This is a genomic window from Bradyrhizobium sp. 482_C4_N1_8 (genome assembly GCF_052075965.1).
In the GTDB taxonomy this organism is placed as follows: domain Bacteria; phylum Pseudomonadota; class Alphaproteobacteria; order Rhizobiales; family Xanthobacteraceae; genus Bradyrhizobium; species Bradyrhizobium barranii.
Map to the genome: position 1 here is coordinate 1 of NZ_CP197231.1, position 57,671 is coordinate 57,671.

Annotated in this window: 47 protein-coding genes and 2 pseudogenes (1 of these 49 running past the window's edge); 38 read left to right on the forward strand and 11 right to left on the reverse strand. The window is 64.4% G+C overall.

Annotation, left to right across the window (positions count from 1 at the left end):
* The 9 genes and pseudogenes from dnaA to gyrB all read left to right on the forward strand — a co-directional run.
* Positions 1-1,413, forward strand: a 1,413-nt coding sequence (dnaA, locus tag AB7Z56_RS00005) for a chromosomal replication initiator protein DnaA (protein ID WP_063980098.1), incomplete at its 5' end; no start/stop codon positions are given.
* Between the two features lie 280 nt (positions 1,414-1,693).
* Positions 1,694-2,812, forward strand: a complete 1,119-nt coding sequence (gene dnaN, locus AB7Z56_RS00010) for a DNA polymerase III subunit beta (RefSeq protein ID WP_014491013.1) — start codon at positions 1,694-1,696, stop codon at positions 2,810-2,812.
* A gap of 109 nt (positions 2,813-2,921) precedes the next feature.
* Positions 2,922-4,058, forward strand: coding sequence for a DNA replication/repair protein RecF (recF, locus tag AB7Z56_RS00015; protein ID WP_063980099.1), 1,137 nt, complete (start codon positions 2,922-2,924; stop codon positions 4,056-4,058).
* Between the two features lie 120 nt (positions 4,059-4,178).
* Positions 4,179-4,922, forward strand: a complete 744-nt coding sequence (locus AB7Z56_RS00020) for a hypothetical protein (RefSeq protein WP_063985953.1) — start codon at positions 4,179-4,181, stop codon at positions 4,920-4,922.
* A 106-nt stretch (positions 4,923-5,028) separates the two neighbouring features.
* The gene (locus AB7Z56_RS00025) at positions 5,029-7,212 is read left to right on the forward strand and encodes a hypothetical protein (protein ID WP_063980100.1); all 2,184 of its coding nucleotides are present in this window, start codon (positions 5,029-5,031) and stop codon (positions 7,210-7,212) included.
* Between the two features lie 245 nt (positions 7,213-7,457).
* Positions 7,458-9,896 (forward strand): arylsulfatase, encoded by a 2,439-nt coding sequence (locus AB7Z56_RS00030; RefSeq protein ID WP_063980101.1) that lies wholly within the window; start codon positions 7,458-7,460, stop codon positions 9,894-9,896.
* A gap of 164 nt (positions 9,897-10,060) precedes the next feature.
* A pseudogene (locus AB7Z56_RS00035) lies at positions 10,061-10,246 on the forward strand (hypothetical protein); the annotation flags it as partial.
* Between the two features lie 139 nt (positions 10,247-10,385).
* A complete protein-coding gene (locus tag AB7Z56_RS00040) occupies positions 10,386-11,129 on the forward strand; it encodes a hypothetical protein (protein ID WP_063980102.1) in 744 nt (247 codons plus the stop codon).
* Between the two features lie 282 nt (positions 11,130-11,411).
* Positions 11,412-13,847, forward strand: a complete 2,436-nt coding sequence (gyrB, locus tag AB7Z56_RS00045) for a DNA topoisomerase (ATP-hydrolyzing) subunit B (protein WP_441256131.1) — start codon at positions 11,412-11,414, stop codon at positions 13,845-13,847.
* Between the two features lie 213 nt (positions 13,848-14,060).
* Here the strand turns inward: gyrB and AB7Z56_RS00050 are convergent, their stop codons facing one another.
* Positions 14,061-14,675, reverse strand: coding sequence for a MarC family protein (locus tag AB7Z56_RS00050; RefSeq protein ID WP_063980104.1), 615 nt, complete (start codon positions 14,673-14,675; stop codon positions 14,061-14,063).
* Positions 14,676-15,197: 522 nt separating this feature from the next.
* Between AB7Z56_RS00050 and AB7Z56_RS00055 the strand changes: the two genes are divergently transcribed.
* From AB7Z56_RS00055 to AB7Z56_RS00085, 7 genes are all read left to right on the forward strand, one after another.
* A complete protein-coding gene (locus tag AB7Z56_RS00055) occupies positions 15,198-15,692 on the forward strand; it encodes a hypothetical protein (protein ID WP_187387846.1) in 495 nt (164 codons plus the stop codon).
* 161 nt (positions 15,693-15,853) lie between these two features.
* Positions 15,854-16,282 (forward strand): hypothetical protein, encoded by a 429-nt coding sequence (locus AB7Z56_RS00060; protein ID WP_199877118.1) that lies wholly within the window; start codon positions 15,854-15,856, stop codon positions 16,280-16,282.
* A gap of 627 nt (positions 16,283-16,909) precedes the next feature.
* Entirely contained in the window at positions 16,910-17,377 is a 468-nt protein-coding gene (locus AB7Z56_RS00065) for a hypothetical protein (protein ID WP_063980106.1), read from the forward strand.
* 354 nt (positions 17,378-17,731) lie between these two features.
* Positions 17,732-19,027, forward strand: coding sequence for a UDP-N-acetylglucosamine 1-carboxyvinyltransferase (gene murA, locus AB7Z56_RS00070; protein WP_014491005.1), 1,296 nt, complete (start codon positions 17,732-17,734; stop codon positions 19,025-19,027).
* 228 nt (positions 19,028-19,255) lie between these two features.
* Positions 19,256-20,650 carry an MATE family efflux transporter gene (locus AB7Z56_RS00075; protein WP_063980107.1) on the forward strand — a complete coding sequence of 465 codons (1,395 nt, stop codon included), beginning with the start codon at positions 19,256-19,258 and terminating at the stop codon, positions 20,648-20,650.
* A gap of 22 nt (positions 20,651-20,672) precedes the next feature.
* Positions 20,673-21,323 carry a 2-hydroxychromene-2-carboxylate isomerase gene (locus AB7Z56_RS00080; RefSeq protein ID WP_063980108.1) on the forward strand — a complete coding sequence of 217 codons (651 nt, stop codon included), beginning with the start codon at positions 20,673-20,675 and terminating at the stop codon, positions 21,321-21,323.
* A 143-nt stretch (positions 21,324-21,466) separates the two neighbouring features.
* Positions 21,467-22,780, forward strand: a complete 1,314-nt coding sequence (locus AB7Z56_RS00085; protein WP_283017884.1) for an SMI1/KNR4 family protein — start codon at positions 21,467-21,469, stop codon at positions 22,778-22,780.
* A gap of 4 nt (positions 22,781-22,784) precedes the next feature.
* On the opposite strand, the gene AB7Z56_RS00090 is transcribed toward AB7Z56_RS00085, so the two are convergent.
* Positions 22,785-23,900: an FUSC family protein gene (locus AB7Z56_RS00090; RefSeq protein ID WP_063980110.1), complete on the reverse strand. Its 1,116-nt coding sequence runs from the start codon at positions 23,898-23,900 to the stop codon at positions 22,785-22,787.
* Between the two features lie 124 nt (positions 23,901-24,024).
* Between AB7Z56_RS00090 and AB7Z56_RS00095 the strand changes: the two genes are divergently transcribed.
* Positions 24,025-25,392: an MmgE/PrpD family protein gene (locus tag AB7Z56_RS00095; protein WP_441256132.1), complete on the forward strand. Its 1,368-nt coding sequence runs from the start codon at positions 24,025-24,027 to the stop codon at positions 25,390-25,392.
* Positions 25,393-25,585: 193 nt separating this feature from the next.
* On the opposite strand, the pseudogene AB7Z56_RS00100 reads toward AB7Z56_RS00095, so the two are convergent.
* The 3 genes and pseudogenes from AB7Z56_RS00100 to AB7Z56_RS00110 form a co-directional block, all read right to left on the reverse strand.
* Positions 25,586-27,012: pseudogene (locus tag AB7Z56_RS00100) on the reverse strand (serine hydrolase domain-containing protein).
* 142 nt (positions 27,013-27,154) lie between these two features.
* A complete protein-coding gene (locus AB7Z56_RS00105; protein ID WP_063985955.1) occupies positions 27,155-28,219 on the reverse strand; it encodes a helix-turn-helix domain-containing protein in 1,065 nt (354 codons plus the stop codon).
* Between the two features lie 62 nt (positions 28,220-28,281).
* Positions 28,282-28,854, reverse strand: a complete 573-nt coding sequence (locus AB7Z56_RS00110) for a GNAT family N-acetyltransferase (protein WP_063980113.1) — start codon at positions 28,852-28,854, stop codon at positions 28,282-28,284.
* Positions 28,855-28,918: 64 nt separating this feature from the next.
* Here AB7Z56_RS00110 and AB7Z56_RS00115 point away from each other — a divergent pair, with 64 nt between their 5' ends.
* The 3 genes from AB7Z56_RS00115 to AB7Z56_RS00125 all read left to right on the forward strand — a co-directional run bounded on the left by AB7Z56_RS00115 (position 28,919) and on the right by AB7Z56_RS00125 (position 33,398).
* Positions 28,919-29,836, forward strand: coding sequence for a pirin family protein (locus tag AB7Z56_RS00115; protein WP_063985956.1), 918 nt, complete (start codon positions 28,919-28,921; stop codon positions 29,834-29,836).
* A gap of 78 nt (positions 29,837-29,914) precedes the next feature.
* Positions 29,915-30,829 (forward strand): phosphoribosylaminoimidazolesuccinocarboxamide synthase, encoded by a 915-nt coding sequence (locus tag AB7Z56_RS00120; protein ID WP_063985957.1) that lies wholly within the window; start codon positions 29,915-29,917, stop codon positions 30,827-30,829.
* A 352-nt stretch (positions 30,830-31,181) separates the two neighbouring features.
* Positions 31,182-33,398 carry a SulP family inorganic anion transporter gene (locus AB7Z56_RS00125; protein ID WP_063980114.1) on the forward strand — a complete coding sequence of 739 codons (2,217 nt, stop codon included), beginning with the start codon at positions 31,182-31,184 and terminating at the stop codon, positions 33,396-33,398.
* 45 nt (positions 33,399-33,443) lie between these two features.
* Here AB7Z56_RS00125 and AB7Z56_RS00130 read toward each other — a convergent pair whose 3' ends face one another.
* Both AB7Z56_RS00130 and AB7Z56_RS00135 read right to left on the reverse strand, forming a co-directional pair.
* Complete coding sequence (locus AB7Z56_RS00130) at positions 33,444-33,809, reverse strand: nuclear transport factor 2 family protein (protein ID WP_063980115.1); 366 nt, start codon at positions 33,807-33,809, stop codon at positions 33,444-33,446.
* Positions 33,806-34,726: an NAD(P)H-binding protein gene (locus tag AB7Z56_RS00135; protein WP_063980116.1), complete on the reverse strand. Its 921-nt coding sequence runs from the start codon at positions 34,724-34,726 to the stop codon at positions 33,806-33,808. The genes AB7Z56_RS00130 and AB7Z56_RS00135 overlap by 4 nt, the downstream gene beginning before the upstream one ends.
* Positions 34,727-34,756: 30 nt before the next feature.
* On the opposite strand from AB7Z56_RS00135, the gene AB7Z56_RS00140 reads away from it, so the two are divergent.
* Positions 34,757-35,656: a helix-turn-helix transcriptional regulator gene (locus tag AB7Z56_RS00140; protein WP_187387847.1), complete on the forward strand. Its 900-nt coding sequence runs from the start codon at positions 34,757-34,759 to the stop codon at positions 35,654-35,656.
* Between the two features lie 12 nt (positions 35,657-35,668).
* Here the strand turns inward: AB7Z56_RS00140 and AB7Z56_RS00145 are convergent, their stop codons facing one another.
* Positions 35,669-37,162 carry an NAD-dependent succinate-semialdehyde dehydrogenase gene (locus AB7Z56_RS00145; RefSeq protein ID WP_063980118.1) on the reverse strand — a complete coding sequence of 498 codons (1,494 nt, stop codon included), beginning with the start codon at positions 37,160-37,162 and terminating at the stop codon, positions 35,669-35,671.
* Between the two features lie 112 nt (positions 37,163-37,274).
* Complete coding sequence (locus AB7Z56_RS00150; protein WP_028150598.1) at positions 37,275-37,595, reverse strand: hypothetical protein; 321 nt, start codon at positions 37,593-37,595, stop codon at positions 37,275-37,277.
* A gap of 347 nt (positions 37,596-37,942) precedes the next feature.
* On the opposite strand from AB7Z56_RS00150, the gene AB7Z56_RS00155 reads away from it, so the two are divergent.
* Positions 37,943-39,136 (forward strand): serine hydrolase domain-containing protein, encoded by a 1,194-nt coding sequence (locus tag AB7Z56_RS00155; protein ID WP_231143725.1) that lies wholly within the window; start codon positions 37,943-37,945, stop codon positions 39,134-39,136.
* Between the two features lie 193 nt (positions 39,137-39,329).
* Positions 39,330-41,024 (forward strand): AMP-binding protein, encoded by a 1,695-nt coding sequence (locus tag AB7Z56_RS00160; protein ID WP_063980120.1) that lies wholly within the window; start codon positions 39,330-39,332, stop codon positions 41,022-41,024.
* Between the two features lie 141 nt (positions 41,025-41,165).
* Here the strand turns inward: AB7Z56_RS00160 and AB7Z56_RS00165 are convergent, their stop codons facing one another.
* Entirely contained in the window at positions 41,166-42,167 is a 1,002-nt protein-coding gene (locus tag AB7Z56_RS00165; RefSeq protein WP_063980121.1) for an adenosine kinase, read from the reverse strand.
* A gap of 125 nt (positions 42,168-42,292) precedes the next feature.
* On the opposite strand from AB7Z56_RS00165, the gene murJ reads away from it, so the two are divergent.
* From murJ to AB7Z56_RS00185, 4 genes are all read left to right on the forward strand, one after another.
* On the forward strand, positions 42,293-43,843 hold the full coding sequence (gene murJ, locus AB7Z56_RS00170) for a murein biosynthesis integral membrane protein MurJ (RefSeq protein WP_441256133.1): 1,551 nt from the start codon (positions 42,293-42,295) through the stop codon (positions 43,841-43,843).
* Between the two features lie 75 nt (positions 43,844-43,918).
* Positions 43,919-44,971 carry a tryptophan--tRNA ligase gene (trpS, locus tag AB7Z56_RS00175; protein WP_063980123.1) on the forward strand — a complete coding sequence of 351 codons (1,053 nt, stop codon included), beginning with the start codon at positions 43,919-43,921 and terminating at the stop codon, positions 44,969-44,971.
* 110 nt (positions 44,972-45,081) lie between these two features.
* Complete coding sequence (locus AB7Z56_RS00180; RefSeq protein ID WP_063980124.1) at positions 45,082-45,576, forward strand: universal stress protein; 495 nt, start codon at positions 45,082-45,084, stop codon at positions 45,574-45,576.
* A gap of 300 nt (positions 45,577-45,876) precedes the next feature.
* The gene (locus AB7Z56_RS00185; RefSeq protein WP_063985958.1) at positions 45,877-46,446 is read left to right on the forward strand and encodes a NifU family protein; all 570 of its coding nucleotides are present in this window, start codon (positions 45,877-45,879) and stop codon (positions 46,444-46,446) included.
* A 110-nt stretch (positions 46,447-46,556) separates the two neighbouring features.
* Here the strand turns inward: AB7Z56_RS00185 and AB7Z56_RS00190 are convergent, their stop codons facing one another.
* Positions 46,557-48,242 carry a methyl-accepting chemotaxis protein gene (locus AB7Z56_RS00190; protein WP_063980125.1) on the reverse strand — a complete coding sequence of 562 codons (1,686 nt, stop codon included), beginning with the start codon at positions 48,240-48,242 and terminating at the stop codon, positions 46,557-46,559.
* A gap of 306 nt (positions 48,243-48,548) precedes the next feature.
* On the opposite strand from AB7Z56_RS00190, the gene tsaB reads away from it, so the two are divergent.
* From tsaB to AB7Z56_RS00245, 11 genes are all read left to right on the forward strand, one after another.
* A complete protein-coding gene (tsaB, locus tag AB7Z56_RS00195; RefSeq protein ID WP_063980126.1) occupies positions 48,549-49,244 on the forward strand; it encodes a tRNA (adenosine(37)-N6)-threonylcarbamoyltransferase complex dimerization subunit type 1 TsaB in 696 nt (231 codons plus the stop codon).
* Positions 49,241-49,726, forward strand: a complete 486-nt coding sequence (gene rimI, locus AB7Z56_RS00200; RefSeq protein WP_063980127.1) for a ribosomal protein S18-alanine N-acetyltransferase — start codon at positions 49,241-49,243, stop codon at positions 49,724-49,726. The genes tsaB and rimI overlap by 4 nt, the downstream gene beginning before the upstream one ends.
* 39 nt (positions 49,727-49,765) lie before the next feature.
* Complete coding sequence (locus AB7Z56_RS00205) at positions 49,766-50,221, forward strand: Fur family transcriptional regulator (RefSeq protein ID WP_028150589.1); 456 nt, start codon at positions 49,766-49,768, stop codon at positions 50,219-50,221.
* Between the two features lie 52 nt (positions 50,222-50,273).
* Positions 50,274-50,957, forward strand: a complete 684-nt coding sequence (locus AB7Z56_RS00210; protein ID WP_063980128.1) for an HAD family hydrolase — start codon at positions 50,274-50,276, stop codon at positions 50,955-50,957.
* Between the two features lie 16 nt (positions 50,958-50,973).
* Entirely contained in the window at positions 50,974-51,381 is a 408-nt protein-coding gene (locus tag AB7Z56_RS00215) for a hypothetical protein (protein WP_063980129.1), read from the forward strand.
* Between the two features lie 154 nt (positions 51,382-51,535).
* Positions 51,536-52,930: a tRNA (N6-isopentenyl adenosine(37)-C2)-methylthiotransferase MiaB gene (miaB, locus tag AB7Z56_RS00220; RefSeq protein ID WP_063980130.1), complete on the forward strand. Its 1,395-nt coding sequence runs from the start codon at positions 51,536-51,538 to the stop codon at positions 52,928-52,930.
* Between the two features lie 64 nt (positions 52,931-52,994).
* A complete protein-coding gene (locus AB7Z56_RS00225; RefSeq protein WP_063980131.1) occupies positions 52,995-53,990 on the forward strand; it encodes a PhoH family protein in 996 nt (331 codons plus the stop codon).
* An 82-nt stretch (positions 53,991-54,072) separates the two neighbouring features.
* A complete protein-coding gene (gene ybeY, locus AB7Z56_RS00230) occupies positions 54,073-54,561 on the forward strand; it encodes an rRNA maturation RNase YbeY (protein ID WP_223153827.1) in 489 nt (162 codons plus the stop codon).
* Position 54,562: 1 nt separating this feature from the next.
* A complete protein-coding gene (locus AB7Z56_RS00235) occupies positions 54,563-55,681 on the forward strand; it encodes a hemolysin family protein (protein WP_063980132.1) in 1,119 nt (372 codons plus the stop codon).
* Positions 55,678-57,291, forward strand: a complete 1,614-nt coding sequence (gene lnt / locus AB7Z56_RS00240) for an apolipoprotein N-acyltransferase (RefSeq protein ID WP_063980133.1) — start codon at positions 55,678-55,680, stop codon at positions 57,289-57,291. Before AB7Z56_RS00235 ends, lnt begins: the two co-directional genes overlap by 4 nt.
* Positions 57,292-57,510: 219 nt before the next feature.
* Positions 57,511-57,671: the start of a helix-turn-helix domain-containing protein gene (locus AB7Z56_RS00245; protein WP_008131807.1), read on the forward strand. Its footprint extends 253 nt past the window's final position; only the first 161 of its 414 coding nucleotides appear in the window; its start codon is at positions 57,511-57,513; its stop codon lies off the right edge, out of view.

Below are 57,671 nucleotides of genomic sequence, written 5' to 3' on the forward strand. Positions count from 1 at the left end.
ATGAACACATCGGAACAGGATCGCTGGTCACGCGTGAAGAGCCGGCTGCGCTCGAACGTAGGCGAAGACGTCTATACGAGCTGGTTCGCCCGTATGGATCTGGAAGGCGTGCAGGAGGAGAGCGTGCGGCTCTCGGTGCCGACGCGCTTCCTGAAGAGCTGGATTCAGGCGCATTATGCCGAGCGCGTACTGTCGTGCTGGCAGGCCGAGGCGCCGGAAGTTCATCGCATCGATCTCACCGTTCGCTCCGCGGTGCGCCCGGTCGTGCAGCAGAAGGAGACGCCTGCGCCGGTCGAAACACGCCGCGCGCCCGCGCCGGAACTGCGCTCGACGGCGACTGCGCCGGTCTCCGCAAACCACGACGCGCTCGGCGGCTCGCCGCTCGATCCGCGCCTGACCTTTGCAAGCTTCGTCGTCGGCCGCTCCAACACGCTGGCGCATGCGGCGGCTCGTCAGGTCGCCGAAGGGCGTCGCGGCGATCCCGTCATGTTCAATCCGCTCTACATCCATGCCGGCGTTGGCCTCGGCAAGACGCATCTGCTCCAGGCCGTGACCTGGGCCGGCAATTCCGGCAACGAGCGCAAGGTGCTGTATCTCACGGCCGAAAAATTCATGTACGGCTTCGTCGCCGCGCTGAAGACGCAGACGGCGCTCGCCTTCAAGGAAGCGCTGCGCGGCATCGACGTGCTCGTAATCGACGACCTCCAGTTCCTGCAGGGCAAGTCGACCCAGGCCGAGTTCTGTCACACGCTGAACGCGCTGATCGATGCCGGCCGCCAGGTCGTGATCGCGGCCGACCGTCCGCCGTCCGACCTCGAAAGCCTCGACGATCGCGTGCGCTCGCGCCTCGCCGGCGGCCTCGTGGTCGAGATGGGCTCGCTCGGCGAAGAACTGCGGCATGGCATCTTGAAGTCGCGCGTCGCGGCGGCCCGCGCCCATCACGCCACCTTCGACGTGCCGGAGGAGGTGCTGCTCTATCTGGCGCGCACCATCACCCATAACGGCCGCGACCTCGAAGGCGCGATCAACCGGCTTCTCGCGCATTCGAAGCTGAACAACCAGCCGGTGACGCTGGAGATGGCCGAGCGCGAGGTGCGCGATCTGGTCCGGCCGCAGGAGCCGAAGCGGATCAAGATCGAGGACATCCAGCGCGTGGTGGCGCGGCAGTATAATGTCAGCCGTTCCGACCTCCTGTCCTCGCGCCGCACCGCCAACGTGGTCCGTCCGCGCCAGGTGGCGATGTATCTCGCCAAGACGCTGACCCTGCGCTCGCTGCCCGAGATCGGCCGCCGCTTCGGCGGGCGCGACCACACCACGGTGCTGCACGCCGTGCGCAAGATCGAGGCGCTGGTCAACAAGGACACGGCGCTGTCCGAGGAAGTCGAGTCGCTGAAGCGCCAGCTTCAGGAATAAACGCCTAAGGCTCCTGCCATTCTCCCGCCGCCCCGGCCATGCCTGGGCGGCGGTGTTCGTTTGCCGGGACGGCCGCCCTCCTTTTGGGCTGTAAATCGTGGGGAACCACCCCGCAATCCCTTGAAACGGATGGCTTTCCGCGCCACCTTGCGCGACCCTGACGGCTTTGGTCATATCGGCTGGATGATCCGGCTTTTCGGGGTCTTCGATGCCGTGGCGCGCGTCCCGCCGCCCGGCTTTTCCAACGTTGTGTTTCCTTGGGGATCGGGCGAGTAGTGCAATGAAGGTTACGGTCGAACGCGCGCAACTCCTGAAATCGCTGGGTCATGTCCACCGCGTGGTCGAGCGCCGCAACACCATTCCGATCCTCGGCAACGTGCTGGTCCGCGCCGAGAACGCGAAATTGTCGCTGAAGGCGACCGACCTCGACCTCGAGGTGACCGAGACGCTCCCGGCCGAAACCGCGACCGCGGGCTCCACCACCGTGCCGGCGCACATGTTCTACGACATCGTGCGCAAGCTGCCCGATGGCTCGCAGATCGTGCTGGAGGCCGACGGCGACCGCGCCGTGCTGGCGATCCGCGCCGGCCGCTCGCGCTTCACGCTGCAGACCCTGCCGGAGAATGATTTCCCGGATCTCGCCGCCGGCGACATGTCGCACTCGTTCTCGCTCGCCGCCAAGGACGTCAAGCGGCTGATCGACCGCACCCAGTTCGCGATCTCGACCGAAGAGACGCGCTATTATCTCAACGGCATCTATCTGCACGCCGCGGGCACGGCCACGGCCGCCACCCTGCGCGGCGTTGCCACCGACGGCCACCGGCTCGCCCAGCTCGACCTGGTCCAGCCCAAGGGCGCCGACGGCATGCCCGGCGTGATCGTGCCGCGGAAAACCGTCGGCGAGGTGCAGCGCCTGATCGAGGACAACGAGGCCGAAGTCACGATCGAGCTGTCGCAGGCCAAGATCCGCTTCACGATCGGCAATGTGGTGCTGACCTCGAAGCTGATCGACGGCACCTTCCCCGACTATGGCCGCGTGATCCCGCAGGGCAACGACAAGGAACTCGTCGTCGACAAGAAGGATTTCGAGAACGCGGTCGACCGCGTCTCCACCATCTCCAGCGAGCGCGGCCGGGCCGTGAAGCTCTCGCTGTCGCCGGGCAAGCTGGTGCTATCGGTCACCAACCCTGATTCCGGCAGCGCGACCGAAGAGCTCGAAGTCGAATACGCCTCCGACGCCCTCGATATCGGCTTCAACTCGCGCTACCTCCTCGACATCGCCGCCCAGATCGAAGGCGACGTCGCCACGCTGAAGCTCGCCGACCCCGGCTCGCCGACCCTGGTGCAGGACAAGGACGACAAGAGCGCGCTCTACGTGCTGATGCCGATGCGGGTGTGAGGCCTACCGGCCTCCTTCGCATTGCCTACATACGTCATGGCCGGGCTTGTCCCGGCCATCCACGTCTTGGGAGCCTGAGAACGTGGGTGCCCGGCAATGACAGAGTGATATGACCCCCTCCCGCATTCAACGCCTGACGCTGACGCATTTTCGCAATTATCGGGCGGCGGGGCTCGAGACGGCGGCTGACATGGTGGCGCTGGTCGGGCCGAACGGGGCCGGCAAGACCAATTGCATCGAGGCGATCTCGTTCCTGTCGCCGGGCCGCGGCTTGCGGCGCGCCACGCTGGAAGATGTTGCCGACAACCAGGGCGACGGCTCCTGGGCGGTGTCGGCGCAGGTCGAGGGCGCGCTGGGGCTCGCCACGCTCGGCACCGGCATCGACGCGCCGCGCGCGGACGCCACAGTCAGCCGGCGCTGCCGCATTGACCGCGAGCCGGTCAATTCGGCCACCGCCTTCGGCGACCATATCCGCATGGTGTGGCTGACGCCGGCGATGGACGGGCTGTTCATGGGCGCGGCCTCCGAGCGGCGGCGCTTCTTCGACCGCCTGGTGCTGGCGATCGACAGCGAGCATTCCAGCCGCATCTCCGCGCTCGAACGCTCCCTGCGCTCGCGCAACCGCCTGCTCGAGACGCGCAATTACGACGACCATTGGTGTGATGCGATCGAGCGCGAGACCGCGGAGCTTGCGGTCGCGGTCGCCGCAACGCGCGGCCAGACCGCAGCGCGCCTCACCGGCATGCTCAACGCCCGCGCGCAGGAATCCGCCTTTCCGTCCGCGCAAATCGCGCTGGACGGCTGGATGGAGAATGCGCTGCTCACGGAGACCGCGACGTCGGTCGAGGACCGCTACCGCCAGATCCTGCGCGACAACCGCCCGCGCGACGCCATCGCCGGCCGCACCACCGACGGCCCGCACCTCACCGATCTCCAGGTGATCTATGCGCCGAAAAGCATGCCGGCGCGCGATGCCTCGACCGGCGAGCAGAAGGCGCTGCTGATTGGCCTCGTGCTGGCGCATGCGAGCCTGGTCGCTGAGATGACCGCCATCGTGCCGCTGCTGTTGCTCGACGAGGTCGTCGCGCATCTCGATCCGAACCGGCGCGCGGCGCTGTTCGAGGAGCTGCGCAAGCTCGGCGCGCAGGTGTGGCTGACCGGCGCCGACCCCGCCGCCTTTGCCGACATTGGCGCAGGCGGCGACGTCTTTGACGTCGAGAGCGGACGTGTCTCCGCCCGGCGCTAGACCGCGCCGTTGAACCCGGCCGTTTGCAATCGCGACTAGCCTTTTGAGGCCGTGGCGATGCCTGTCACGGCCGTCGCCAGCGCGCAAATGACGTCACGCGCGAAAACCCTGGAGAATGAGATGCGGACGGTAAGGACCGGGGCGCGAGTCCCGGCTCAATGGCTGGCCTTTGCGTGCGGCCTCCTCTTGCTTGCGGTCTGCATGCTCGCAGCAAGCGCCAGCGCCTGGGTGCCGCATCTGTCGCCGCTGTTCGCGTCGGCACTCACGCCGGACCCCGCTGCCAAGCTGCCCGCGCCGACCCGTTACAGCTACCGAGGAACGCACACCACCGTCGTCAAGGGCATTGAAACGCCACTCCGCACAAGGCTGGAGGCCACCGTGCCCGCCGAGCTCGGCGACGTCCTCGCCTTCTACCGCACCGAACTCAGCAAGCTCGGCTGGCAGGAGCAGCGCGATGGCGCGGTGGTCTCCGCCGATCACGTCAAGCTCGCCTTCGCCTCCCCGCTCGGACCTGGCATGCTGGCGCTCGACCGCAAAGACGCCAGCACCGCCGTCAATCTCGTGCAGAAGAACGCATCTGTCGCGGCCAATGCGAACGTGATGCCCGAGCCCGGCCAGGCGAAGCTGGTGTTCTCCAATATCAGCGAAACGGAAGCCTCGCTCACGATCAACGACCGGACCATCAAGCACGCCGCCGGCGCCTACGCGGTTTCGCTGGATCTGCAGCCCGGCAGATATTCCTACGAGGTGAGCGTGCCGGGCCATCCAGCCACGACGAACATCCTCAACTTCGCTGCCGGCGATACCTGGGAGCTTACGGTCGGGCGCGACGGAGAGGCATGGTCGCCGCTCCTGCTGTATTGAACCTCCCGGGTTTCTGCCGCGACTTCTCGTCTGAGGCCGCGCCGACGGTGTCGCAGCCTGCAAATGCGCACGCCTGAGCCGTGCGCGATATCCTGGAGACGTGACGATGTCGATGATCCCGCGCGGGACGCCAGTCCCGGCACGATGGCAGCTGCTTGCCTGCGGCCTTGTCCTGATGGCGAGCTGCTCGACCGCGGCCGCCGCCGACGGAGGCATCGTCGACGTCCATGCGCTGCCGCAGCTCGAGGGCGCGGTGGAAGACACCTCGCGCCCCGATCCCTACCGCGTCGAATACCGCATGCCGACGCCGGAAGCCGTGACATCGCCGGCGGTGAAGAAACTCCTCAGCGCCGACGGCTGGGTGCTCTATGTGAGGCCGCTGGAGGAGAAGAGCACCAATCTGAACTTCAAGAAGGGACGGCAGGGCCTTTCGGTTCACTTCACGCAGGCCCTCGGCCGGCCCGATCAATCCGTGGTCTACTACACGACCGACCGGATCTACGGGAACGTGCCGTTTCCGGACGGCGCGAGCGACATCATGTTCGATGGGACCCGGCCCTATCTCGGCTGCATCGCGCCCAGCGCGCTCGATGCGACGTCGGATTTCTACGCCAGCCAGATGGCCGCGATCGGCTGGCAGAAACTCACGCCGGAAACCGCCGCGCGCTGGACGACCAGCCTGGATGAAACCGTTCCCAACGGCCTGCGCGCCTTCTACGCGCACCCTGACAGCAAGGACACCGGCTTCTACCAGCAGAAGCCGGTGATGCTGACGCTGACACGCCGCGACGACGGCCGCACCAATATCGATATCCGCGTCGCGCCCTTCGCGCTGCCCAGCGAGCTCAAGGCCGATGGCGATCTGGCCGGCCTGCCGCGGCCAACCCCGACCAAGACGGCCAGGGGCCTCGGCAGCGCAAGCTCCAACAAGCGCGAGATGTCGGCCGCCGCGATGGCCGAGCTGCCCGCCGTGCTCGCCTTCTATCACCGCGAGCTCGCCGCGCGCGGCTGGCAGGAAGATGGCAGCGCGCCGCTCGCGCCCGGCGACGAAGTCGCAATCAAAGTCTCCAACGCCGAGGAGACCGGCGTGCTGCGGCTTGGCCGCAAATATGATTTCACCATGATCAGCCTGAACGTGCAGGTGAAGGACTCCGCGCTTGCCGCCCGCGCCAAGGCGAAGAAGGAGGCCGACGACAAGTTCTTCAGCGATGCCGCAGCAGCCGCACAGAAGATGATCGCCGCCGACGAGGCGCGGCGCAAGGTGCAGGCCGCCGGACTCTCCGATGCGCCGCTCAATGCGCTCGCCGACAGCAAGACACCGGTGCCGCTGCCCGAGACCGCCGAGGGCGTGATATTCGAAGGCGGCGACGGTCGGCTCGAATTCTCCTCCAATTCGAGCGTGAAGGCGCTCGGCACCTTCTACCGCGCATCGCTGAAGAACGCGGGCTGGAAGGAGCAGCCCTCCGTCATCAACCAGCCCAACATGGCGGTGATGGAGTTCTCCAAGGGCGGCAAGTCGATCTCGATGACCGTGATGCAGATGGGCCCGAAAGTGAATGTCAGCGCCACCGGCTCCGGCCTGGTCGTGGCCGCGGCGAAGCCGGTCGAGACCAAATCGGCACAATCCAAACCGACAGAATCCAAGGCCATGCAGGCCAAATCGACCGAGCCGCTGAAGCCCGATCCCGATTCCGCCCTGCCGGTGCCGACGCAGCGCAGCTCGAGCGGGATCAGCTCGACGAAATTCCCCGGCAGCGACCAGTCGTTCCGCAAGGAGCTTGAAGCCAGCATTCCGGCTGAGCTCTCAGATGTCCTCGCCTTCTATCGCGCAGAGCTCACCAAGCGCGGCTGGCAGGAAAAGACTGACGGCGCGACTGTTACCGCCGAGCGGGCGGAGCTGGCGTTCACCTCGCCGGAGGGGCCGGCCATGCTGAAGCTCGGCCGCGCCAGGGAGGAGACAACGGTCAGCCTGGTGCAGCGGAATCCGCAGGCAGCGGCCAAGGCCGACATCATGCCCAAGGCGGGACAGGCGAGGCTGATGCTCGGCAATATCGGGCCGAAGGAGGCGTCGCTGACGATCAACAAGCAGACCATCAAGATCGCGGCCGGCGCCGGCGGCCCGCAATCGCCGAAAGGCCCGATGCTCGATCTGCCGCCCGGCAAGTACCAGTACGCGCTGCGCCTGCCCGGGCAGCCCACTCGCAACGAGACCCTGACCGTAGCCGCCGGCGACGCCTGGGGCCTCTTGGTGGGGCCAAGCGGCGACGTGCTTCCGCTGCAGATGTATTGAGGTGCGACGAAGCAGGTGCGCCCACGCGCAGCCGGCGTTTCGGACCCGTGGGCGGAAAGTTGATCTAAATCAACAGAGCGTTGCGGCGTTGCCTCCCGAATAGGCGTCAACAAGGTTCTGACGTCTCCAAGAGGGAGCTTGCAATGACGCGTACCCGTCACGTTGACGATAGCTCAAAGCCAGAAAGCCGCTTACTAAACCACCGCAACTTGCTGCTTTGCGGCACTGCACTGACCGTCGCTTTTATGCTGTGCGCGCTGGAGACGACCAGCCTCGCGCAGCAAACCACCGGCACGCCGGGTTCGCCGAGCGCCACGACAACCATCGATGGCAAGCAGCTTCCGCCTGAGCCTCCGAAGTTCGAAGGCGTGATCAAGGAAGATGCCACGGACTCCAAGCCATACTGGCCACCGTCCGTTGTGCCGCCCAAAGGCGCGCCGAACGTGCTGCTGATCATGACCGACGACCAGGGTTATGGCGTGACCGGCACCTTCGGTGGGGTGATCCCGACCCCGAACATGGATCGCATCGCCAAGGCGGGCCTGCGTTACACGCAGTTTCACTCGACAGCGCTCTGCTCGCCGACGCGGGCAGCGCTGATCACCGGCCGCAACCACCACTCGGTCGGGTTTGGCGTGATCGGTGAAATGTCCACCGGCTATCCGGGCTACGATTCCGTCATTGGCCAGGAAAGTGCGACGATCGGGACCATTCTGCGGGATAACGGATTTGCCACCTCATGGTTCGGCAAGAACCACAACACCCCGACCTATCTGTACAGCTCAGCCGGGCCGTTCGACCAATGGCCAATCGGCATGGGATTTCAGTATTTTTATGGGTTCATGGGCGGCGAGACCGACCAGTGGACGCCTTACCTTTTCCGCAACACGAGCCAGGTTTTTCCATGGGTCGGCAAGACCGGCTACAACCTCATCACCGACATGGCGGATGACGCCATCAACTACATGAACGGACTGAACGCGGCGGCGCCCGAGAAGCCGTTCTTCGTCTACTACGTGCCCGGCGGCACCCATTCGCCGCATCAGCCGAAGAAGGAATGGAGCGAGAAGTTCAAGGGCAAGTTCGACATGGGTTGGGAGAAGCTGCGCGAGCAGATCTTCGCCAACCAGAAGAAACTCGGGGTGATCCCGGCGAACACCCAGCTCACCGCCTGGCCGGATACGCTGCCGAAGTGGGACTCGCTCTCGTTCATCCAGAAGAAATTGTACGCGCGCGAAGCCGAGGTGTTTGCCGGCTATGCGGCGTATACCGACTACGAAATCGGCCGCGTCATCCAGGCGGTCGAGGACATGGGCAAACTCGACAACACCCTGATCATCTACATCAGCGGCGACAATGGCACCAGCGCCGAAGGAACCCTCGAGGGCACGCCGAACCAGATGACCGCCTACAACGGCATTCTGAAACTGCCCGAAACCGAGCTGATGCTGCACTACGAGGATTGGGGCTCCGACAAGACCTACCCGCATATGTCGGTGGCGTGGTCGTGGGCCTTCGACACCCCGTTCAAGTGGACCAAGCAGGTGGCATCGCACTTCGGCGGCACCCGGCAAGGCATGGCCATCTCATGGCCCGGCCACATCAAGGACGTCGGCGGCATCCGCAGCCAATTCCATCACATGATCGACATCGTGCCGACGATTCTGGAAGCCACAGGCATTCAGGCTCCCGACACCGTCAATGGCATCAAGCAAAGGCCCATCGAGGGCGTCAGCATGGCCTATACGTTCGACCAGGCTAACGCCAACGCGCCGTCAAAGCGCGACACGCAGTATTTCGAGATGTTCGCGAACCGCGGCATCTATCACGATGGTTGGTATGCATGTACGACGCCGCCTGCGCCTCCCTGGCTTCTGGGCACCGCCAAGCTGCCGGGGATCAATGAATACAAGTGGGAGCTTTACAACATCGCCGAGGATTACTCGCAGGCCAATGACCTCGCAGCCAGGAATCCCGACAAGCTCAAGGAGTTGCAAGCGTTGTTCCTGTCGGAGGCGGCGAAATACCAGGTCTTTCCGCTGGACAACTCGGTCCTGCCCCGCATTGTGACACCGCGCCCAAGCGCGACCGCCGGACGAACCGTTTTCACATATTCTGGTGAGAACGCTGGCATCCCTGACGCTAACGCTCCGAGCCTTCTCAATAAGGATTACACGATCACGGCCGAGGTTACCGTTCCTAAGGGCGGCGCGGAAGGAATGATCGCAACTCTAGGCGGTCGCTTTGGCGGATACGCCCTCTACCTGCTCAAAGGCAAGCCTGTCTTCGTCTATAACCTGCTCGATCTAGAACGGTACCGCTGGGAAGGCGGCATTGGCGGTCGCGACTTGTTTACCGATGCGCTCAAGCCGGGCAAGCACACCATTGTATTCGACTTCAAGTACAACGGACCCGGCCCGGGTAAGGGTGGCACCGGTGTACTGACGGCCGATGGCAAGCTGGTGGCCGCAAAGACGATCCCGCACACGATTCCGTTTCTTATGGCCATCGACGAAACGTTTGACATCGGCAGCGACACCCGCACGACGGTGGACGACAGCTATAAGCTGCCCTTCCGTTTCACCGGCAAGATCGACAAGCTGACCTTCAAGCTTGGCGCGACGCAGATGACGGAGGATGAGCAAAAGGTCATTCGACACGCGCTCGAAAGAGCGAGGGACTGAGCGCGACAAGTCGTGGCGATTCATGTCGGCCCCAACGCCACGACTCATCCTTCTTCGCTAAGAAATCGTTCGGCGGGATCCGCTTCGAAAGCCCGCGCGAAATATCATCGCGTATAGAAGGGAGTGCCGGCAGTGGATTCTTCATTTGGCGCGCTGGATGCGTTGCCGGCGCCGGCGGCCCGCAATCGCCGAAAGGCCCGATGTTGGATCTACCGCCCGGCAAGTATCAGTACGCGCTGCGCCTGCCCGGGCAGCCCGCTCGCAACGAAACCCTGACCGTTGCCGCCGGCGACGCCTGGGGCCTCCTGGTGGGGCCAAGCGACGACGTGCTGCCGCTTCAGATGTATTGATCCCGCCGCCTGTGCCTGTAACGGCCAGGTTGAACCTGTCCAGTTGGTGGGGCGACTAGTCGTCCGGAGGCGGCGGCGACTGTGTCGCAGCCGCTGCATCGCGCGAAGACTACAACGCGCGACATCCCTGGAGAGTGGCATGACGACGGTGAGGCGCAGAACGAAGGTCCCGGCACGATGGCGGCTGTTCGCGTGCGGCCTCGCTCTTCTCGCGGGCGGCCTGGTCGCCGCAGGCGCCGGCGGATGGCTGCCGCACCCGTCACCGCAAACTTCGGCCGCACTCACACCGGCGGATCCAAACGCCGAGATGCCGGTGCCGAAGCAACACAACTTCTCCAGCTCCAACACCACCCATATGACCGGCATCGAAATCCCGCTGCGGGTCGGACTCGAAGCCCATGTGCAGGCCCAGCTCAGCGATGTGCTCGCCTTCTACCGCAGGGAGCTCGCAAAGCGTGGCTGGGAGGAAAGGCCTGAAAGCACTGTGGTTGCCGCCGATCATGTGCAGCTCGCCTTCGCCTCACCCAAGGGGCCGGCCACCCTGAAGCTTGGCCGCGCGCAGGACGAGACCATTGTCAGCCTGGTGCAGCGGAATACGGAGGCCGCGGCGAAGGCCAATTTCCTGCCGATAGCAGGACAAGCGCGGCTGATATTCGGCTATCTCGCGCCGGACACGGCTTCGCTCACGATCAACGATCAGACCATCAAGATCGCGGGCGGCGTCAATCACCCACAAACGCTGGATCTGCCGCCCGGCAAATATTCCTACAAGCTGGTCGTGTCGGGCTATCCGGTGCGCACCGATACCATCACCGTGGCCTCAGGCGAGGCCTGGTCCCTCAGCTTGGGCGACGACGACAAGAGGCCGGATCAGATCTACTGAACCTGGTGGCCTGTTCCGGGGCGCCACGGCGCCTGGGAACGCGCTTCTCCGCCCCGCAAAATCCACGCCTTCAAGAGCTAAAAACAGGGCCTCGAATCGCCCTTTTCGCAAGCCCCAGAATCGGCCTCCAGGAGCCTTGAAAACCGGCAAAAAATCCCTATTTCGTCAAAGGGTTGCCGGAAGATACTTTGCGCTAGGCGCAAGCGGTCTTTCATGGCACAAATAGCCTGCAAATCAGCGCCTTTTGCGCCGCTGATTCGGGCGACATCTCGAAGGCCTCTCATGACAGAACCTGCTCGGCAGACGCCTGCCGAAAACGAGCCCTCAAATCCAAGCGATTACGGGGCGGAATCGATCCGCGTGCTCAAGGGTCTCGACGCCGTCCGCAAGCGCCCGGGCATGTATATCGGCGACACCGACGACGGCTCGGGCCTGCACCACATGGTCTACGAGGTCGTCGACAACGCGATCGACGAGGCGCTCGCGGGCCACGCTACGCGCGTCGACGTCGTGCTCAATGCCGACAATTCCGTCACGGTGCGCGACGACGGCCGCGGCATTCCCGTCGACATCCACAAGGGCGAAGGCATCTCCGCGGCCGAGGTCATCATGACCCAGCTCCATGCCGGTGGAAAGTTCGACCAGAATTCCTACAAGGTCTCCGGCGGCCTGCACGGCGTCGGCGTCTCCGTCGTCAACGCGCTGTCGAGCAAGCTCGGCTTGCGCATCTGGCGCGACAACAAGGAGCACTACATCGAGTTCGCCCATGGCGATGCGGTCGCACCGCTGGTGGTGGTCGGCGACGCGCCGGGCAAGCGCGGCACCGAGGTGACGTTCCAGGCCTCGACGGAAACCTTCAAGAACATCGAATATGATTTCGCGACGCTGGAGCACCGCCTGCGCGAGCTCGCCTTCCTCAATTCCGGCGTCAACATCGCGCTCTCAGACATGCGCCATGCGGTCGAGAAGCGCGAGGAGATGCACTATTCCGGCGGCGTCGAGGAGTTCGTCAAATATCTCGACCGCAACAAGAAGGCGATCGTGCCGGCGCCGATCATGGTGCGCGCGGAGGCCAACGGCATCGGCGTCGAGGCGGCACTGTGGTGGAACGACAGCTACCATGAGAACGTGCTGTGCTTCACCAACAACATCCCGCAGCGTGACGGCGGCACCCATCTGGCCGGTTTCCGCGGCGCGCTGACACGCCAGGTCAACGGCTATGCCGAGGCCAATGCGAAGAAGGAAAAGATCGCGCTGACCGGCGACGACTGCCGTGAAGGTCTCACCGCCGTTCTCTCGGTGAAGGTGCCCGATCCGAAATTCTCGTCGCAGACCAAGGACAAGCTGGTGTCCTCGGAAGTGCGTCCCGTGGTCGAGAACGTCCTCAACGAGGCGCTCCAGGCCTGGTTCGAGGAGCACCCTAGCGAAGCCAAGATGATCGTCGGCAAGGTGATCCAGGCCGCCGCCGCGCGTGAAGCCGCGCGAAAAGCGCGTGAGCTGACGCGCAAGAGCCCGCTCTCGGTCTCCTCGCTGCCCGGCAAGCTCGCCGACTGCCAGGAAAAGGATCCGGCCAAGTCCGAACTCTTCATCGTCGAGGGCGACTCGGCAGGCGGCAGCGCCAAGCAGGGCCGCAACCGCGAATTCCAGGCGGTGCTGCCGCTGCGCGGCAAGATCCTCAACGTCGAGCGCGTCCGCCCCGACAAGATGCTGGGAAGCGAGCAGATCGGCACGCTGATCACCGCGCTCGGCACCGGCATCAGCGACGAATTCTCGATCGAGAAGCTGCGCTATCACAAGATCATCGTGATGACGGACGCCGACGTCGACGGCGCCCACATCCGCACGCTGCTGCTGACCTTCTTCTACCGTCAGATGCGCGACATCATCGACGGCGGTTACCTCTATATCGCCCAGCCGCCGCTCTATAAGGTCAGCCGCGGCAAGTCCGAGCAGTATCTGAAGGACGAGCGGGCGCTCGAGGATTATCTGATCGACACAGGCCTCGACGACTGCGTCTTCATTCCCGGCGTCGGCGGTGATCGCACCGGCCGCGATTTGCGCTCGCTGGTCGACGACGCCCGCACCGTCCGCAGCGTCCTGCGCAATCTGCACAGCCGCTACAATCGCAAGGTGATCGAGCAGGCCGCCATCACCGGCGTGCTCAACAAGGCGATCTACGGCGATCCCGAGAAAGCCGCCGCAGCGGCACAATACATCGCGGGACGGCTGGACAACCAGGCCGAGGAGGTCGAGCGCGGCTGGGTCGGCCAGTACGTGGAAGGCCAGGGCTTCCAGTTCGAACGCACCGTGCGCGGCGTCAAGGAAGCCGCCGTCATCGACGCCGCCTTCCTGGGCTCGGTCGAAGCCCGCAAGCTCGACGAATACACCGTGAAGCTCCAGGACGTTTATGCCCGCCCTGGCAAGCTGCGGCGCAAGGACATCGAGCACATGGTCTACGGCCCGGTCGACCTGTTCGAAGCGGTCACCGACGCCGGCCGCAAGGGCGTCACGCTGCAGCGTTACAAAGGTCTGGGCGAGATGAACCCGGAGCAGCTCTGGGAAACGACGCTGGACATCGATGCGCGCTCGCTGCTGCAGGTGAAGGTCAAGGAAGTCGACGAGGCCGACGACATCTTCACCAAGCTGATGGGCGACGTGGTCGAGCCGCGCCGCGACTTCATCCAGGAACATTCGCTGAGCGCGACGATCGATATCTGAGGCTCGTGGCTTTGGGTGATCGTCATGCCCGGGCTTGTCCTGGGCATGACGTTCCATGCGCCTCAATTATCGTCGAACAGATTGACATCCCGAGACCGAGACCATTTTCCTTTGTGGTGTAAAACGGCTCGAACAAGCGAAAGCTTTCCGCGGGAAGGATGCCCTCGAGCGCCACCTCATTGGCCGATTGTTCGCTACGCGATGATTGTGACCCTAAGTCTCAAGAAACGCCTTTAGGCCGACCAGCACGAATTGCATTCCCATGGACGCTACGATGAGCCCCATGAAGCGTGTGACTGTCGCTTGCGTGCCTCGGCCTAGACGAGGCCCAAGCCGAACAGCGAGGGTCAACGCCACAAATGTTACGCCTGCTCCAGCGACAGCGGCGATGATTGCCGTCACCGGCAAACCATCGGGCGTATGAACAGCTGCCAACGTGACCACGGCCGTAATAGTTCCGGGACCGGCTGCAAACATTAAAAGTGGTACAAGTGAGCCCTGAACGTCCGCGTCGCTATTGTCGGGCGGCGCCTGAGCAACCGTATGGCTGCCACGCAGCATATCGAATCCCATATACGCGATGATCATTCCGCCGACGACCCTGAACACGTCAAGCGAAATCCCGAAGATGCTTAAAACCTTGAGTCCGACCAACGCAGAGCCCATCAATATGATCAGAATGTTGAGGGCGACCTTGGCCGCCTCGCGTCGTCGTTCCGGCGCGGTCAGATTCGGCGTCAGGCTCAGAAAGAGCGAACCGCACACTACGGGATTGATAACGGCCAAAATGGTTACAATCGCTTGCAGAATTTGGTGAAGGTCTGTCACGCGATCGACTCACAAATTCTAGGGGCATTTGCTCAATCGCCGGGTGCGTGATTATTCTGACGCGCGTCCTAGCCTCTGGCAGTGCGAAATCGGTAAACGGGCTGAATGTCGGATCGAAAACATCGCTTTGGCATTCGGGTCGAGAACGACGGCTAGCTTGGTGCGATGTCACAGAGTGTCAATAACTTTTCCAACATCTCCGTCGACAGTTATCCGTCATTGATTCGCAAGCCGAGCGATTTGGCGCTCGGCTCATTTGGCGACCTTATTGCAAAGCTGAAAATCGAACGACCCGAAAATCTCGCGAAGGCGGTTTCAGTGGGCTGCAACGCTGCGACGCGCCATCACCCGCTACAGGTCCGCCGTGGTCGTCCTCGAGGAACGACGTGGCACGTGATCACCTACACCAAGCGTCAGTCTCCCTGACAATTTTCGTTAGAGTGTCCCGCGGTTCAGGCATATTGCTCTAACTTGATCAGCGTAGCAGTCTCTCCGTCTGGCTCACAAATGACGGAGCATCCCATGACTAAGATGTCACTGCCGCGAAGCCTCATGCTATTGGGAATCATGCTCTCGCCAGAGCCCTCCGCCGCTATCGAAAAACTCAACTGTCCTTTCAATTTTACCAGCAGCGATCCCTCAAAGCTTGAAAGAATGAAGGCCCTTCTTCCCGACGCTGACGCGATGGGAAGTCTCGGCCGGCTCAACTCGACTATCGATACTCTACGTCGGGACGGTATGGCAAAGAGTCAGATTGTAAGTCATCTTGTCGGCGCTTACTGCCTGATCGTCGCTCAAGAAAGCTCGCAGACTGATGCAGAAAAAGCTGCAAAGGTTCGGCGCTTCGCTGGGCAAATCACGCAGTTGGTCTACAGCTTGGAAAGCGGGCTGGACGTCATTGTCAACGTTCCACTTGCGCCGGATGTCGTCGACGCGCTCAATGCCACCGCACGCAAGCAGGGTCTATCGAGTTCTGCATGGATCGCAATGACTGTAGAAAATGCTCTGCAGCAATAATAAGTTTACCTTACAATATGTCACCCGATTTAGTAGCGGAGCGCGACTGATCTGAGCCACTGCCGGGGCTTTACAAATAAAGCGGCCTGAGCGCTTCATGGCAGGAAGCAAGGTTCATGGGGCGGGATCGACGAAGAAGCAACCAAGCGGATCGAACCAATATGAATCCCATTCCATTTGTGATGCTCTGCCTCTCCCTGATCGTGAATCCGGCATTGGCGCAGCAGCCTTCTCAGCAGCCATCCGCAACGACGGCCGCAAGGCAGTCGTCAGCTGAACCGGCATTTGACAGGCTACTCGGCCGCTGGGTACGTCTCCAGGGAGGTTACGTGATCACCATCCGAGCTGTTGACGCGGACGGCAAACTCGACGCGAGCTACGCAAATCCGAGACCATTGCCTTTTCATGTCGCGGTCGCGAGCAGGGACGGTAACGCGCTCAAATTGCTCTTCGAGTTGCGCGCCGCCGGTTACAACGGCTCGACCTACACGCTCAATTATGACGCGGCCAACGACCGGCTGAACGGCGTCTTTGATCAGGTGGTCGCCAAACAGAGGTTCGATGTCGTATTCGCTCGCGATAAATCATGACGCAATTGCCATTCTGATGAAGCTCGACGTGGTTCGCTTAGATCGAGCGAGCTCATGACGTTTAATCATCGGTCAACACCTGATGGCGTCCGCACCTGCAGGCCTTCAAACTCTCGATAGACCGTTAACTTCTTGGCCAATGACGCCTTCGATGGCCACCTAAGTATACCCTCCCGCGTCCGCCGAGTGCGGGACGTTCCAGTGCGCCGCCTTGCAAAGGCGTCGATACAACCAGAAGCGGCGCCCGACGCGGTAGAGTCAGAGTTAGGCGTTGGAGCGCGTTCCTAGAGTCAGGCTGTTGAGTTATTTGAGTCAGAGAATTATTTTACGGCACGTCGAGTGACCCTTGATTCTATTGCGAAATTTCGGGCGACTGTGTCAAAGTTATTTGTGTGGAGACACATTCACGAAGGGGCGTCATGCCCGGGATTGTCCCAGGGCACGTTCTTCGTGCATCGGGGCAAAGGCGTGGATGGCCGGGACAGGCGAGCGGAAGCGACGCCGTCCTTTGGACGGCTATGCTCGGCCATGACGCTGTGGAAACACCGCCGATGAACCCGACCAGCGGCCATCACGACGAAATGGCGTGAACCCATCGGCCCGTTCTGGCCGGGAAACGTCGCGGCCATGACCAGTTCCGCAACTGCCAGCCCTGTCCTCCCCTCTCGCCGTCTCGGCGTGATCGGTAGCATCGTCGGTGTGCTGGCGCTGATCGCGGCCGTGTTGCCGCATTGGGTCATACCCGCGATCTACCCGCCGCCGCCGGCCGACAAAGTGATTGTCGACACCGGCCACCGCCTGAAGGATCGCATGATCGCGCGGGTCAAGGGCGTCGAGTATCAGGCGCCGCCACGCGAGAAGTCGACGGGAAGCCAGCTGAGGGAGGCATCCTCGATCGGCGCGATCTCGCTCGGCCTGCTCGCCATCCTGTTCTCCGTGCTCGCGCTCGTGTTTCGCGAGGAGAGGCTTCTGGCGGGCGTCGCGGCCGCGCTCGGCAGCGGCGCCATCGCCATCGAGATATCGTTCCTCGCCATGGGCGTCCTGATGCTGATCGTCGTCCTTTATGTGGTGGCGAACAACATCGGCCTGTTCTAGGGCCGCTTGCCGCAAGCTCCGATCCTCATCCTTGTAACTTCAAGGTCGCCGGGCGGGATAGAATGGCTCGCGCGGTGGCGGACGGGAGACCGGCTCATCCTGGGGCATTGAAGCCCGCTCCTCAGCACGGGACAGAGGAGCCCGCGAAGCGGGCGTCTCGAAGGATGGTCGCAAGCGAGATGTCCGGGCCTTCATGGTTCGAGACGCGCGTTCCGCGCTCCTCACCATGAGGGGCTAGCAGCCTCTTCGGGGCTAACAGGCTGGCTCTAACCGCAGCGAGCACAATTGCTCCCGCGCTCAATTCTCTGTAGTTTCCGCCCGAAACACCCCACCCAACAGGACAGCGAGAACCCCGTGGCGCCCATCCAGTACATTGTCGAGGGCGGTCACCGGCTCTCGGGCTCGATCGAGCCGTCCGGCAACAAGAATTCGGCGCTGCCGATCATCGCCGCCGCCCTGCTCACCGAGCATCCGGTGACGCTGGAGAACGTGCCGCGGATCCGCGACACCGAGACGCTGGTCGAGCTGATCCGCTCGGTCGGCGCGGCGGCGGAATGGACCGCCCGCAATACGCTGCACATCCACGCCAAGAGCATCCGCGCCGCCGACCTCGACCCCGAGCTCTGCGTCCGTATCCGCGCCTCGATCCTGCTCGCAGGCCCCCTGCTCGCCCGCTGCGGCGAAGTGATGCTGCCGCCGCCCGGCGGCGACGTCATCGGCCGCCGCCGCCTGGACACCCATGTGCTCGCGCTCGAACAACTGGGCGCCAAGGTCACCGCCACCGACCGGCTCGAATTCCGCGCGGCAAAGCTTGCCGGTGCTGACGTGTTTCTGGACGAGCCGAGCGTCACCGCAACCGAAAACGCGCTGGTCGCGGCGGTCGCCGCCGACGGCGTCACCCATTTGCGCAACGCGGCCTCCGAGCCGCATGTGCAGGACCTCGCCAATTTCCTGGTCGCGCTCGGCGCGCGAATCGAGGGCATCGGCACCAACACCATGATCGTGCATGGACCGGCGACGCTGGGCGCCACGACCTACCGGATCCAGCCCGACCATATCGAAGTCGGCTCGCTGATCGGGCTTGCGGCCGTCACGCGCTCCCCGCTTCGCATCGTGCGCGCCGGCGTCGAGCATCTGCGCTCGATCCGCATGGGGTTCGAGCGGCTCGGCATCGTCTGCCGCATCGAGGGTGATGATCTCATCGTGCCCTCGAACCAGACGCTGAAGATCCAGGACGATTTCGGCGGCCACGTGCCGAAGCTGGAAGATCAGCCCTGGCCGGCCTTCCCGGCCGATCTGATGTCGATCGCGATCGTCACTGCCACGCAATGCGACGGCGTGATCCTGATGTTCGAGAAGATGTTCGAATCGCGGATGTTCTTCGTCGACAAGCTGATCGCCATGGGCGCGCGAATTGTTCTCTGTGATCCGCATCGCGCCATCATCGCCGGCCCCAGCCGCCTGCGTGGCGCATCGATGATCTCGCCCGACATCCGCGCCGGCATGGCGATGCTGCTCGCCGCGGTCTGCGCCGAGGGCACCTCCACGATCAACAACGCCGACCAGATCGAGCGCGGCTACGAGCGCATCGACGAACGCCTGAACGCGCTCGGCGCCAAGATCAGGCGCGTGCCTGAAAGGAAGGGCTGAGAAGTTCTCTCCGCGCCACAGTATCGTAGGGTGGGCAAAGCGTAGCGTGCCCACCGCTTCTGTTGCCGCGTTGGACTGATGGTGGGCACGGCGCAAGCGCGCCTTTGCCCACCCTACGGTTCCTGAGAGCCGCGCCCTTGGCTCCCGGGTCCCGGCTCGCGCTTCGCGCGTCCGGGACACGAGAGCTGGGCCATGTTTTCGACGTGCGGCTGTGCTATTGCAACCGCCATGCTCGACACCGTCCAGCCTCGTCCGCAGCCGCAAGCCGGCGTGCCGCAAAACCATCTCGCCGAAGAGTTCGTCGAGACGCTGCGGCTGGCCGTGCCGATGATGCTGACGCAGCTCGGGCAGATCGCGATGATCACGACCGATCTCGCGCTGATCGGGCGGCTCGGCGAGGATGCGGTCGCGGCCGCCGCGCTGGCGCACACCGTCTATTTCGTCAGTTTCACCTTCGGGCTCGGATTGATGGCCGCGGTGTCGCCGCTGGCCGCGCAGGCGTTCGGCGCCGGCGACGTCAAGCGCATCCGCCGCTCCCTGCGCGCCGGCCTGTGGATCGCACTCCTGATCTCGCTGCCGATGATGGCCTCGCCGCTCTATGGCGAGCGCATCCTGCTGGCGCTCGGACAGGCGCCGCAATCGGCCGCGCTCGCGCAGCGCTATCTGAACGGGCTGGCCTGGGGCATCGCGCCGGCGCTCGGCTTCATCGCGTTGCGCAGCATGATGAGCGCGGTGAACCGGCCGCAGCCGCCGCTGTGGATCACCGTTGCAGCGATCCCCGCCAACGCGGCGCTGGTCTATTGCCTGATCCACGGCCTGTTCGGCCTGCCGGAGCTCGGCCTGTTCGGCGCGGGGCTCGCGACCACGCTCGTCAATCTCGGCACCTTCCTCGCCGTGCTCGCCATCGCCGCATGGCGAAAGCCATTCGCGGACTACCGCCCGCTCGCCCATCTGTGGCGGATCGACTGGCCCCTGATGCGCCAGCTCATCGCGGTCGGTGCGCCGATCTCGTTTTCCCTGCTGCTGGAATATGGTCTGTTCTCGTCCGCCGCGCTGCTGATGGGATTGATCTCGACCACGGCGCTTGCCGCGCACCAGATCGCGCTCCAGGTCACCGCCGTGCTGTTCATGGTCCCGCTTGGCATCGGCATGGCGGCGACGGTCCGCGTCGGCCATGCTTTCGGCCGCGACGACCCGGCCGCGGTGAGGCGAGCGGGCCTCGTCGCGGCGGTGCTTGGCGTAGCGCTGGTCTCGGCCCTGACCGTTGCCATCATCCTCGGCCGCTACGCGCTCGGACGGCTGTTCTTCGGGAGCAGCGAGGCCAGCGCGGCCACCGTCGAGCTGACGGCGACCCTGCTGCTGGTCGGAGCGACCTTCTTCATCGCCGACGGCCTCCAGACCATCATGGCCGGCGCGCTGCGCGGCATCAACGATACCAGGATGACGTTGCTGTTCGCGGCGATCGGCTATTGGTGCGTCGCCTTTCCCATCGCCTGGGTGCTGGCCTTCAATGCCGGGCTCGGCGCGGTCGGCGTCTGGATCGGGTTCTCGACCGGCACGTTCGTCTATGCTGGCCTCCTGATCTTGCGCTTCCGCATGCTGACGCGCAGACTGGCGGGATGATCGGGATCATGGAGCCGGTGCAATGACCCTGTCCGTCGATCTCTTCTACTCCTACCGCAGTCCCTTCAGCTATCTGGCGCTGCCGAAGACGCTCAAGCTCGTCGAAGAGTACGATCTCGCGGTGAATTTGCGGCCGGTCTATCCGCTCGCCGTCCGCGTGCCCGGCTTCTTCAAGAAGGCCAGTCCGAACTTCATTCGCTATGTGGTGCTCGACAGCACGCGCGTGGCGCAGCACGAGGGCATCCCGTTCCGCTTTCCGAGGCCCGATCCGATCGTGCAGGACAAGACGACGTTCGATGTTGCGGCCGAGCAGCCCTACATCCACCGCCTGACCCGGCTGGGTGCGATGGCGCAGCTCGAAGGCCGCTCGCTCGCATTCACCGATGCGATCGCGCGCGTGCTGTGGGACGGCTCGGTGGCGGGCTGGAACGAAGGCGATCACCTCGCGCGCGCCACTGAAGCGGCCGGCTTCGATCTCGCCGCGATGGATGAAGCGATCAGTGCCGACCCCGATCGCTACGAGCGGGTGATCGCCGAGAACGAAAAGGACCATGCCGCCTCCGGCCATTGGGGCGTGCCGACCTTCGTGTTCGAGAACGAGCCGTTCTTCGGCCAGGACCGCATCGACCTGCTGCTCTGGCGCATGGTGGCTAAGGGCCTGAAAAAGCGCTGACCGTTGTTTGGGACGCGTTTTCTTCACGCGAACCGCTATCCGCTTCGCTCGAAAACGCTCTTGCCGGCCGGCATGAACCGGTTTCCCTGAAGCTGCGACTGAGACGTGGCGCCCCGATCCCGGCGGCGCGTTCGGAGGGTCGCATGTATCTGGCAAAGTTCTTCCACCGCGCACCCGGCGATGACGATCGCGAGCTGATGCTGGTCCCGGGCAGCGATCCCATGGTGATCGGCATTCATATGAACTGGAAGGGCGAGCCCGACGCGAACGAATTCCTGCGCGAGGAATTTCCTGATATCGCCGGCGCCGCAGCGGCTTTCCGCCGCCATGTCGCCAAGCTGGTCGCAGCCGGCTATGTCGAGACGGATCATACCAACTACACGCTGCGCGACCTCGGTCCCAATCCGCGAGCCAAGCCGGACTGGCAGAAGGGGCTCGATGAGCTGATGATCCTGGCGCTCAGCGCGCCGATGGCCGAGCAGGCCGCGCAGCTCGACGCGCTCAAGGGCACTCCGGCCGAACATGAGCCGTTGTATCTCTGGCTCGCCGCTCATCACGGCAAGGCCGCAGGCGAAGATTTTACGCAGACCCTGCGCTTTGCCGAACAGGCGCGTGACGCGCTCCGCGCACGGCGGGCTGCGGGACAGTCGCATTACGCCTGGTCCATGTACGAAGGCGACCTTGAAGGTCGCATCCTCGAATTGCTCAGCGACGTCTATCTTCTCGCGGAAAATCCGGTCGCGGCGCTCGCGACGATCGAGCATCTCTGCAAGATCGCTCCGAACCATGATCGCATTCTCCAGCGTGCCGAGATTCTTTGCGGCTTCTTTCCGGAGCGACGGGAGGAAGCCTTTGACGATGCCTATCAATGGTCACGGTTCGGCGGCTACGATGTCATCACGCTGTTTCCCGGCTACGCCGAATATGAAGCCCGGCGCAAGGCAGGCACGACCGCAAAGGGCTGGCGCTGGAAGCCCGGCACGCCGGCCAGCGAAGCGGATGTCAGCGCGGCAGAGCAGGCCATCGATGTCAAACTGCCCGACGATTATCGCAATTTCCTGCTGAGCCGCGGCGAGACCGAGCTGCTGGTACGGCTGCCTGAATCGTCCTCCGAGCTACGCTTCTACGCACCGGACGAGCTGGCCACGCAGCTGCGCAACGTCCTCGACTTCATTGCTCATTCCGAGGACGAGCTCGAAGAGGCCTGCGCCTATTTCCGCAAGGAGTATGGCGTGTCGCTGAAACACCTGGTGCCCATCGCCGAGCCATCACAGCTCAGTCGCTGCCTGCTGCTCCATGTCGAGCCGGGCGAGCGACATGGCCAGTGCTTTCAGTGGGACCATGACGGCGCATGGGAGTTGGAGCAGAAGCAGCCCGGCTTCGATGTCGCGCTGAAGGCGCTGACCGACGGCATCGAGCAGCGCGACGCGGCAGCGCTCGCTTTCTTCGACCTCTAAAGAATCACTCCGCCACGCGCGCGGACTTGTCGGTCGAAGCCTCTGACCATTCGCCGACGACGCGATCGAGATCGCAGAGATTCTGGTGCATCTGCTCCAGCGAGAAGCCGATGGCAAAGAAGCGCTCGGCGGTGTCGCCGGGCTGGCCGCGGATCAGGCCGTCATGACGGACGGCGGCGACGGCCTCGGCATAATGCTGGAGCGCGACGTGGACCGGATGGATCGCCGGCGCGCCGGCGCCCTCGCGCAGCGCCGCGGCGGCGGAGCGAAGGAATCGCGCGATCACGGTCGAGACTTCCGTCAGCGGGGCTGCAAGCCGCATCTGCACCTCGGCCGGCAGCGGCACCACCGTGGCACGGCCGATCATCACGACGTCATGGCGCAGCCGCAGCACGGTGCGCAGCAGCGGGCCGGTGTCGGGGCCGCTCGACAGTCGCACGGAGCGTTCACGCTCGGCTTCGGCGCCGATCGCGTTCATGCCCACCATTGCCGTGCCGATGCCGTCCTGGATCCGGTGCAGCGCGTCGTTGTCGCGGCCGCGCGTGAGCCCCGCGAGCAGTTCGGTGAAGGCATCCGCGATCAGTTCGAGCAGCGTGGCCGCGCTGGCGCGGATCTGCCGCACGGCGCGGGACGGCAGCACTAGGAATGAGACCAGCAGGCCAGTGATGGCGCCCACCCCGACCTCGCTGACGCGGTCGATCGCCGACGCCAGGGGATCTGAATGATGCATGGTCGGAACCAGCAGCACGATGATCGCGGTCACCGTGGCGGCGTTGAGGCTTGGGTTGATCGCGGCCACGAAGGCGAGCGGCGCGACCGCCAGCACCAGCAGCCCCAACAGGCCCGCCTCGGTGGAATAAGGGATCAGGATCGCGATGGCGCCGCCATAGATGGCGCCGCCGATCGTGCCGAGCACGTAGTCGCGCGTCGCCTTCAGCGAGCGGCCGACGCTCATCTGGGTCACGATCAGCGAGGTCAGCACGGCCCAGAGCGGCAATAGCAGATGCAGCGCGGTGGCGATCGCATAGGCCGCCACTGCGGCCACCGTGACCCGGATCGCCAGCCCCAACTGCGTGCGCCGTGATCGGATCCGGTCGAACATTTGTCTTGCGAATGCCATCGTCGAATGTCCCGGTCCGATCCTCTTGGAGCCTGCCAAAAGCATGGCTGATGCCCGCGGCCCCAAGGCCGCTTGAAAGGCCAAATCAGCCCGCCTAACTTGCGCGCCAAAACGAGGAAACACGATGGCTCACGAAACCGCAACGCTCGCCGCTTATGTCGTCAATCTGAAATACCAGGATATTCCGGCGGAAGTGCTGAATCGCGCCAAGGTGCTGACGCTGGACTTCCTCGGCAGCGCCATCCGGGCCCGCAGCGAGGCGGAATCCACCCCCTCGATCCTGAAGATGCTGGAAGCGCTCGCGCTCGACACCAAGGGCGAGTCCACCGTGTTCGGCGACAGCAAGACCTGGACGCCGGCGGTCGCGGCACTGCTCAACGGCGCGCTCGGCCATTCCCTCGATTTCGACGATACGCACGCGGATTCCTCGCTGCATCCGAGCGCGCCGGTGGTTCCGGCCGCCTTCGCCGTCGGCGAGATGGTCGGCGCGTCGGGCCGCGACGTGCTGACCGCGATCGTCGCGGGCTATGAGGTCTGCTGCCGGCTCGGCAACGCGCTCGACCCGACCTCGCATTACGCGCGCGGCTTCCACCCGACCGCGACCGCCGGCACCTATGGCGCGGCGGCCGCCGCGGGCAAACTGTTCGGCCTGTCCGAGCAACAGATCATCGCCGCCTTCGGCGTCTCCGGCAGCCAGGCCGCGGGCTCGCTGCAATTCCTGGTCAACGGCGCCTGGAACAAGCGCTACCAGGTCGGCGCCGCCGCGATGAATGGCGTGATCGCCGCGACGCTGGCGCGCAACGATTTCGTCGGCGCGAGCGAATCGGTCGAGGGCAAGCACGGCCTGCTCGCCGGCTACACCGACAACGCGCATCCGGACAAGGCGGTCGCCGGGCTCGGCAAGACCTATGAGACGATGAAGATCGGCGTGAAGCCGTATCCGAGCTGCCGCTACACCCATGCGGCGATCGACGCGCTGATCGCGATGCGGCGCGAGCACAATCTGACGCCCGACCAGGTCAAGCGCGTCGAGATCGGCCTGCATCGGAACGGCATCACCTTGACCGGCGATGTCGCGACCAAGCGGCATCCCACCTCGATCGTCGGCGGCCAGTTCTCGATGTTCTTCACCGGTGCGCTCGCGCTCGACCAGGGCTCGTTCGGCTGGGACGATTACAACCGCCTTGGTGACGCCGCCATCGACGCGCTCGCCGAAAAGTTCGACGTGGTGCAGGACGATCGGCTCGAGGTCGGCCGCACCCACCCGTTCGGCGCGCGCGTCAGCATCACGACAGACGATGGCGTGCATGAGCGGCTCTATGCCGATCCCTCGGGCGAGCCGAATTCGTTCCCCGACGCGCAGGCGATGCAGCAGAAGTTTCTGACGCTGGCGCGCCCGGTGCTGAACGCGCGCGCGGAGAAGTTTGCGGACGCGATCATGACACTGGAGCGGTTCGACCGCGTGGCGAAAGCCACGGAGCTGGGGAGGTAGGAGCTGCTTACCCTCCCCTGGAGGGGGAGGGTCGGCTCATATAGAGCGCAGCGAAATATGAGACGGGGTGGGGTGACGGTCCCTCCGCATTCAACAGTGCCCGTGCGGAGGGTTCACCCCACCCCGCTCGCGCTGCGCGCGATCGACCCTCCCCCTCCAGGGGAGGGTAAGAGACAGCGCTCTGCTGCTGTCATCAATCCACCCCCGCCATTTTCCCCTTCTCGCGCGTCACCGCCACCACATCCCGCACCAGATCGAACACGCCATCCGCTTCCGGCGGCCAGTTGGACGAGCGGCCCAGCCGCACGATCACCAGACGCTCCGAGGGAATGATGATCGTGTACTGCCCGATCGTGCCCTTGGCGAAAAACGCATCGCGCGGCCAGCCGTGCTCCACGCGGAAATTCGCGCCAAAGCTGTCGCCCCGGTTGGTCCAGAAGCCGGCGCCGATGCCGACCAAGGCATTCGGCGTGGCTGACGCCGCGTAATTCACCCAGCCCTCGGGGAGGATACGCTTGCCGCCGGCGACGCCGTCATTGAGATAGAGCTGACCGAAGCGCGCCCAGTCGCGCGCGGAGGCCAGCATCTCGCTCGATCCCTCGATCGTGCCGGCGCCGTCGAGCTGGAGCGTGACGTGGCGCATGCCGAGCGGCGCGAACAATTCACGGCGCGCGAAGCGCAGCGCGTCCGCGGGGCTGCCGCCGGAAGCATTGCGGATCAGATGCGCGAGCATGATGGTGTTGCCGTCGTGATAATTCCACACCGCGCCCGGCGCGGTGGCAAGCGGCATGCTCGCGGCATAGGCGGCCATGTCGTCCTCGATGAATTTCATGCGATTGACCGGCTCGAAGGCGGAGCCGAGCGAAGCCTGCAGCGAGCTGCCGAGCGCGAGGCCCGCGGTGTGCCGCAGCAGCTGGTCGACGGTGATGGCGTGGCGCGGATCATCCGGATTTGTCCACGCCGCGACCGGCGCGGGCCCGTCGAGCTTCAGCTTGCCCTGGCGCACGAGAATGCCTGTTAGCGCCGAGATCACCGACTTCGTCATGGAGAAGCCGAGCAGCGGCGTCTCGGGCCCGACACCATCCGCATAACGCTCGGCGATGACGCGGCCTGACTTCATGACGACGATGGCGCGGGTGCGGCGGGCGGGCGGTTGCGCGGGTTCGGTGAAGGCGCGATCGAGTGCGGCCGACAGCTCCGGGCTTTGTGGCGGCACGATCGAGGGTCCCGCGATCTCGGGGAGCAATGCGGGCTGCTTGTCGTCGGCCGGCGGCGCGACGTCGGCGATATCAGCGCCGTGCTCGAGCGTACAGCCCAGCCCCTCGCGATAGACGGCATGGCTACGGCCGAGGCCGAACAGCGTCACGGTGACGTCCTTGCGCAGCCGGTCGATCCGGTAGTCCATCGCCCAGGTGATCAGGCCCGAGCCCGGCATCGCGTCGGTGGTCTCGGTGAAGGTGCGCTGCGGATCGAGGCCGGAGATAAATGTCTCGGCGCAGAGGATGTCGGCGAGGAAGCCGGTGGCGACCTGCGGCGCGTTCGCGCGCGAGCGGCGCCGAATGCGAGGCCAATACAGGCGACGGCGGTGGTCAGGAGGATGATCTTGCGGCGGCGGGTCACGGGCTTTCTCCGGCTGGGGCGTGTGCCGGGAGGAAGCCGGAGTGGGCGGAGGAGTGCTCGCCGGATTTGGAAAATAGACTGGCTGAAACTGAACCGGGCTGGTCGATTCTGGAATTTCGGCGTGATTGGAAAGGGTTAGAACTTACGCCGCACTCACCTTGAGCCGCCGGTATTCCGTCGGCGTCACGCCCGTCACCGCCTTGAAGGCGCGGTTGAAGGGACCGAGCGATTGGAAGCCGGCGTCCATCGCGATGGTGATGACGGGGACCTCGGCCTGGGCGGGATCGGCGAGCGCCGCCTTGGCTTCCTCGATCCGGTGGTTGTTCAGGAACACATTGAAATTGCGGTAGCCGAGCCGCTGGTTGATCAGCCGGCGCAGCCTGTATTCGGGAATTTTCAGCCGGCCCGCCAGCACGCCGATGGTGATGTTCTCCTGGCGATAGACCCGCTCATCCGCCATCAGGCGCATCAGGGCGTCGATCAGCTTCTGGTCGGCGGCTTCATCGGTGGCTGTGGGATGGCTCAGAATGACCGCTGGCGTGACGCCCGCGTTCGCCGGAAACAGGTCCGCACCATCGACGCGCATCATCGCGTAGGCGATGGCCGCAACGACGCAGGCCAGCACGCCGGCATTGATGGTGTTGGCGACATCGCCGACGTCACTGCCGGCAACGGCAATCTGGAGCAGCGCGTTCAGTCCGCCATAGAGCGCGGCGGCGCAGACGATGAAGACGCGGGCACGCCGCCGGCGCTCGACCAGATCCGCCGGCCACGACGCGATCGTCTGCCCTACCGCGAGCGCGATGAAGCCGAGCACGATCAGGTTCACCACGGTGACGGAGAACCGCACATGGCCGCCCGGCGCGATCCAGACGCACCCGGCGAAGCTGAAGGCCGTCACCAGTCCCCAGACCAGCCCATGCCACCAGCGCAGGCGAAAATCGTCGTCGAACAGCGCGCGCGTGAACAGCCAGAACACCACGATATTGCCGGTCGACAGTGCGATCAGCGGCGCATGCCAGGCCGGCACTAGCGACGTCACGCCGACCGAATAGCTCACCGCGTGCGCGGCCGAGCCGAGCGCGAAGGCGGCGCCGAGGCGAGCCGCCAGCACGTTGCGGAAGTCCGAGAACAACGATGCCGCCAACACCAACAGCAGCGCCACGGCGCCGGCGCGAAAGGCAAGTTCGAGATTGGCAAGCAGCATCCGGTCGACCCGATCGCGCACGCACGCGCGTGACGCGAACCTAGTTCAAATCAAAGACCGATTCAATTTCGCCGGGTCCACGCGGCGCGCGACGTGATCCAGGCGTCGGCCGGCTTGCCGAACAGATCGATTTCGCGCTCCTTCCGGGCGCCCAGGCTGCGCGCCACGCCCTGCGACGGCGTATTCGTGCTCTCGATACAGTGCATGATCTCGTCGATCTCAAAGCTGTCAAACACCCAGTCGATCGATGCGCTGGCCGCTTCCACCGCATAACCTTTGCCGCGGAAATCCCTGGCGATGCCCCAACCGACCTCGAAGCCGGGCCAGCCCGGCGGGCACCACGGACCAACCCGCCCGATGTAGCTGCCGCTCGATTTCTCCTCGACCGCAAACATGCCGAAGCCGTGGAGCGCCCAGTGTCCGGAGATCACGGCCGCGTTACGCCAGCCGGCAATCTCGGTCGTGACCGGCTTGCCGTCGGCGGCGATGAAGCGGGCGGTGCCGGGGTCGGACAACATCGCGGCATTCGGCGCAATGTCGCTGGCGCGCCATGGCCGCAGGATCAAATGTTCCGTCTCGATTCGGGGGCCTGTGACCTCGAGCAGCCTGGCGCCTGGCTTGAGCGGTGGGATCATCGGTCTTCTCCCGTTCCCGACATTGTTCTGTTACGATCATACCAGCAAGAAACAGGAGACCACCATGAGCTGGCAACCCTCGAACGATCCCGTGCTCGGCGATCCCATGTCCTGCGACGCACTCGATCTCGTCATCGTGCCACGCACCCGCGACCTCGGCGACGGATTCGTGGTGCGGCGCGCGCTGCCGCATGGCAAGCGGCAGATGGTCGGGCCGTTCATCTTCTTCGATCATTTCGGCCCGGTGCAGTTCGTCTCCGGCAAGGGCATGGACGTGCGGCCGCATCCGCATATCGGGCTTGCCACCGTCACCTATCTGTTCGACGGCTCGATCATGCATCGCGACAGCGAGGGCAACGTCCAGGAGATCGCGCCCGGCGCAATGAATCTGATGACCGCCGGCCGCGGCATCGCCCATTCCGAGCGCACCCCGGACGCACAGCGCGCCTCGGGGCAGCAGATGCTGGGCCTGCAAAGCTGGATCGCGCTACCGGCCGGATCCGAAGAGATCGCGCCGTCGTTCCAGCATTACGGCGCGGGCGATCTGCCGATGATTTCCGAGCGCGATTTCACCGCGCGGGTGATCGCGGGCTCCGCGTTCGGCATCACCTCGCCGGTTACGATGGTGTCGCCCTGGTTCTACACCGAGGTCACGGCGGTCGCGGGCGCCAGCGTGCCGCTCGACCCCGACCACGAGGAGCGCGCCATCTACGTCGTCGACGGCGAGGTCGAGATCGCGAACGAGCGGTACGAGGGGCCGCGGCTCCTGATCTTCCGGCCCGGCGACCGCATCACCGTGAAGGCGCTGAAGGCAACGCGCATGATGTTTCTCGGTGGCGATGCATTGGAAGGCCCGCGCCACATCTGGTGGAATTTCGTCTCCTCCAGCAAGGAGCGGATCGAGCAGGCCAAGGAGGACTGGAAAACCGGCCGCTTCGCCGGGGTTCCGCAGGAACATGAGTTCATTCCGCTGCCGGAATAGGCTATCCCGATTTAGGCCGTACCATCCAGTGCGGCCTGAATCCCCTGTCCGAAGGACTTGTCTGCGAAGGCCCTGCCGATGACCGCCATGCTCTCCAGTGACCTGCCCCTACCCAAGATCGGACGCGGCAAGGTGCGCGATATCTACGCCGTCGACGACGACCGCCTGCTGCTCGTCACCACCGACCGCATCAGCGCCTTCGACGTCGTGATGGGCGAGACCATCCCGATGAAGGGCGCGGTGCTGACCCAGATCAGCGCATTCTGGTTCAACGAGCTCGAAGGCGTGGTGCCGCATCACATGATCAGCGCCGACGCCGACGAGATCATTGCCGCCGTGCCGGCCTTGAAGCCGCATCGCGCCGAGATCCTCGGCCGCGCCATGCTGTCGCGCCGCACCACCGTCTTCCCGATCGAATGCGTGATCCGCGGCTATCTCTCGGGATCGGCCTGGAAGGAATATGCCGCCAGCGGCACGCTGGCCGGCGAGAAGCTGAAGGAGGGCCTCGTCGAGAGCGAGAAGCTGGAGCCTTCGATCTTCAGCCCGGCGACCAAGGCCGAGACTGGCCATGACGAGAACATCACCATCGCCAAGATGCGAGAAGTCGTCGGCGACGAGGTCGCCTACACGCTCGAGAGCATGACGCGCGCGGTGTATACGCTCGGCGAGGAGCTCGCCCGCGAGCAGGGCATCATCATCGCCGACACCAAGTTCGAGTTCGGCCGCGACAAGGACGGCCGCATCATCCTGATCGACGAAGTCATGACGCCAGACAGCTCACGCTTCTGGGCGGTCGATGCCTACAAGCCCGGCCAGCCGCAGGCGAGCTTCGACAAGCAGCCTTTGCGCGACTATCTCGACGTCGAGCGCCACGCCGGCCGTTGGAACGGCGACGCGCCGCCGCCCCCGCTGCCCGCCAGCGTCGTGGATGCAACCAGCAAGCGCTATCTCGAAGCTTACAGGCGCGTGACGGGGAAAGAGCTGAAGATCTAAGCCCGGCTGTTTCGTCTCGCTCCGTCATTGCGAGCGAAGCGAAGCAATCCAGAGCTGCTGCTCCTCACCCTGAGGAGCGCGCCCTTTGCGCGCGTCTCGAAGGGCGAGGCCACCAGCGGGGCCTTCATCCTTCGAGACGCGCGTTCCGCGCTCCTCAGGATGAGGAACACACAGACTGGATTGCTTCGCTGCGCTCGCAATGACGTGGATGGCCCGCCGCGTGTGATTGGCCGTTCACACGCCAAACCGCCGCAAAACTGTCGGATGTTTCACAGTTACAAGAATCCAGTTGCGCTAAGCCCGTACTCGTCTACGTCTCGGGACGGGACTTTTCAGGGGCGAGCGCAACGGCGTGACCGATCCAGCAATTATTTTCAGCCCGGCTTCGCGATTCAATCCGGCCCTCAAGCGTGCGTTGAATGATATATTGGGCGGAACGGCGGCCAGCGTCCTGACCGTCACCTTCGGGCTGTCCTATTCGCTGCTGATCTTCGCCGGGCCGCTCTCGCCTTACCTGTCCTACGGAATCACGGCGACGTTCGTCAGTTCCGCGGTGCTTGCGGTCGTCATCGGGCTCGGCAGCTCCCTGCCCTTCGCAATTGGTGCCCCCGACAGCTCGACCGCGGCGGTGACAGGAATTCTGGCGGCCTCGGTGGTCGAACGCCTCGAGACGGCGAACCTGTCGACGCCGCTGCTCTCGCCGGTTCTGATCACGCTCGGCCTGTCGACGGTGCTGACGGGATTGGTGCTGTGCGGATTGGGCCTGACGCGGCTTGGCCGCGCCATCCGCTACGTGCCCTATCCCGTCGTCGGCGGCTTCCTCGGCGCCACCGGGCTTCTCATCGCCCTGGGCGCGGTGCGGGTGATCACCAACCACCCGCTCCAGTTCACGACGCTGACGCACTTCGCCAACGGCACCACATTGCTGGAGCTGGGCGCCGCCTGCGCGATGGCGCTGGTGCTGTACCTGACCTGGCATCGCTCGCGCAGCCCGTTCGGACTGCCGATCATCCTGGTCGGTGGCGTGCTCACGGCGCATCTGGCGTTCTGGATCACCGGCGTTTCATTCGATCACGCTCGCGCCCTGGGCTGGACGTTTCAGCCGCCGCCGCAGGCGGTCTTCATGCTGCCCTGGCACACCGACGATCTCGCCCGCTATCCCTGGTTTGCCGTGCCGGACCTGCTCGGCAACGTGGTTGCCGTCATCTTCGTCACGGCCTCCAGCACGCTGTTCAACACCACCGGCATCGAGGTTGCCGTGCATCGCGAGGCCAATCTGGAGCGCGAGCTGAACGTCACCGGCGCCGCCAATATCCTGACCGGCATGCTGGGTGGCTATGCCGGCTGCAGCTCGATCAGCCGCACGATCCTCAATTTCTCCAGCGGCGGCCGCGGACGCTTGTCCGGCCTTACGGTCGCGGCGTTGTCCCTTTTGATGCTTGCCGTCGCGCCCGATCTGCTCGGCTTCATCCCGAAATTCGTCATCGGTGGCCTTCTGCTCTATCTCGGCGCCGACCAGCTCCACAAATGGATCATCGAGTCGCGCAAGCGGCTCTCGAAGCTCGAATATCTCTCGCTGATCGCCATCATCGCGATCATCGTCGCCTGGGGCTTCGTGCCGGGCATCCTGATCGGCGTGATCATCGGCTGCGCGACGTTTGCGTTCAGCGCCGCACGGGTGGAGTCGATCAAGTACAGTTTCGACGGCTCGGAATATCGTTCCTCGCTCGACCGCTCGCGCGACGACCAGGACGTGCTGCTGGCCCATGGCGGCAACATCCAGGGCCTCAACCTGCAGAGCTATCTGTTCTTCGGCTCCGCCAACCGGCTCTACCAGCACGTCAAACAGCTGCTCCAGGAGCGCCCGGAGTGCCGTTATCTGCTGTTCGACTTCAAGCTCGTCACCGGCGTCGACTCCTCGGCCGCCTACAGCTTCGCCCAGATCAAGCGCAGCGCGCATGACCTCGGCGTCGAGCTGATCCTGGTGCATCTGTCGGCGGCGGCCGAGAAGGTGCTGCGCTCCAGCGACTTCGTCGGTGAGGGCGTCACCATCATCGGCGAGCTCGATCATGCGCTGGAATGGTGCGAGAACGAGATCATCTCGCAGCATCAGGGGCGGGAGCAGGAAGAAGCCAGCCTGCGCGACTGGTTCACGGGGATACTCGACAGCGAGGCCGACGCCGACGCGCTGATCCACCGCTGCCAGCGCCTCGAGGTCGAGGCCGGCGACATCATCGTGCAGGCCGGCGACCCCGCCGATTCCATGCATTTCATCCTCGACGGCCGCGTCGGCATCATGGTCCCCGCCGACGACGACCGCACCACGCGCGTGCGCAGCCTGGGGCGCTACACCACGATCGGCGAGATGGGACTGGTGTCGAACACGCCGCGCAGCGCGACGATCCAGGCCGAGGTCGCCAGCGTGCTCTACGTGCTCAACACGCTCCAGTTCGACGCGATCAGGGACGAGGACCCCACGCTCAGCCACAAGCTGCTGACCTATTTCGTGTCGGTCATGGCCGAGCGGCTGACGTTCGCGAACCGGACGATTGCGGTGTTGCGGCGGTGACGGACCTGTAGCCCGGATCGAGCGGAGCGCAATCCGGGCTACACGCTATTGGTCCCGCGGATTTACAAATCCATGAAGCTGCCGAATGCGGTCACCGTCCAACACCGCCATGTCGACGCCTGTGGCGGCAGGTGTTGCGGCTCCGGGCGCAGCCAGCGTCCAGCCGAACAGGATCTGATCGTGATGCGCATTCACGTGACCGGCGAGCGTGAAGCGGAGATCCGGAAGTCTCGCCTGCAAGGCTTGCACCAGGCGCTCGATCGCATCCTTTCCAGCCACCGAGTCATTCGGATCGATATAGACGCACGCGTCGCTGAAGACTCTGTCGATCAGCAACCGGCGCTTCCCGGCATCTCTCTCGTTCCAGACCGCGATGTAGTTCTGGACGAGATTGGTCACCTGTTCACTCATTTTGCTTCCTTCCCTGTCGCAACCATGTCTGCTACTTGCGAAAGTGTGTCGCGAACCATGGTGTCCAGACTGCTCGCGGTGACGCCCAGCAGTTTCTCTGTATCGCCGGCATCGAGCAAAAGCGGCTTTTCGAACAAATAGGCCATCTCGATCCCTTCGCTGAAGCCGATGCCTTCCAGCTCAGCCGGGGCGAGTCGCGACAGGCCAGGAGCGTCGATCTTCAGCGCGGCTGCGAATCTCCGTACCAGTTCGCGCACCGACGCCGACTGCGACGGCACGTGAAAGGCGCGGCCCCATTCTCCAGTGAAGCGCGACGCTGCAACCAGCGTCGTCGCCGTGTCCTTGGTGAAAGACCAGGCATGCGCGGCATCCGGATCGCCGAGGAAGGCAACCGGCTCGTTCCTAAGCAGCGACGGCAACGCCAGCAGGGAAAAATAGGCGACTGCGCCCTCGCCGAGATAATCGCTCGCCCGCACTTCAAGGGCGGGAACGCTCGATCGCAACGCACGCTGCCACATGATGTGCCGGGTCGTGCCCTTTCGGGTGGTCGGGTCCGGCTCCAGGTCCGGCGTGAGAGGGCTCGCAGATCCCGCGCCATAGCCATAGACATTCCCGACCACGAGCAGCCTGGCACCAACCTGCTCGGCCGCCTTGACCGTTCCGTCCATGATCGGAAAGAAGTCGGTCGGCCAACGATGATAGGCCGCCATCGCGCACATGAAGATCGCATCCGCGCCCTTGCTGAGTACCGCCAGCTGTGCGGCATCGGTGGCATCTGACGAAACCGTACGCACATCGCCGGCATTGAGCGATCCGGCATTCCTGCTGGTCAGGATGACACTGTGTCCTTCTTCCGCCAGAAGGCGCGCGGTTTCGCGCCCGACCGGGCCGGCTCCCACAATCACGTAGTGACTCACTTGGCATCCTCATTTGTCGGGAAACGACAGATGAGTTCTTTGACGCCCGCGCCGTTGAAAATCGCGCACGATCCGCCAAATATCGAACACGTTCCGCCAAGATCTGGAGCCTGGCCCATGCGTGCGAGACCGAGTTCGGCGTCAACATCGGCCGGCGCCACCGCTGCGGCCAGGCGAACCGAGCCTGACGCCGTTGCGCTGGAGCCGATCGGCGATCACCGCATCATCATCCACCTCAGCCGGGCGACGCGCTCATTCTGTCTCGAGACCGGGGAGCAGTTTCTACGTCAGGCCGGCGATATCGATGTGGTTCCGTCCGGCGCCATCGGCGGCTTCGTGGCTGAGACGCCCTACCAGTCGCTTCAGATCCGGCTCGCACCAGGCATGCTGGACCATGCAGCATCAAGGAGTCGACAATTGGCAGCCGCCCGGCTCACGCATCATCATATGCTGCGGAATGACCGCATCGTTCTGCTTGGACAGGCTCTCGAAAGCGACGTGAAAGCGGGCTCGCCGAGCGGCCCGTTGTTTGCCGAAAACGTGGGAATGGCCCTGGCGGTCGAATTGATCAACCTGGCGAATGATCCGCCGGGAGAGGCCATCCGCCTCTCGAACGCGCAGCTCCAGAGAGTCCTCGCCTATATCGATGCAAATCTCGACCAGCCGCTCACAATCGACATTCTCAGCCGCGAGGCCGGCGTCAGCAGCTCACATCTGCGTACATGGTTCAAGGCGGCCATGGATGTCACGATTCATCGCTACATCCTGAGAAGGAGAGTGGAGCACGCGCGCCAGCTCCTCCTTCAAGGCGATCGCAAGCTAAGCGATGTTGCCCTCGAAGCGGGCTTTGCCCATCAGTCTCATCTGGCCAAATGGATGCGACGCGAGCTCGGACGCAGTCCGAGCGAACTGCGTCGAAGCAAGGACTGATCGGCGACGGTCTTAAACCCCCGCCATCATCACGTATTTGATCTCGACATATTCTTCCATGCCGTGACGCGAGCCTTCGCGGCCCAGGCCGCTTTCCTTGACGCCGCCGAAGGGCGCGACTTCGGTCGTGATCAGGCCGGTGTTGACGCCGACCATGCCGGATTCCAGCGCTTCGGCGACGCGCCAGACGCGGCCGAGATCGCGGGAGTAGAAGTACGAAGCCAAGCCAAACGGCGAGGCGTTGCACATCGCGATCACATCGGCTTCGTCCTTGAAGCGGATCACCGGCGCGAGCGGGCCAAACGTTTCTTCCTGCGCCACCAGCGAGTCCGACTTGACGTCGGCAAGCACCGTCGGCTCGAAGAAGGAGCGGCCGAGCTCGCTGCGCTTGCCGCCGGTGACGACCTTGGCGCCGCGCTTGACGGCGTCCGCGATGTGGCGCTCGACCTTGTCGACCGCTTTCAAATTGATCAGCGGGCCCTGCGTGACGCCGCTCTCGGTGCCATCGCCGATCTTCATCGCCGCGACCTTCTTCGAGAGCTTCTGCACGAACTCGTCGTAGATCTTGTCCTGGGCGTAGATGCGGTTGGCGCAGACGCAGGTCTGACCCATATTGCGGTATTTCGAGACGATCGCGCCTTCGACCGCGGCATCGATATCGGCATCGTCGAACACCACGAACGGCGCATTGCCGCCGAGCTCGAGGCCGAGCCGCTTCACGCCGACGGCGGCCTGCTGGTAGAGGATCTTGCCGACCGCGGTCGAGCCGGTGAAGCCGACGAAGCGCACCGCCGGGTGCTCGCACAGCACCTTGCCGATCGGCGGCGCGTCACCGGTGATGATGTTGAGCACGCCCTTGGGCACGCCGGCCTTCTCGGCGAGCACGGCCAGCGCCAGCGCCGAGAGCGGCGTCTCGTTGGCGGGCTTCAGCACCACGGTGCAGCCGGCCGCCAGCGCCGGCGAAACCTTGCGGGTAATCATCGAGTTCGGGAAATTCCACGGCGTGATCGCGCCGCAGACGCCGATCGGCTGCTTGATCGCGAGCAGGCGCGCATCGGGCCGCTGCGTCGGGATGGTCTCGCCATAGACGCGACGGGCTTCCTCGGCGAAGAATTCGATATAGGCGGCACCGATATCGACCTCGCCGAGCGCCTCGGAGAGCGGCTTGCCCTGCTCGGAGGTGAGGATCAGCGCGAGATCCTCGCGGTTGGCGATGATCAGCTCGAACCATTTACGCAGGATGTTGGAGCGCTGCTTGGCGGTGTGCTTGGCCCAGGCCGGAAAGGCGCGCTCGGCGGCTTCGACCGCCTTGGTCGTATCGTCCGCACCAAGCTGCGGAACCTTCGCGAGCTCGATGCCGGTCGCAGGATTGTTCACCGCGAAGACCGGCGAGCCGACCCAGGCGCCGTCGATGTAGCAGGCCTCCTTCAGCAACGACGGATCCTTCAACCGGTCGCGCAGATTGGACGTGGCTTGCGGGGCGCGTGCGGCGGCAGTCGGGGTCATGGCATTGTTCCTCGGGGCGCGATCGGATCGGCCCCGAATATAGGGACAGACGGCGCGCAATGCACCGTCCCGCAACGCACATCTGCTGGGAGTTAAAGTGGCAACGGCGCGGTTATGCCGCGCCACTCATATACGTCTCGCGCCGACCGATCATGCGCTCGGCGGCCGCCTTGGCGTCGGCCTTCGAGGACGTCGCGCACGTACGGTATTCGAGATCGGGAACGTCCGAGGTGTCACGGCGCCCGAACCAGGATTTCGAGCCCACCGGCAGCAGCGCCAGCGCCTGCGCCAGATTATCGACAGCGCCGAACGAATAGAGCGCGCCGGTGCCGGCGATCCGGACCTCGTAAATGCCGGGCGAAATCGGCGCCTCGAGATTGTCGCCCCGTCCGGGACGGGGATAGCGCTTCCATTCGCTCCAAGTCGAAATCATCTGAGGTCCCCCTCGCGGTCATGAACGACCGCCAATATTTGCATCAAGTCTTAACGTTGGCCGTCGATTGGCCGCGTGCGGAAACGCCGCAACGCACAAAATGTTTCAAGTGCTTCAAACACGTGAAACATATCGCCAGAGCCTATCCACGGTCACGGTGAGTTGCGGCCATCCACCGCAGATTGTGACGGAGTGTTGCAGTTCAGCCCTCTCTCGTCCTGCGCACGCCACGCACCGTCAAGTCACGACATCGCGACCGGCGCGGGCATCTGGACGCGCTTGCCGCGCGGACCGTGCAGGAGGACAATCATTCGCTTCCAACAATAATCAAACCGGAGGAAACGCGTATGCAAAGCAAAGCCCAGATCGACGAGATCCTGCGCCAGAAGAGCGACGCCAAGGAGATTCCCGGCGTCGTCGCGATCGCCGCCAGCGGCAACGACGTGATCTATCAAAGCGCGTTCGGCAAGCGCGACCTGTCCAAGCCCGATGCGATGACTGACGACAGCGTGTTCTGGATCGCCTCGATGACCAAGGCGGTGACTTCAGCAGGCGCGATGCAGCTGGTCGAGCAGGGCAAGCTGTCGCTGGATGCGCCGATCGGTTCGGTGCTGCCCGACCTCGCCAAGCCGCAGGTGCTCGAAGGTTTTGATGCCAAGGGCGAACCGAAACTGCGGCCGGCGAAGGGCGCGATCACGCTGCGCCAGCTCATGACCCACACCGCTGGTTTTGCTTACAATGTGTGGAACGGCGATCTCGCGGTCTATCTGGAGAAGACCGGAACCCCGAACATCTTCTCCTGCCAGGACGTCGCGCTGAAGACGCCGATCATGTCTGATCCCGGTACGCGCTGGGAATACGGCATCAACATCGACTTCGTCGGCAAGGCAGTGGAAGCCGTGAGCGGCAAGCGGCTCGATGCCTATCTGCGCGACAATCTCTTCACTCCGCTCGGTATGAGCGACACCGGCTTCAAGATCACCGACAACATGCGCCAGCGGCTGGTCGCCACCCATGCTCGCGGCGAGGATGGATCGCTGGCGCCGATCCCGTTCGAGATCGAGCAGAATCCGGAATTTTGCATGGGCGGCGGCGGCCTTTACGGCACTGCCGGCGACTACATCAAGTTCACCCAGATGATCCTCAACAAGGGCCGCGGCAACGGCAACCAGGTGCTGAAGCCCGAGACGGTCGCGCTGATGGGCCAGAACCACATCGGCGATCTCACCATTGGCAAGATGACGACGGTTGCGCCCATGTACACCAACGATGTCGATCTCTTCCCCGACATCGTGAAGAAGTGGGGGCTGTCCTTCCTGATCAATACTGCCAAGACGCCGGAGGGCCGCAGCGCCGGCAGCCTCGCCTGGGCCGGTCTCGCCAACACCTATTTCTGGATCGACCCGGCGCGCGATGTTTCCGGCGTGATCCTGATGCAGGTGTTGCCGTTCGTCGACGCCAAGTGCATCGAGGCCTTCACGGGATTCGAGCGTGGCGTGTATGCCGGGCTCGATGCGGGCAGCGGGAAGAAGGCGGCCTAAGGGAGAGCCGAGCTCTCCCCACACGTCATGGCCGGGCTTGTCCCGGCCATCCACGCCTGACCTTGCTGCACGAAGAACGTGGATGCCCGGGCCTTCGCTGCGCCGAAGCGGCTTCGGCCGCGCAGGCGGGACAAGCCCGGGCATGACGACCGAAAAAGATCGCACTGACTATCTTTGACGAGAGGATTTCGAATTGTCTGATAAAGCCGACAGCTATGTTTGCGGCATCTCGGACACGCCGCTGCTCGGCGAAACCATCGGCCGCAGCCTTGACCGCGCCGTGCGGCGCTGGGGCCATCGCGAGGCGCTGGTCTCGCCTAGCCACGGCGTGCGATGGACCTGGACCGAATTCGCCGAACGGGTCGACGCGCTCGCCGCCGGCTTTCTCGCGCTCGGCCTCGAGCGAGGGCAGCGGATCGGCATCTGGTCGCTGAACCGGCCGGAATGGACGCTGACCCAGTTCGCCGCCGCCAAGGCCGGCCTGATCCTGGTGACGATCAATCCCGCCTACCGCTTGAGCGAGCTGGAGTTCGCGCTGCGCAAGGTCGGCTGCAAGGCGATCGTCACGGCGACCGTGTTCAAGACCAGTCATTACATTGAGATGCTCAACACGCTGCTGCCGGAACTGGCCGGCGCCAAGCCCGGACAACTCAACGCAGCGCGACTGCCGGACTTGCGGATGGTGATCCAGATCGGTGGCCCCGCGGCATCAGGTACGATCCCGTTCGAAGAGGTCGCGCGCATGGGCGGAGCGCAGCATCGCGAGCAGCTCACTGCACTCGGCGCTGCCTTGCAATTCGACGATCCCGTCAACATCCAGTTCACCAGCGGCACCACGGGATCGCCCAAGGGCGTGACGCTGACGCACCACAATATCCTCAACAATGGCTATTTCACGGGACGTGCGATGCACCTGACCGAGCAGGATCGCATCTGCATTCCGGTGCCGCTCTATCACTGCTTCGGCATGGTGATGGGCAACCTCGCCTCCGTCACGCTCGGCACGACGATGGTATATCCCGGCGAGGGCTTCGATCCGCTCGCGACGCTGCGCGCGGTCGAGCAGGAAAAGTGCACGGCGCTGTACGGCGTGCCGACGATGTTCATCGCGGAGCTCGATCACCCCGAATTCCCAAAGTTTGACCTGACATCGCTGCGCACCGGCATCATGGCGGGCGCGCCCTGCCCGATCGAGGTGATGAAGCGCGTCAACACCGAGATGAACATGCGCGAGGTCACCATCGCCTACGGCATGACCGAGACCAGTCCGGTCAGCTTCCAGAGCGCGACGGACGACCCGCTCGAACGGCGTGTCTCTACCGTCGGGCGGATTCATCCGCATGTCGAGGTCAAGGTCGTCGATCTCGAGGGCAGGATCGTCAAGCGCGGCGAACGCGGCGAGCTCTGCACCCGCGGCTACAGCATCATGCTGGGCTATTGGGAGGAGAAGGAAAAGACGGCGGACGTGCTTGATGCCAATGGCTGGATGCACACCGGCGATCTCGCCACCATCGACGACGAGGGCTATTGCAACATCGTCGGCCGCATCAAGGATCTGGTGATCCGCGGCGGCGAGAACCTCTATCCGCGCGAGATCGAGGAATTCCTGTATCGCCACCCCAAGATTCAGGACGTGCAGATTTTTGGCGTGGCCGACACCCGCTATGGCGAGGAGCTCTGCGCCTGGATCCGCGTCAGGCCGGGCGAGACGCTGACGGCCGAAGAGGTTCGCGCGTTCTGCGACGGCCAGATCGCGCACAACAAGATCCCGCGCTATGTGGAGTTCGTCGACGAGTTTCCGATGACCGTGACCGGCAAGATCCAGAAATTCGTGATGCGCGATGCGGTGGAGCAGCGGCTGGGATTGAAGGCGGCGAAGACGGCTTAGGCCGCGAGCCGCAACTGTCATTCCCCGCGAAAACGGGGAATCCAGTACGCCGCGGCGTCTCGATTAAATCACAACCGCCTCTGGAATACTGGATCGCCCGGTCAAGCCGGGCGACGACAGCGCGGTTGGGGCGCGACTTCCTTAAACGGTCAACCCGCGCTGCTGCGCCAGCTCCTTCAGCGACACCTGCGGCCGCGCGCCGATGTGCTGGATCACTTCGGCAGCCGCGAGCGCGCCGAGCTCGCCGCACTGCTTGTGCGCCAGGTTACGCGCGAGACCGTACAGGAAGCCGGCGGCGAAGAGATCACCGGCGCCGGTGGTGTCCACCAGCTTCGCGATCGGCGAGGCCGGCGCGGCGACGGCCTCGGTCGGCGTCACCACCACGCAGCCCTTCTCGCTGCGGGTGACCACGCCGAGCTTGACGTCGTTGCGCAGCTGCTTCAGCGCGGTGTCGAAGTCCGAGGTCGTGTAGAGCGAATGCAGCTCGGATTCGTTGGCGAACACGATGTCGACGGTACCGTTGCGCATCAGCCCGAGGAATTCGTCGCGATAGCGGTCGACGCAGAACGAATCCGACAGCGTCAGCGCCACCTTGCGCTTGGCATCATGCGCGATCTGGGCCGCCTTGACGAAGGCGTCCTTGGCGTTCTTCGGATCCCAGAGATAGCCTTCGAGATAGACGATGCCGGCCGACGCGATCTCGGCCGGATCGATGTCGGCGGGCGACAGGTCCTGTGCGGCACCGAGATAGGTGTTCATGGTGCGCTCGCCGTCATCAGTGACCAGGATGTAGGAACAGCCGGTCGCAGGGCCGTCTTTCGCGGCGGGCGTGTTGAAGGCGACGCCGGCGGCGCGGATGTCGTGGACATAGAGCTTGCCGATCTGGTCGTCCTTGACCTTGCCGACATAGGCCGCGCGTGCCCCGAGGCTGCCGATGCCGACGATGGTGTTGGCGGCCGAGCCGCCCGAGACTTCGGTCGCCGGGCCCATGTCCTTGTAGATGGCGGCGGCCCGCGCCTCGTCGATCAGGGACATGCTGCCCTTGGTCATGGCGTGTTTGGCCAGAAAAGCCTCGTCAGTCCGGACCAGCACGTCGAACAGCGCGTTGCCGATGCCGAGAACGTCATATTTCACGTCAGCCATTCACCTTGATCCTGTTTGGCGGATTGCGATACCCGCGGAAATCCGCTTCCTGTCGGTCTGAAATCTGGCTCGCGGCCTATCACGACCGGCCCCAAGCGGGCAAGCAACGGTATTATGTCGGCGCAATGATCCGCTCTTTCCTGACAGTTTCAACGGGAACACTGGCCTCGCGGCTGCTTGGTTTTGCACGCGATTCGATGATTGCTGCACTGTTGGGCACGGGCGCGGTGGCCGATGCGTTTCTGGCCGCGTTTCAGCTCGTCAATGTGGTTCGGCGACTGCTCAGCGAGGGGGCGCTGAACGCTGCCCTGATCCCGGCCTGGCTACGCGTCCGTGACCGCGACGGCGAAGCGGCCGCTTCCGCCTTCGCCGGACGCGTGCTCGGCACGGTCAGCGCGGCGCTGATCGCGATCTCGATCGTGATTGCGCTGTTGATGCCATTGATCATCACGATCATCGCGCCGGGTTTTCTCGGCAGCGGCACGCTCGATCTTGCCGTCGCGAACGCGCGGCTGATGCTGCCCTATCTCGCCTTCGCCGGACCTGTCACCGTGCTGATGGGGCTGCTCAATGCGCAGGGGCGCTTTGCACTCACAGCATTCTCGCCGCTGCTGTTCAACATCGCGCTGATTGCGGCCATTGCGATGCTGCTCGTCTGGCATGCCGACGCCGGCTTCGCAGCATGGATGCTGGCGGCGACCGTCGGCGTGGCCGGACTGCTGCAATTGCTGATGCTGCTGTCGCAGCGAAGCGCGCGACTGGCGACGCCGCTGCGGATCAGCTTCGACCAGGAGATGCGCGGCTTTCTCGCCAAGGCAATCCCCGGCATGATCGCAAGCTCGGGCCCGCAATGGCTGATGGTCGCGGGCGCGATCATCGCCTCTGCAACGCCCTCCGCCGTGTCCTGGCTCTATTTCGCCAACCGCCTGATCGAGCTGCCGCTCGGTATCGTCGGCGTCGCGATGGGCACGGTGCTGGTGCCGGAGCTGACGCGCGCGGTGCGTAGCGGCGACCGTGACGCCGTGGCGCATGCGGAATCGCGCGCGCTGGAACTGGCGACCGGGCTGGCGCTGCCCGCGACGCTCGGCCTGATCGTTCTGGCCGAACCGATCGTGCGACTGTTGTTCGAGCATGGCGCATTCGGCGCGGACGACAGCACGGCCACCGCACATGCGCTGATGTGGCTGGCGCTGGGCCTGCCGGCGCATGTGCTGATCAAGGCGCTGTCGCCGGCCTACTTTGCCCGCAGCGACACGATGACGCCGCTGCTGGCGACCGCCAAGGGCTTTGTGGTCGCGATCGCCCTCGCTGTCGTGCTCGGACACGTCCTTGGCGCGAGCGGAATCGCTGCCAGCATCGCGGCCGGCGCCTGGAGCAGCGCGATCTCGCTGCTGCGGAAAGGCACCAGCGAGTTCGGCTTCTCGGTCGATGCGGCCGCCCGCAACCGGCTGCCGCGGATCATGCTCGCCGCGGCTGCCATGGGCGCCCTGCTTTGGCTCACGACCGGTCTGACGCCCGCCGAGGCGCATGGGCTGATCCGCTTCATCGTCCTGGGCGTGCAGATCGCAGCCGGAATCGCCGTCTATGGCGTGCTCCTGCAGGTCCTCGGCGCGGCCTCGTGGCGCGAGGCGGCTAACGCGCTGAAGCGCCCGGCCCGGACCGAGTCCGAGGCTTGACGCCATCGAATTACCCTTGACGGGGCAGCGCCGCTGTTGGAAACGACGGCCGAATACCTTCCAGGAAGACTTACCATGGCATTCGTTGAACGGGTCTTTTCGGGCGTCCAGCCGACGGGCAATCTGCATCTCGGCAATTACCTCGGCGCGATCGTCAACTTCGTGAAGATGCAGGAAACCCACAACTGCATCTATTGCGTCGTCGACATGCACGCAATCACGCAAGGCGTGGACGTCTGGGGCGGACCGGTCGAGCTCGCGCGCAACACCCGCGAGGTGACCGCGGCGTTCATCGCGAGCGGCATCGATCCGAAGAAGCACATCGTGTTCAACCAGAGCCAGGTCTCCGGCCACGCCGAGCTCGCCTGGATCTTCAACTGCGTCGCGCGCATGGGTTGGCTGGGCCGCATGACCCAGTTCAAGGAGAAGGCCGGCAAGGACCGCGAGAACGCTTCCGTGGGTCTGTTCGACTATCCCGTGCTGATGGCCGCCGACATTCTGCTGTACCGCGCCACCCACGTTCCGGTCGGCGAGGACCAGAAGCAGCATCTCGAGCTCTCTCGCGACATCGCGCAGAAGTTCAACAACGACTTTGGCGACTCGATCCGCAACCTCGGCGCCAATGACGGCCTGTTCTTCCCGCTGCCGGAGCCGCTGATCACGGGCCCCGCGACGCGCGTGATGAGCCTGCGCGACGGCACCAAGAAGATGTCGAAGTCGGACGCGTCCGACAATTCGCGCATCAATCTGACCGACGACGCCGACACCATCGCGCAGAAGGTGCGCAAGGCGAAGACCGATCCGGAGCCGCTGCCGTCAGAGGAAAAGGGCTTGGAAGCGCGCCCCGAGGCCGACAATCTCGTCGGCATCTTCGCCGCGCTCTCCGGCCGCTCCAAGGCTGACGTGCTGCGCGAATTCGGCGGCGGCCAGTTCTCCAGCTTCAAGAATGCGCTGGTGGATCTGTGCGTCACGAAACTCTCGCCGATCGCCGGCGAGATGAAGCGCCTCGTCGCCGACCCCGGCCATATCGACGCGATCCTGAACGATGGCGCCGACCGGGCCCGCGCGATCGCCGACGAGACCATGAAGCTCTCGAAGGACATCGTCGGCTTCATCCGCCGGCGCTGATTTCCCGCATTTGCGAGACCCGGCCGGCGCCCACTGCGCCGGCAGCTTCTCCTCTCCCCAAGCGTGAGGGAGTGTGGCAGCATGCCGGCCGTGCACATTCCGGGACATGCATGACCAGCAAGCGACTTTGCTTCGAGCCGGGTCACAAGCCCAAATGCCTCGTGATCGTCGATGACACCGCCGAATGGGATCGCGCGGTCTACTATGCCAGCCGCTGGGCGATCCGCGCCGGCGGCGGTGTGGTCATGCTGCGCATCATCGAGCCCGAGCAGCAGAGTCAGGAATGGCTCGGGGTGGCCGAGATCATGCGCGCCGAGGCGCAGGAGGCGGCGGAAGCCGCGCTCGACCGCGCCGCCGGCCGCGCCAACGGCATCGCCGCGATCACGCCGGAGCGGGTGATCCGCGAAGGCGATGCAATGGAACAACTGCTCGCCGTGATCGACGAGGACCCTGACATCGCCATGCTGGTGCTCGCCGCCAATCCCGGCGCGGAGGGTCCGGGACCGCTGGTCTCGCTGCTGGCGCATGAACTGGGCACGTTCCCGGTGCCGGTGACGATCATCTCGGGCGCGCTGAGCGATGGAAGCGTGGATTCGCTGTCGTAGGCGTCCCTATCTGGACTGCGGCCAACCAGATATCCGTCATGCCCGGGCTTGTCCCGCCTGCGCGGCCGAAGCCGCTTCGGCGCGGCGAAGGCCCGGGCATCCACGTTCTTGGCGCCACGAAGCAAGGCGTGGATGGCCGGGTCAAGCCCGGCCATGACGGCGCGGGAATATTAAAGTGTCCTAACCCGCTGATATCGCAACGAAACGTCCTACCCACCCCTTGACCGTGCGTTCCCCGTCGCCATCTGCTACTGGATAGCTTGCGCGCCGGCCTTGAACCGGCGACGTCTGGAGAAAACCATGTTCATTCAAACCGAAGCCACCCCCAATCCCGCCACGCTGAAGTTCATTCCCGGCCGCGTCGTCGTCGACGGCGGCCCGATGGAATTTTCGAGCCGCGAATCGGCCACGCGCTCGCCGCTGGCCGAAAAGCTGTTCGACGTGCCCGGCGTCACCGGCGTGTTCTATGGATCGGATTTCATCACCGTGACCAAGGCGAACGGTGAATGGCAGCAGCTCAAGCCCGCGATCCTCGGCGCCATCATGGAGCACTACATGTCCGGCGCGCCGTTGCTCGCCGATGGCGCGGCTCCAAGCGATGCCGATCTCGACGACGAGGATGAGTTCTTCGACGAGTCCGATGCCGAGACGGTCGACATGATCAAGGATCTGATCGAGACCCGCGTGCGGCCCGCGGTCGCCAATGACGGCGGCGACATCACCTTCCGCGGCTTCAAGGACGGGATCGTCTATCTCAACATGAAGGGCTCATGCGCCGGCTGCCCGTCGTCGACCGCGACGCTCCAGCACGGCATTCAGAATTTGCTGAAGCATTTCGTGCCCGACGTGGTCGAAGTTCGGCCGATGTAGGCGAAGTGCCGTAGGGTGGGCAAAGGCGCGCTTGCGCCGTGCCCACCATGCAATCATCGCGAAAAGAAGAGGTGGGCACGCTTCGCTTTGCCCACCCTACGAGATCTCTCCTACGCCGCTTGGCCGATGCTCGCCGCCTCTTCCGCGGCCTTGCGCATGCTCGCCGACATTTCGCTGGTGACGGTGCTCTGCTCCTCGACGGCGGCGGCCGTTGACGACACATATTCGCTGACGCCCTCGATCGCGCCCCGGATCGCCCCCAGCGCGGCGACCACGTCGACCGAGATGCCGTTCAGATTGCCGATCTCCTGCTCGATCCGGTCGGCGGCCTGCTTGGCCTGATTGGCGAGGTTCTTCACTTCAGATGCCACCACGGCAAAGCCGCGACCGGCCTCGCCGGCGCGCGCGGATTCGATGGTGGCGTTCAGCGCCAGCAGATTGATCTGACCGGTGATGCTGCCGATCAGCTGCACGATCATGCTCATCGACTCCGCCGCCTGCGTCAGCCGCTGCGCCTGATGGTCCGCCGCCTCGACCCGATCGACCGCGGTCGATGCGGTCTCGCGCGAGCGCGTCATTGCCTCGGCAATCTCGCGCACCGAGGCGTTGAGCTCCTCGGCGCCAGCGGCGACCGATTCCATCATATCGCGCACCTTCTCGCTGCGCTTGCGCGCGATCACCTGGGCGGTGGTGTCGGAGGCGTATTTCACGACCTTGAACGGATTGCCGTTGAGGTCGCGGATCGGGTTGTAGGAGGCCTGGATCCAGACCTGCCGGCCACCCTTGCCGACGCGCTGATATTCGCCGGACTGGAATTCACCGGCGTTCAGCCTGGCCCAGAAGGCCCGATAGGCTTCGCTGTCGCGCTCGTCAGTGCCCACGAACATGCTGTGATGCTTGCCGACGATCTCGGACAGCGTATAGCCGAGCGCGCCGAGGAAGTTTTCGTTGGCTGTCAAAACCTTACCGTCCATGCTGAACTCGATCACGGCCTGCGACTTGCCGATCGCCTCGATCTGCCCGGCAAAATTCGCATTCGACAGCTTCTGCGCACTGACGTCGGTCGCGAACTTCACCACCTTGAACGGCTTGCCGGTCTCATCGAGGATCGGATTGTAGGAAGCGAGAATCCAGACCTCCTTGCCGCCCTTGCCGAAGCGCTTGTATTCGCCGGACTGGAATTCGCCGCGGCCGAGCTTGGCCCAGAATTCGCGATAGGCTGCGCTATCGCGCTCACCTGCCCCCACGAATATGCTGTGATGCTGCCCCTGGATCTCGTCGAGCCGATACCCCACCGTGCTCAGGAAATTCTCGTTGGCGGTGATGATGGTGCCGTCGAGATTAAACTCGATCACCGCCTGGGCGCGGCCGATCGCGGAAATCTTGCCGGCATCTTCGAGGCTGCGGATCTTGCGCGCGGTGATGTCGGTCGCGAACTTGACGACCTTCACCGGCTTGCCGGCCTCGTCGATGATCGGATTGTAGGACGCCTGGATCCAGATCTCGCGGCCGCCCTTGCCGAGCCGCTTGTATTCGGCTGATTGATATGCGCCGCGGCCGAGCTGCGCCCAAAACTCGCGATAGGCCGCGCTGCCCCGCTCCTCCGGCATCACGAACATGCTGTGGTGCTTGCCGGCGATCTCGTCGAGCCGGTAGCCCATCGCGTCCAGGAAATTCTGGTTGGCCGTGATAATGGTGCCGTCGAGATTAAATTCGATGACCGCCTGCGACTTGCCGAGTGCAATGACCTGAGCCAAAGCCTCCCTAGCCGAAGAACCGCTTCGCCAAAAAGACATAAATGAACCCTTCCAAATGACCGAACAGGCGCGGCTTGATCTGCCAAAGCGCCCCGTCTGAGTCGTCGTTGACTCACTCTCCCGCCCGTTGACGGTGTCATTGGTTTGCTAATGATTACTTAAAATGCCAACATTTCAATCACTTAGCTATCTCTAAGGTTGCAAATTGATGCATCCGCATCGAAAATGGGGAGCGAAAATTTTGTCGCCTTCGCGTCCACGTAGAATTACGGGGCCGATCGTGCGCCTGTCGAGAAATCAAACTTGGACTGGTTCGACCGCGGCTCGACCGACTAAGCTGATTCGATGCTGATCCTTGCCATCGATACCGCGCTGGAAGCGTGCGCGGCTGCCGTTCTCGACACCGACGCCGTCCAGCTGCTTGCGGAGGAATCGCTTCTGATGAAGCGCGGCCACGCCGAAGCGCTGATGCCGATGATCGCGCGTGTGATGCAATCGGCCGATCTTGCCTTCACCTCGCTCGACCGCATCGCCGTCACCGTCGGTCCCGGAAGCTTCACGGGCCTGAGGGTCGGCATTTCGGCGGCGCGCGGCCTTGCGCTTGCGGCGAAGCGGCCCGCGGTCGGGCTGACGACGCTTTCGGCCTATGCCGCCACCGTCGTCGGCCAGAGCGGAACGGCGCCGGTGATCTCGGCGATCGATGCGCGGCACGATCACGTCTACTTCCAGATCGTAGCCGGCGACGGTAGCCCGCTGGTGCGGCCGAGCGTCGTGCCAATTGACGCGGCGATCGCGGCCTCGCAATTCGGTGCGCCGCATCTGGTCGGCAATGCCGCAAAGATCCTCGCCGATCGCTGGCCGAAGGACGGTCCGCAACCCGTTGCGGTCGACGCCCAGCCCGCGCCCGACATCGGCTGGGTCGCCTGGCTCGGCGCCGCGGCCAATCCCGAAACCACGCCGGCGCGGCCGTTCTATCTGAAGGCACCCGACGCAAAGCCGGCCGCACAGCCACCGTTCGCAGCACAAGCCGCAACCTCATGATGAGATGGCTTTCGGAATGGTGGCGCGGCGGCACGGCCGCCGTCGAGCCGGCCTCCACGCGCGACGCCGCGCGGCTGGCGCAGCTGCACGGACAATCCTTTGCCCGCGGCTGGGGCGAAGGCGAGTTCGAAGGCATGATCGGCGAGCGCAACACGCTCGTGCACCGGTTGCGGCTCGGCCGCAAGACCATCGGATTCGCGGTGTCGCGGATCGGCGCGGACGAAGCGGAAATCCTCTCCATCGCGGTCGACCAGGCTCACCGCGGCCGCGGGCTGTCCGGCACGCTGCTGATGACGCATCTCGGCCACCTCGCAGGGCGCGGCGTGCGCACAATATTTCTCGAAGTCGAGGAAAATAACCAGCCGGCGCGGCGGCTCTACGATCGGGCCGGATTCATGGTGGTCGGGCGCCGCGAACGCTACTATAAGCAGCCCAACGGGGAACAATTGAACGCACTTCTGATGCGACGTGACTTGTCGTAACATTGATGGCAGAAAGCGCCCCCGTCAGGCAGACACACTATGACTGGACTTAAACCTTCCTCCGCCTCCAAGGCGACCGGCATCGAGGCTCGCTGCGCCGCCACCGGCATGCGCATGACCGAGCAGCGCCGTGTCATCGCCCGCGTGCTGGCGGAATCGGTCGACCACCCCGACGTCGAGGAACTGTACCGGCGCTGCGTCGCCGTCGACGACAAGATCTCGATCTCGACCGTGTATCGCACCGTCAAGCTGTTCGAGGATGCCGGCATCATCGAGCGCCATGATTTCCGCGAGGGCCGCGCGCGCTACGAGACGATGCGCGACAGCCATCACGACCACCTCATCAATCTGCGCGACGGCAAGGTGATCGAGTTCACCTCCGAGGAGATCGAGAAGCTGCAGGCGGAGATCGCCCGCAAGCTCGGCTACAAGCTGGTCGACCATCGGCTCGAGCTCTATTGCGTCCCGCTCGACGACGACAAGCCGACGTCTTAAGTGGCATGATCTTGTCGGAAAACCGCTTCACACTTTTCCGGATCATGCCCTCGTGCCTATAGATCTCATCATCTTCGATTGCGACGGCGTGCTCGTGGACAGCGAGGTGATCTCCTGTCGCGCCCATGCCGATGTACTCACGCGGCACGGCTATTCCATCACCTCGGAGCAGGTATTCGCGCGCTTCCTCGGTCGCTCGACGCGGCAGGCCAATCTGGAGATCGAGACCGAGCTCGGTCGCAAATTGCCCGAGGCCTATCACAGCGATCTGCAGGACGAGCTGTTCCGCTCGTTCGAAGCCGACCTCGAAGCGATCCGCGGCATCCACGATGTGCTCGATGTCGTCACGCAGGCCGTCTGCGTCGCCTCGAGCGGCTCGCATCAGCGCATGCAGGTGAGCCTGGGAAGCACGGGCCTCTATGAGCGCCTCGCGCCGAACATCTTCTCGGCCTCGCAGGTCAAGAACGGCAAGCCGGCACCGGACCTGTTCCTGTTCGCGGCCAAGGAAATGGGCGTGGCGCCCGAGCGCTGCGTCGTGATCGAGGACAGCCTGGCCGGCATCGCCGGGGCGCGAGCGGCCGGCATGACCGTGTTCGGCTTCCATGGGGGCAGCCATTGCGGGGACGGCCATGCCGAGACCCTGCGCAAGGCCGGGGCCGACCTGACCTTTGCCGACATGCATCAGTTGCCGGAGTTGGTCCAGCGAAACGTCGGTATGGCCGAGCTTCGGTCGTAAAGAGCGTGTCGGGACCATGGACGAGCAACACAACATCGCTCTGATCGGCGGCAGTAACGACGAAAGGGCAGTAATCACCGAGTACGAAATTGATCCTGTCGTCTGCAAGCTGACCTGCACCTATCGCGGAAAGATGATCGAAGCTGAAGCCCCCGATTTCTTCGAGGCCCTGTGCTTGATCCGCCGTCAGCTCGAGCGTGAAGGGCTTATCCCATTCTGCTACGGCGCCAGCCTCAATGTGTATCCGTCCGCAATGGCGAGGGACATGGGAGCCGGGCTGAAGGCATACCGGATGAAGAAAGGTGTCCATGCGCGCATGGCCGACCTCGTCGAAATCTTCGACACCGGGCCTGATGTGACCCCGGCCTCGGTCGACGCGCAGGAAGAGTTTTTTCCGGAATGGCTCGCCGCCCCTCGCGTGTAGTGCTGGATCCACGCCAGGCGGGCCCGATTCGAGGGGTTTTGGGACCTGTCTCCCCTTTGGGAGCGCCCGGAATCCCGTTGAGGGCTCCATTCGCTGGATTTTCGCCCCTCCAGCCTATATCTGAGGGGCGTCCTCCACCTCAATTCCGGGTTCCATGACGCCGCCGCGCAAGCTGCACATCAAATCATATGGCTGCCAGATGAACGTCTACGATGCCCAGCGCATGGTGGACACGCTGGCTCCGGAAGGATTCGTGGAGACGGCCAACGCGGAGGATGCCGACCTCGTCATCCTCAACACCTGCCATATCCGCGAGAAGGCCTCCGAAAAGGTCTATTCCGAGCTTGGCCGGCTGCGGGTTGCCAAGGACGAGGCCGCGCGCGGGGGCCGGGCGATGCAGATCGCGGTGGCGGGCTGCGTGGCGCAGGCCGAGGGTGCTGAGATCACGCGCCGCGCGCCGGTGGTGGACGTCGTGGTCGGCCCGCAGAGCTATCATCACCTTCCGGAGTTGTTGAAGCGAGCGCGCGACGAAGGCCGCGCGATCGAGACCGAATTTCCCGCGGCTGACAAGTTCGGCTTCCTGGCCCAGCCAAAACCCGATGCAATCCGCGCGCGCGGCATTTCCGCTTTCGTCACGGTGCAGGAGGGCTGCGACAAATTCTGCACCTTCTGCGTGGTGCCCTATACGCGCGGCGCCGAAGTCTCGCGTCCCGTGGCGAAGATCGTCGATGACGTGAAGCGGCTGACTGACAACGGCGTCCGGGAGCTCACGCTGATCGGGCAGAACGTCAACGCCTATCATGGCGAGGGACCGGACGGGACAAGCTGGCCGCTCGGCCGATTGCTCGAACATCTGGCGAAGATTCCCGGCATCGCGCGGCTGCGCTATTCGACCAGCCATCCCCGCGATGTCGATGACAGTTTGATTGCAGCCCATCGCGATCTCGGCGAGCTGATGCCGTTCGTGCACCTGCCGGTGCAGTCGGGTTCGGACCGGATTCTTGCCGCCATGAACCGGAAACATACCGCCGATGATTATCGGCGTGTCATCGACCGTTTCCGGTCCGCGCGCCAAGACATTGCTTTTTCATCAGATTTTATCGTGGGCTTCCCCGGTGAAAGCGAGCAAGATTTTCTCGCCACCCTCGCGCTTGTCACGCAAATCGGCTACGCTGCCGCATATTCGTTCAAATACTCCGCCCGGCCGGGAACGCCGGCCGCGGATATGCAGGAGACGGTGTCCCCCGCCGAGATGGACCAGCGATTGGAGCGGCTCCAGGAACTGATCGACAGCCAGCAATCGGCCTTCAACAAGGCCGCGATTGGCTCAACGGTCGATGTGCTGTTCGAGCGTCCGGCCCGCAAGGAGGGCCAGATCGTCGGCCGCACTGCCTTCCTCCAGCCTGCGCATGTGATGGCCTCGCCCGACATCATCGGACAAATCCTGCCGGTCCGGATCGACAGCCTCGAACGCTATAGTTTCCTCGGTGAGCTCGTGACGCCGCGTAACGCGCGCGAGCCCGCTTTATCGCAAGCCATTGGAGCCTGAACCCTTGCCAAAAAGCGCATCGGATTCGTCTTCGTTCGCTCCCAGCCGCAAATTTGACCGCGACATGCAAGTTCCGCCCGAGACCCAGGTCGTCATCGACTTCGACGACAACCGCGCCGCATCCGCGTTGGTCGGCCCCTACGGCCAGCATCTCGCCCAGATCGAGCGGCGGCTCGGCGTCGTGGTCGACTCCAAGGGCAACCACATCACCATCGGCGGCACGCGCGACGGCTGCGACGCCGCGCGCCGCGTGCTGGAGACACTCTACGCGCAGGCCGTGAAGGGGCAGGATCTCGACCAGGGCGAAGTCGAAGGCGCGATCCGCGCCGTGATCGCACAGGGCTCGCTGTTCGAATTCGACGCCAAATCGGCCAAATCCACCTTCGACAGCATCAATTTGCGCAAGCGCCCGGTGCGCGCACGCACTGCCGCGCAGGATTCCTACATCCGCGCGCTGAAGCGCCACGAGCTGGTGTTCGGCATCGGCCCCGCCGGCACCGGCAAGACCTGGCTCGCGGTCGCGCATGCCGCGCAGCTGTTCGAGCGCAAGGAAGTCGACAAGATCATCCTGTCGCGTCCGGCGGTCGAGGCCGGCGAGCGGCTCGGCTTTTTGCCCGGCGATCTCCGCGAGAAGGTCGATCCGTATCTCCGTCCGATCTACGACGCGCTTTACGATCTCATGGACGCGCGCATCGTCGAGCGGGCGCTCCAGACCGGCGAGATCGAGATCGCGCCGCTCGCCTTCATGCGCGGCCGCACGCTGACCAACGCCGCGATCATCCTGGACGAGGCGCAGAACACCACGTCTATGCAGATGAAGATGTTCTTGACCCGTCTCGGCGAGAACAGCCGCATGATCGTGACCGGCGATCCCTCGCAGATCGACCTGCCGAACGGCCAGACTTCGGGCCTTGCGGAAGCGACGCGCCTGCTGGGCGGCGTCGAAGGTATTGCACAAGTTCATTTCAAAGCCGAGGACGTGATCCGCCACGAGCTCGTGGCACGAATCGTCTCTGCCTATGAGGGGCAGCCGCAGCGGCCGGCCGCCGGTAAATCCTGACGAGACAACAACCGGACCATACGGGCGCGGACAGGGCGTCCTTTGGTTCCGAACAGACAAGATGTCACATCCAAACCTTCCCATGACCGAGGTCCTCGTCGTTGCCGATTGCTGGCAGCGCGAACCCGATTCCGAAGCGGTGATCCAGCGTGCGGTGGCGGCCGCCGCCGAGAGTGTCGACGAGGACGTTGCCGACGCCGAAGTGGCCGTGATGCTGACCGATGATGCCGGTATCCGTACGCTCAACAGCAACTGGCGCGGCATCGACAAGCCGACCAACGTGCTGTCGTTTCCCGCGCTCCAGCCGGAGGGCGAGTGGAAGGAAGGCGATGCGCCGCGCATGCTCGGCGACATCGCGATCGCCTACGAGACCATGCGGCGCGAGGCGGACGAGGAACAGAAGCCGTTCGATCATCATTTGAGCCATCTCGCCGTGCATGGTTTCCTGCACCTGGTCGGCTACGATCACGAGAACGATGGCGACGCGGAGGAGATGGAAGCGCTCGAACGAGAGATCCTGTCTCATCTCGGCATACCCGATCCCTATGCAGACCGCCCGGGGACGCATTGAGATGCCCGATTCCGACCCTATTCACGACAATCCGCGCAATACCGCCAATTTGCCGGTCGTGGTGACATCAGGCGAGGTGATGCGGCCGACCGCGGAAGGCTGGCTGCTGCGTGCCATTCGCACCCTGTTCGGCTGGAAGGCGGGATCGGTGCGCGACGATCTCCAGGTCGTGCTCGATGCCACGACGCCTGACGACACCGGCTTCTCGACCGTCGAGCGCACCATGTTGCGCAACATCCTCGGTCTGCACGAGCGCCGCATCGCCGACGTCATGGTGCATCGTGCCGACATCATCGCGGTGAAGCGCGACATCCCGCTCGGCGAATTGATGGACCGCTTCGAGAGCGCCGGCCATTCGCGTCTCGTCGTCTACAACGAGACGCTGGACGACCCCGTCGGCATCGTCCACATCCGCGATCTGCTCGCTTTCATGACCGCGCGCGCACGGGTGTCCGAGGCCACGAAAACCAAGCGCAAGAAACCGCTGCCGGCCGGCCTCGACCTGCGTACGGTCGACCTGGCGCTACCGCTGCAGGATGCGCGCATCATCCGCAAGCTGCTCTACGTGCCGCCGTCGATGCGGGCGATCGACCTGCTGGCGCAGATGCAGGCGACGCGCATTCATCTGGCGCTGGTGGTCGACGAATATGGCGGCAGCGACGGACTGGTTTCGCTCGAGGACATCGTCGAGCAGATCGTCGGCGAGATCGACGACGAGCATGACAGCGACGAGCCGCCCTCGATCGTGCGGCTGCCCGACAACGCCTTCATTGCAGACGCCCGCGCCAGCCTCGACGACGTCCGCACGGTGATCGGAGAGGATTTCGTCACCGGCGAGGCGGGTGAGGAAGTCGAGACGCTCGGCGGCTATCTCGTCAGCTTCGTCGGGCGCCTGCCGGTGCGCGGCGAGGTGATCTCCGGCCCCGGCCATTACGAGATCGAGGTGCTCGATGCCGATCCGCGCCGCGTCAAGCGGCTGCGCATCTCGACACGGAAGGAGCGCCCTGCGCCGCGTACCCAGCGCGAGAGCCGCCGCCGCGAAGCCACGCCGGAGAGCGGTCAACCGCCTTCCAGCGACACGCCCGTCCCGCCGCCAAGCGACGGGACCGGTTCGCAGTGAGCCCGTTCCAGCGGTTTCGGCAGATTGCGCTTGCCATCATCCTCACCTGGGGATGGAAGCGTGCGCTCATCGCGATGGGATGCGGTGCGCTGTCGGTGCTGGCGCTGGCGCCATTCAATGTCTTTCCGGTGCTGTTCATCACCTTCCCGGTGCTGGTCTGGCTGATCGACGGCGCGGGCGCCGGACGATATCGCGGCGTCCCTGCCGCGGCACTGACGGGCTATTGGTTCGGGCTCGGCTATTTCGTCCCCGGCCTCTACTGGATCGGCTACGCCTTCTTCGTCGACGCCGACGTGTTCGCGTGGCTGACGCCGTTCGCCGTGCTTGGCCTGCCGGCCTATCTCTCCATCTTCACCGCGATCGGATTCGCGCTGGCCCGCCTGCTCTGGACCAAGGATGCCACGCGCATCCTCGCGCTCGCCGCAAGTCTCACCATCGCCGAATGGCTGCGTGGTCACGCATTGACCGGTTTCCCCTGGAACGCGTTCGGCTATGCCCTGTCAGAGCCGCTGCCGCTGGCGCAGACAGCGTCGCTGATCGGCCTGTGGGGCATGACGTTCCTTAGCGTTGCGATCTTCGCAAGCCCGGCGGCGCTGATCGACCGTACGCCCGATCGCCGCCCGGCATGGCGCGCGCCGGCTGCTGCGATTGCCCTTCTGATTGTCATGAGCATCTTCGGCGCGATCCGCCTGTCGCTGCATCCGACCACGATGGTCGCGGGCGCGAAGCTGCGCCTGATGCAGCCGGACCTCCAGCAGGACGCGAAATTCAACTACGCCGCCAAGGCGGAGGTGATGAAGAAATACCTGGCGCTGTCGGACCGCGCCTCGGGGCCGCAATCGACCGGCGTGCGCGATGCCACCATCCTGATCTGGCCGGAATCCGCCTTTCCGTTCTTCCTGACCCGCGAAGCCGACGCGATGGCGCAGATCGCCGAGCTGCTGCCGAAGGGTACGGTGCTGATCACGGGCTCGGTTCGCGCCCCCGACCTGCCGCGGGGCACGCCGATCACGCGCGCCTACAACTCGATCTACGTGATCGATCACGACGGCAGCGTGCTTTCGGTCTATGACAAGCTGCACCTCGTGCCGTTCGGCGAATTCCTGCCCTACCAGGACTTGATGGAGAAGCTCGGCTTTGAGCAACTCACGCGCGTGCGCGGCGGATTCATTCCGGGCAGCGTGCGACATGCGCTATCGGTGCCCGGCGCGCCGCCCGCGCTGCCGCTGATCTGTTACGAAGCAATTTTTCCAGGCGAGGTCGCCGGCCGCAATGAGCGTCCGGGCTGGATCGTGAACCTCACCAATGACGGCTGGTTCGGCATATCGACCGGTCCCTATCAGCATCTCGAGCAGGCCCGGATGCGTGCGATCGAGCTCGGATTGCCGCTGGTCCGGTCCGCCAATACCGGCGTGTCAGCGGTGATCGATCCGGTGGGACGAACCGTTGCCAGCCTCGGCCTCGGCGTCGAAGGCATTTTGGATGCAAACCTGCCCGCCGCAATTCCGCCGACCGTCTATGCGCGGGTGGGCGACGTGCCCGCAGCCATGCTCGTTGCGCTGGCCGTGTTTCTGGCGGTCCGCCGACGTGTTGCCAAACGGCACCCCTGATCACGCCTCGCGGCCGCCGCGACCGGAATCCTTTGACAACCGTAGTCCCACGGTTGACAGACTGCACGCGCCCTCCTCATTCTGCACCGGCTGCAAAAGACAGTGGGCGTTGCTAAATTTCTCCGCAATGTTTCCCAATAACAGGGTTTGATTTTGACGCTGCTGGCACCGGAGGCATTCTTGTGATTGCGCCGAAGGTGATGTTTGGAGGCTGAGGAAATGTCGAAAGCGCCCAACCCTGTTGACAAATATGTCGGCAGCCGCGTGCGTATGCGCCGCATCATGTTGGGCATGAGCCAGGAAAAGCTCGGTGAAGCTTTGGGCCTGACTTTCCAGCAGATCCAGAAGTACGAGAAGGGCACGAATCGCGTCGGCGCAAG

What these genes read in the sequence shown, in the direction of transcription:
- dnaN (WP_014491013.1), top strand. Translation starts at nt 1,694, where the DNA reads ATGAAGGTTACGGTCGAACGCGCGCAACTCCTGAAATCGCTGGGTCAT.
- recF (WP_063980099.1), top strand. Translation starts at nt 2,922, where the DNA reads ATGACCCCCTCCCGCATTCAACGCCTGACGCTGACGCATTTTCGCAAT.
- AB7Z56_RS00020 (WP_063985953.1), top strand. Translation starts at nt 4,179, where the DNA reads ATGCGGACGGTAAGGACCGGGGCGCGAGTCCCGGCTCAATGGCTGGCC.
- AB7Z56_RS00025 (WP_063980100.1), top strand. Translation starts at nt 5,029, where the DNA reads ATGTCGATGATCCCGCGCGGGACGCCAGTCCCGGCACGATGGCAGCTG.
- AB7Z56_RS00030 (WP_063980101.1), top strand. Translation starts at nt 7,458, where the DNA reads ATGCTGTGCGCGCTGGAGACGACCAGCCTCGCGCAGCAAACCACCGGC.
- AB7Z56_RS00040 (WP_063980102.1), top strand. Translation starts at nt 10,386, where the DNA reads ATGACGACGGTGAGGCGCAGAACGAAGGTCCCGGCACGATGGCGGCTG.
- gyrB (WP_441256131.1), top strand. Translation starts at nt 11,412, where the DNA reads ATGACAGAACCTGCTCGGCAGACGCCTGCCGAAAACGAGCCCTCAAAT.
- AB7Z56_RS00055 (WP_187387846.1), top strand. Translation starts at nt 15,198, where the DNA reads ATGACTAAGATGTCACTGCCGCGAAGCCTCATGCTATTGGGAATCATG.
- AB7Z56_RS00060 (WP_199877118.1), top strand. Translation starts at nt 15,854, where the DNA reads ATGAATCCCATTCCATTTGTGATGCTCTGCCTCTCCCTGATCGTGAAT.
- AB7Z56_RS00065 (WP_063980106.1), top strand. Translation starts at nt 16,910, where the DNA reads ATGACCAGTTCCGCAACTGCCAGCCCTGTCCTCCCCTCTCGCCGTCTC.
- AB7Z56_RS00075 (WP_063980107.1), top strand. Translation starts at nt 19,256, where the DNA reads ATGCTCGACACCGTCCAGCCTCGTCCGCAGCCGCAAGCCGGCGTGCCG.
- AB7Z56_RS00080 (WP_063980108.1), top strand. Translation starts at nt 20,673, where the DNA reads ATGACCCTGTCCGTCGATCTCTTCTACTCCTACCGCAGTCCCTTCAGC.
- AB7Z56_RS00085 (WP_283017884.1), top strand. Translation starts at nt 21,467, where the DNA reads ATGTATCTGGCAAAGTTCTTCCACCGCGCACCCGGCGATGACGATCGC.
- AB7Z56_RS00090 (WP_063980110.1), bottom strand. Translation starts at nt 23,900, where the DNA reads ATGGCATTCGCAAGACAAATGTTCGACCGGATCCGATCACGGCGCACG.
- AB7Z56_RS00095 (WP_441256132.1), top strand. Translation starts at nt 24,025, where the DNA reads ATGGCTCACGAAACCGCAACGCTCGCCGCTTATGTCGTCAATCTGAAA.
- AB7Z56_RS00105 (WP_063985955.1), bottom strand. Translation starts at nt 28,219, where the DNA reads ATGCTGCTTGCCAATCTCGAACTTGCCTTTCGCGCCGGCGCCGTGGCG.
- AB7Z56_RS00110 (WP_063980113.1), bottom strand. Translation starts at nt 28,854, where the DNA reads ATGATCCCACCGCTCAAGCCAGGCGCCAGGCTGCTCGAGGTCACAGGC.
- AB7Z56_RS00115 (WP_063985956.1), top strand. Translation starts at nt 28,919, where the DNA reads ATGAGCTGGCAACCCTCGAACGATCCCGTGCTCGGCGATCCCATGTCC.
- AB7Z56_RS00120 (WP_063985957.1), top strand. Translation starts at nt 29,915, where the DNA reads ATGACCGCCATGCTCTCCAGTGACCTGCCCCTACCCAAGATCGGACGC.
- AB7Z56_RS00130 (WP_063980115.1), bottom strand. Translation starts at nt 33,809, where the DNA reads ATGAGTGAACAGGTGACCAATCTCGTCCAGAACTACATCGCGGTCTGG.
- AB7Z56_RS00140 (WP_187387847.1), top strand. Translation starts at nt 34,757, where the DNA reads ATGAGTTCTTTGACGCCCGCGCCGTTGAAAATCGCGCACGATCCGCCA.
- AB7Z56_RS00145 (WP_063980118.1), bottom strand. Translation starts at nt 37,162, where the DNA reads ATGACCCCGACTGCCGCCGCACGCGCCCCGCAAGCCACGTCCAATCTG.
- AB7Z56_RS00150 (WP_028150598.1), bottom strand. Translation starts at nt 37,595, where the DNA reads ATGATTTCGACTTGGAGCGAATGGAAGCGCTATCCCCGTCCCGGACGG.
- AB7Z56_RS00155 (WP_231143725.1), top strand. Translation starts at nt 37,943, where the DNA reads ATGCAAAGCAAAGCCCAGATCGACGAGATCCTGCGCCAGAAGAGCGAC.
- AB7Z56_RS00165 (WP_063980121.1), bottom strand. Translation starts at nt 42,167, where the DNA reads ATGGCTGACGTGAAATATGACGTTCTCGGCATCGGCAACGCGCTGTTC.
- murJ (WP_441256133.1), top strand. Translation starts at nt 42,293, where the DNA reads ATGATCCGCTCTTTCCTGACAGTTTCAACGGGAACACTGGCCTCGCGG.
- trpS (WP_063980123.1), top strand. Translation starts at nt 43,919, where the DNA reads ATGGCATTCGTTGAACGGGTCTTTTCGGGCGTCCAGCCGACGGGCAAT.
- AB7Z56_RS00180 (WP_063980124.1), top strand. Translation starts at nt 45,082, where the DNA reads ATGACCAGCAAGCGACTTTGCTTCGAGCCGGGTCACAAGCCCAAATGC.
- AB7Z56_RS00185 (WP_063985958.1), top strand. Translation starts at nt 45,877, where the DNA reads ATGTTCATTCAAACCGAAGCCACCCCCAATCCCGCCACGCTGAAGTTC.
- AB7Z56_RS00190 (WP_063980125.1), bottom strand. Translation starts at nt 48,242, where the DNA reads ATGTCTTTTTGGCGAAGCGGTTCTTCGGCTAGGGAGGCTTTGGCTCAG.
- tsaB (WP_063980126.1), top strand. Translation starts at nt 48,549, where the DNA reads ATGCTGATCCTTGCCATCGATACCGCGCTGGAAGCGTGCGCGGCTGCC.
- rimI (WP_063980127.1), top strand. Translation starts at nt 49,241, where the DNA reads ATGATGAGATGGCTTTCGGAATGGTGGCGCGGCGGCACGGCCGCCGTC.
- AB7Z56_RS00205 (WP_028150589.1), top strand. Translation starts at nt 49,766, where the DNA reads ATGACTGGACTTAAACCTTCCTCCGCCTCCAAGGCGACCGGCATCGAG.
- AB7Z56_RS00215 (WP_063980129.1), top strand. Translation starts at nt 50,974, where the DNA reads ATGGACGAGCAACACAACATCGCTCTGATCGGCGGCAGTAACGACGAA.
- miaB (WP_063980130.1), top strand. Translation starts at nt 51,536, where the DNA reads ATGACGCCGCCGCGCAAGCTGCACATCAAATCATATGGCTGCCAGATG.
- AB7Z56_RS00225 (WP_063980131.1), top strand. Translation starts at nt 52,995, where the DNA reads ATGCAAGTTCCGCCCGAGACCCAGGTCGTCATCGACTTCGACGACAAC.
- ybeY (WP_223153827.1), top strand. Translation starts at nt 54,073, where the DNA reads ATGACCGAGGTCCTCGTCGTTGCCGATTGCTGGCAGCGCGAACCCGAT.
- AB7Z56_RS00235 (WP_063980132.1), top strand. Translation starts at nt 54,563, where the DNA reads ATGCCCGATTCCGACCCTATTCACGACAATCCGCGCAATACCGCCAAT.